Raw genomic sequence first — 57,671 nt, forward strand, 5'->3', positions numbered from 1 at the left:
TACAGTGCGCCAACGATATCTTGGTGTTTTCTGGTAGGTGGTGCCATGTAGTAGATCTGACCGTCAATCAGTTCTGCCCTGGTTCCTTCTGGTAAAGCATAAATATCTTCGATAGTGTAATCTTCTCGTTGTGGTAATGGCATAGTAACACATCCTTTCTTGGAAAACATTAATAAGTTTCAAGTAAGTGTTATGGTTGTGGTGGTGTTGCTTGTTGGAAGTCAATAACTAAATCATAGCCCATTGCAGAGAGGACTTTTTGAGCATCTTCGAATCCAAAGTTTTTCTTGTTTAGTAGTTTGGTAAGTCCTTGGGGCTTTATGTTTAACTGTTCAGCAATTTCCCTTTGTGATATTTGTTTTTCAAGCATGAGCTTTTTTATCTCAATAACGATTTGTTCATTATCTTTGTAATGTATGGACATATTGCACCTCCTTTTTACTAAAGTATAATAAAAATAAGGTTATAAGTCAATCTAAAAAGATGAAAAATAATACAAAATATATTACAAAATGGTTGACAAGTAACCCAAAACGGGTTATACTATAATCAGTTCAAGGGAACAGTACAACAGCGAAGGGTGAAAACGAAGTAGCGGAAGTACACCGGAGACACCAACATAATACCGGGCAAGGGTAAGCAAAGGAACAAAAGTTGCCGAGATTGGTTTAAGACCTGCCGGAGCTGATCGGGATTCCTAGAAGAGAAAGGAGATGCATACATGAGATATAATTTATCAAAAATCATGTTGAAAGCCTGGAAGGTTTACCGCAAGACAAAGGGTATCAGTTTTGCTGAAGCCCTTCACAGAGCATGGTTATCCGCCAAGGCCGAGAAAGTCAATACCAAGCGTATTGAACAGAGCAAGGCTGCTGCAGGTATTACAGAAGAAATCAACACCTACACCGGATGGAAGCAATTAGGCTATGAGGTTCTTCATGGATCCAAGGCATTATTTAACTGCTGCCTGATCTGGGGGAGCAGGGGAGATGGTGCTACCTATAAGGCGAGCTTTTTCGGGGAATCCCAGGTACAACCGATATGACAGCAGAAGAGGTTTTGAAATACATTCAGCTGGTAAGCAGAAAATCTTTTATTATTTGTCATAGCGGTAATGACTGGAAACCAGAATATGAGATTGAAATGAAGCAGATTGATCAAGAACTTGCTTTACTTCGTCCCTTGGTGGATGCAGAGCATGCTAAAAGAAAGGAGTTTGAGAGATGTTCACAGCAACAGAAGCAGTATTAATTTTCTTTTCTGGTGTGATGTGTACCATTTTATTTCAGATCACACATGATGGAAAAGAATTATAAAAAAGTGCCCTTGTCAGCGCTACCAACACTGACAGGGGCGAGTAACCCGGCAACCACGAATTAACCAGATCTCTGTCATTATACAGGAATCTGGTCTTCGAAATCAAGAGAAAAAGAGGGTAAGACCATTGGAGAATTTAAAAAGTATTAAAAAAATTCTGTTTGATATGGATAACAATTTGACTGAAGCTGAATGCGCCATAGAGAAAGGCAAAGCCTTTAACGAATTATGGGAAAAGGAAGTAAAGAAGGTTCCGGAAGCAATTAAGGAAGCGTCAGGAGGGCAGGAGCAATGACAACGCAGATTACCCACCTGGCAGCAGAGTTTATTCTTGAATTGTCTAAGGCAACTCCGGAAGATTATCTGCAGTTAAAATTGATGATGTTGTCAGCTGTGCGGCATCCGCAGGTAGAAACTTTTCTGCAGAAGGTGTTTTCCCTGGCGGATGAGAAAAGACCGCAGCTGCTTGAAATGAAATAAAAATGTGATATCCGTTTTGCAAAAAAAAGAGAAATGATGGCCCAACCCAAAAGTGGGGGTCAGGTATCACTTCTCTCATTGGATAAATTTTACAATAATATCTGCAAAAGTGCAATACTTTCACGAAAACCGAAGTTGATACATATTTTCAGCAAATTGCGCCGGCGCAACTCCTGGAAATAGAATCCTGGAGCCGGTGCGGTACTGCTGCCGATTCCTGAAATGCTGCGCCAACAGTCTGATCGGGAACGACAGTGGGATAAAAAATACTTAGAGAACGTGGAGCAATACCCTGGTGAGTTACCAGATCACCAGGCAAGAGATCAATATTTTGTTAGGGGGTGATTTTGTGGCAGTAGATAAAAAAGGCAAGCAATTACCGCCTGGTATTCGTCAGAGAGCAAATGGACGCTATGAGGGCCGTGTTAAGGTTGAATATAGGAGCTATTCTGTATACGCGGATACCATTACAGAAACCAAAAAGAAAATGCGTGAGCTGAAGTATAAGCTGGATCATGGTCTTTTTGTTGAGAAAGAGAAAATCACTCTGGACGAATGGAATAAGACCTGGATGGTGCAATACAAGAAAAATCGCGTGAAGAACAGTACATATAACAGTTACCAGAAATACTATAAGGGTGCGATCAGTAAGCGCCTGGGAAAGAAAAATATTGTGGACATTCGTGGAGAGCATATCCAGAGTTTGTACAATGATCTCGTTAAAGAAGAATGGGCGCTTTCCAGTATCAAGGTAGTAGCGGCAGTTTTAAATGGATGTTTTCAGCAGGCATTGAAAAATGGGCTGATAGAGCGCAATCCGGTTAAACTGGCAGAGCTTCCAAGGCAGAAAGAGCGGAAGGAAAGACAGGCCATGACGAAAGAGCAACAGGCGCTGTTCATGGAATATGCCAAGGAGAGCTATTTATACAATTTCTTTGCAGTTATGCTTCGTACCGGTATGAGATCCGGAGAGTTGAAAGGCTTGAAGTATACGGATATTGATAAAAAGGAAAATGTGATTCATGTACAACGGACATTGAAGTATATTGAAGGTCAGGGATACCTGGAAGATACTCCGAAAACGAGAACATCTACAAGGGATATTCCATTAACAGAGGATATATTGGCACTTCTGGAGAACCAGAAAGGGTACTGGGGCTTTAAGGTGGAACGTCTGGACAGATATTTATTCTGCAATGAAGAGGGAAAGCCATTGAGCCGGGAGCGTGTGCAAGCAGAGATTGACCGAACAATTAAACGGATCCGGGCAGCAGGGCATGATTTTCCCCGGATAACTTCACATGTATTTCGGCATACATTTGCCACCAGAGCTATAGAAGCCGGAATGCAGCCGCAGGTTTTAAAAACGATCCTGGGACACAGCTCCCTGGCAATGACAATGGATTTATACAGTCATGTGTTACCAGATACTAAGGCAGAAGAAATGCAAAAGATCATAAGCATGTTTTGATAGAGGGCAGCTGAAAACGCTGCTCTTTTGTAGTTTTAGCGTACCCACTTTCGTACCCACAATGGCATAACACTTGGCAAATGAAGATAAAAAGAAAGTCCCAGAAAAACAGGCTTTCTGGGACTGTATGAACTATGATAAAAGCTGATAAATATATTTAATAAGAAGTTTTGTTTTACGAGTGGAAGGTCACGAACACTCGATTCATTTTCGCGCTGCAATGAGTCAAGCGGCCATGCTTGCATGGACATTTGACGAATGCCGCGGAGGCATATACCGGAAGGTATATGGCCTACGCCGGGAATCGGCGGAAAAGCCGCTTAAGACCTTATTTTTCTGGGCTTTTCAACGGGCATCAGTATAACATATAGAATTCCGGTTTTCAAGAGGTTATCCCCAAAATGTTCGGAGCATACCCACATTTTCCCATATTTGCAGTGCCGTTTATACAACTTTTCCTGTAATACAGCAAAAGTTTTTAGGGTTGTTATTCCTTCTGAATCATAGTAATCTATAGATATCTTATGAAGAGAACCGCATTTGTCGGTTTGCAGGTCAGGAGGAAAAATATGCCAGATATCAGAATACAAAAATACAAAAATCCCATTATTTCTGGTTACAATCCAGATCCGTCGATTTGCAGAGTCGGGGATGATTTTTATCTTGTAAATTCAACTTTTGAATTCTATCCCGGAGTGCCGGTTTACCACAGTAAGAATCTTGTGAACTGGGAACTGATCAATTACTGTCTGAGAGATAAAGAGCAGCTTTATCTGGACGGTGTTCGGCCGTCAGGCGGAATTTATGCGCCGATGCTCTGTTACCATAACGGTGAGTTTTTTATGACCACTACCAATGTGTCACATAAGGGACATTTGATTGTACATACCAGCGATATTTACGGGGAATGGTCAAAGCCGGTATGGATTGATCAGGGAGGGATTGATCCTACTTTGTTGTTTGATGGCGAAGATGTTTACTTCGCCTCTACTTCCAGAGATGAAGATGACAGAGATGGAATTTTTATGTGCAAAATCAATCCATATACAGGGGAAAAGTTGTCCGAAAGTGTTTGTATCAGCCATGGCTGCGGCGGAATCTGTCCGGAGGGATCACATATTTACAAGCTGAATGGAAAATATTATTTGCTTCTTGCAGAGGGAGGCACAGAATATGGACATATGGTTACCATGCAAAGAGCAGATTCTCCATTTGGACCGTATGAGGCGTGTCCCCATAATCCGATTCTCAGCCACAGGGATAATCCAGATGGTTCTATTGCCTGTACCGGACATGCAGATCTGGAAGTTGATCAGAATGGAAACTGGTGGCTGGTTTGTCTGGGAATCCGTCCCTCTTGTACTCCACAGCGAGGTCTGAAACTTCACCATCTTGGAAGAGAGACATTTTTAAGCCCTGTAATCTGGAATGAAGAGGGTTGGCCGGTTGTTGGAAATAATGGAAGAATAGCTTTGGAGATGGAGGGACCACTTCCAGGTAATCAGGTGCAGCCGATATGCCGGAATTTTACAGATAATTTTTCGGAAGAGAAATTCAGCCTGCATTATAACTGGGTTCGAACTCCGCATATGGAGAATTATGTGCGGGATACCGCTGCCGGACGGCTTATTTTGAAGGGAACAAGCGTAACTTTAAATGATATGGATACTCCGACCTGGGTTGGAATCAGGCAGAAGGAATTTGATGTTGAGGCAGATGTTGTGGTGAGTCTGAAAGAAAATTTTTCAGATTCCTGTCTGGTTTCCCAAGACAGCAACGTTAAAGATTTAAATAAAAGAGTGGGACTGGGGACATTCTACAATCAGTTTTATCATTATGAAATTTACTTAACCAGAGAGGACGGACAGTACAAGGTTTGTCTTTCCAGGCATATTCATGATATGTTTGCAAGAACAGCTGAGAAGGTAGTATCCTCTGGGGAAAATATTCATTTTCGTATTATCGGTAATCCTCTGGAATATGATTTCTGGTACAGCGAAGATGGAAAATACTATGAGAAGCTGGGAAGCGGCGCTACTGCAGGGCTGGCTACAGAAGGAACTATGTACATGAGTTTTACAGGAACTTATATCGGAATGTTCTCAGAAAATGCGGAAGGGCATTTTAGAAATTTTTCAGTGAAGATAAATAAAAATTAATTGCTGAATAATCGAGGTTAACGGAAATCCCTGCCGGGCAGGATCGCACTGCGGCGCAAATATAAATGTGGCCGGAGGCGATCCGCTGCAGGCACAGAATCCTGTAAATTGTGACGTACATCTTGCAGAAATCCTTTTCAAACACGCTCTAATCAGATCGTGAAGCTGATAAATTGTGCCAAATCTGACTGGCAAAATGCATGGAGAAATCGAAGGATTACTTTTCCGCATCTGCAAGATTTTTCTTCAATTCGATCATTTTGTCACGCAACTCTGCTGCCTGCTCGAAGTTCAAGTCTGCAGCAGCCTGGCGCATCTGTTTTTCCAACTGGGAGATCAGGTTCTTCAGCTCTTTTTTGCTCATGGATTCCGGATCCTTCTTCAGCTTCACTTCAGTTTCAGCCACTGCCTTGGAAACTGCAATCAGATCACGGACTGCCTTCTTAATAGTGGTAGGAGTAATTCCATGCTCCTTATTATAGGCTTCCTGGATTTCCCTACGACGGTTGGTTTCCTCAATGGCATTTCTCATGGAATCCGTCATCACGTCTGCATACATGACAACGTGTCCTTCGCTGTTTCGGGCAGCACGGCCAATGGTCTGGATCAGGGAAGTCTCAGAACGAAGGAAGCCCTCCTTGTCTGCATCCAGAATAGCAACCAGAGTAATCTCAGGAATATCAAGTCCTTCTCGCAGAAGGTTAATGCCTACAAGCACATCAAATACATCCAGACGCATGTCGCGGATGATTTCTGCACGCTCTAGGGTATCAATATCCGAATGAAGATAACGGACACGGATTCCCACATCTTTCATATACTGTGTAAGATCCTCGGCCATTCGCTTGGTGAGAGTTGTGATCAGCACTTTGTTTTTCCTGGAGGTTTCTTTCGTTATTTCGGAAATCAGGTCGTCTATCTGTCCTTCTACAGGGCGCACCTCCACCTTCGGATCCAGAAGACCGGTAGGACGGATGATCTGCTCTGCGCGGAGAAGCTCATGGTCGTATTCATAATCTCCCGGGGTAGCAGATACAAACAAAACCTGGTCAAGTTTATTCTCAAATTCTTCAAAACTCAGAGGGCGGTTATCCTTGGCAGAGGGCAGACGGAAACCATAATCTACCAATGTCTGTTTACGGTTCTGGTCGCCTGCGTACATAGCGCCAACCTGTGGGACTGTCTTGTGTGATTCATCAATAATAAGAAGAAAATCATCCCCGAAATAATCCAGCAGAGTATAAGGTGGCTGCCCTGGCTCCAGTCCGGAAAGATGACGGGAATAGTTCTCAATACCGGAGCAAAAGCCGGTTTCTTTCATCATTTCAATATCAAAGTTGGTACGCTCGGAGATACGCTGGGCTTCCAGAAGCTTGTCTTCGCTTTTAAAGTAGTCTACCCGTTCTTTTAATTCCTCTTCAATGGCAATGGCCGCTTTCTGAATCTGCTCCGCTGGTACTACATAATGGGAAGCAGGGAAAATACCGATGTGCGCAAGCTGGCATTTGATCTCTCCGGTAAGCACATCAATCTCGGAGATACGGTCAATCTCATCTCCGAAAAACTCAACTCTGACAGCAGTATCTGAGCTGTTAGCAGGAAAAATCTCCAGAGTGTCACCACGGACGCGGAAGGTACTTCGGTGGAAGTCCATTTCATTTCGGGTGTACTGAATGTCGATCAGCTCCCGGATAACCTCATCACGATCCTTAGTCATGCCAGGACGCAGGGAAATCATCATGTCCTGAAATTCCTGAGGAGAACCCAATCCATAGATACAGGACACGGAAGAGATGATAATAACATCTTTTCGCTCTGACATGGCGGCAGTGGCAGAAAGACGGAGTTTGTCAATTTCATCATTGATCGCAGAGTCCTTGGCAATATAAGTGTCAGAAGAAGGCACATATGCTTCGGGCTGGTAATAATCGTAATAGGAGACAAAGTATTCCACTGCGTTCTCAGGGAAGAATTCCTTAAACTCACCGTACAGCTGTGCTGCCAGAGTTTTATTATGGGCCAGGATCAGAGTAGGCTTATTCAGCGCCTGAATAACGTTTGCCATAGTAAAAGTTTTACCAGAGCCGGTGACACCAAGCAGCGTCTCAAACTGATTTCCCTCTTTAAATCCCTTTACCAGTTTCTCAATAGCCTGTGGCTGGTCGCCGGTTGGTTTATACTCGGAATGTAATTCAAAATGATCCATATAAGTCCTTTCTTTTATAAAATCAAACACGCTTTAACTGTTTTCAGTATAGCATCCTTTTTTATAAAAGTACAGCAGAATCGAATATTTGTTCTACTCTCTGAAATGCCAGAAGCATTCCAAAACTTTAATTGACAGACATACCTATAGTGCGTTATCTTAAAAAAGAAAAGCGTTATTGTTCACGACCTGACCAGTAACACGCATCGCGATGTACAGAAATTATGCAAAATTATCAGGAGTGCCAGAAATGGAAGAAAAACAAAGAAATAAAAGATATGTGCTGCGGAAGCTTTTTTTTGCCTCTTTATATCTTAGTACGTTTACTTTTGGCGGCGGATATGTGATCGTTACTTTATTAAAGGAGAAATTTGTGGATCAATATCACTGGATCGATGAGGAAGAAATGCTGGATCTGGTGGCAATCGCACAGTCATCTCCAGGAGCGATTGCAGTAAACGGAGCAATTGTGGTGGGATACAAGCTTGGGGGACTACCGGGAATGCTGCTGTCTGTTCTGGGGGCTATTATTCCGCCAATGGTGATCCTGTCCCTGATTTCCTTGTTTTATGATGCATTCCGCTCTAATTATTACATAGCAGCTCTTTTGAAAGGCATGACTGCCGGCGTAGGTGCTGTGATCATTTCCGTGGTATACGACATGGAGAAAAACGTGGCGAAGTCAAAAGACTGGGTAAATGTGATTATTATGGTCATCAGTTTTTGTGCAAGCTATTTTCTGAAGGTGAACATTATTTATATAATACTTATTGTGTCTGTATTTGGATTTGCGCGTACATTTGTGAAGGAGGGATGGAAAAAATGATTTATCTTCAGCTCTTTTTCAGTTTCCTTCAGATCGGTGCATTAAGCTTTGGAGGCGGATATGCAGCAATGCCTCTTATACAGGAACAGGTAGTGACTATGCATGGCTGGATTTCCATGGAAACTTTTTCGGACCTTGTGACCATTGCAGAGATGACCCCTGGTCCTATTGCAGTAAATTCCGCAACCTTTGTAGGAACCAGGATTGCAGGTCCTGGGGGCGCAGTGGTGGCTACTCTTGGCTGTATTTTACCCTCCTGTATAATTGTAACCCTGCTGGCATATATTTACACGAAATACCGGAAAATGTCCCTTCTCCAGGGAACTCTTACATCCCTTCGTCCGGCGGTTGTGGCCATGATCGCCAAGGCAGGAGTTACCATTTTAGTATCATCTTTTTTTATAAATGGTGCAGTGGAACTGTTTCGGGAAAACATATGCATTCGAATGGTGGTATTCTTTACTGCCGCACTGGTGCTTTTGAGAAAATATAAAATGAATCCCATTCTGGTGATGGTTTTGTGCGGTGTGGCCAATATGGCGTTTTGCGCGGCTGTCGGAAGCTGACTGGAAAAGATATGCCAGCTGACTTTCGTATATGGTGCTGCCGCAGGTGGGCAGCACCTGTGTTTAGAAGAAAAATAAGGAGGACAACAGATTGAACATATGTGTATATGGTGCTTCAAGTGCGCTGCTTAAAAACATTTATTATGAAAAAACAGAAGAGCTTGGAAGAGCAATGGGAAAAAGAGGTCACGGTCTAGTGTTTGGCGGCGGAGCTACCGGAATGATGGGAGCAGCAGCCAGAGGCGTGGCAGCAGAAAATGGTTACATACTTGGAATTGCTCCCCGCTTTTTTGACCAGCCAGGAGTTCTGTATGAGAAATGTACGGAATTTATTTTCACAGAGAATATGAGAGAGCGCAAAAAACTTCTGGAAGAAAAATCAGATGCTACGATCGTAGCACCTGGCGGAATTGGTACCTACGAGGAATTTTTTGAGATTTTTACCTTGAAAAGCCTGAAACGTATTGACCGCCCAATTGTGCTGTATAACATTGACGGATATTATGACAGGATGAAAGCATTGCTGGAGTACACAGCAGAGGAGAAATTCATGGATTTTTCCGTGCTGGATCTGGTAGTTTTTCTGGATGAGCCGGCGGCAGTTCTTGACTATCTGGAAAATTATAAAAAATAGAGGCTGCTATTCAGCAGGTACTGTTTTGTGAAACATATAACTGTGAAGGTACTGAACAGTTACAAAATAGACTCTAGTATACAGGAAAGAAGATGCCAGGGAAAATTTTCTCAAGGCATCTTTTTCATTTATACGGCAGCGGACATAAAGATACCTGGTAGTGCCCTTGCTGCAAAAATGGTATTGCAGCAAGGAAATTTTATCCGGAATGGTAAAGTATAAGGTAAAAACTATCAAAAAAGATGAAAAAAATTTGTAAAAAATATTGACAAAAGGAATACTGAGGTGTATCTTAAGAACATAGATGTTAGCACTCCTAAATAATGAGTGCTAACAAAAGGAATTCGAAGAAGCCAGACGGAAATCAGAATCAGGTTTGACCGTCTGCTTTTCAGGAAGGAGCAGATATTTCATGGATGAAGTATTAGATGAGCGCAAACGGAAAATACTGAAAGCAATCATCAAAACTTATATGGAAACAGGTGAGCCTGTAGGTTCCAGAACTATTTCCAAATATCCGGATCTGAATGTCAGCTCTGCTACCATCCGAAATGAGATGTCCGACCTGACGGATATGGGCTACATCGTACAGCCCCACACCTCAGCCGGAAGAATTCCATCAGATAAAGGCTATCGCCTTTATGTAGATGAGCTTACCAGGGAGAAGGAAGCCGAGATCGCAGAAATCCGTGATCTGATGATTGAGAAGTCAGATAAGATGGATAAGGTGCTCAGGCAGGTGGCGAAGGTCCTTGCCACGAATACCAATTATGCGGCTATGGTTGCGGTTCCCCAGTATAAGGGAAGCACCCTGAAGTTCATTCAGCTTTCACGAGTCAATGAGCGGCAGCTGATTGCCGTAGTTGTATGTGAGGGTAATGTCATTCGGAACCAGATCATCAATATTGATGAGGAGATGGATGACCAGACGATCTTGAAGCTGAATCTTCTTCTTAACACGAACCTGAACGGCGTACCCATCCAGGACATTAATCTGGGCATGATCGCCAGATTGAAAGAACAGGCGGGAAGCCACAGCGGTGTGGTTGCAGATGTGCTGGACGCGGTTGCAGCTACGATTCACGTGGACGAAGAAGATATGAAAGTATATACATCGGGAGCAACCAACATATTTAAGTATCCAGAGCTTGCAGATACATCCAGAGCCAGTGAGCTGATTTCCACTTTCGAGGATAAGCAGGAACTTGCGGATATGGTCCGTGAGGAAATGGGAGACCCGGAGAACACAGGAGTTCAGATATACATCGGGGATGAAGTTCCGGTACGTACCATGAAAGACTGCAGTGTGGTCACAGCTACTTATGAGCTGGGAGATGGAATGCGTGGAACTATTGGAATCATCGGTCCCAAGCGAATGGATTACGAGAATGTAGTGGACAGCTTAAAGAAATTAAAAGTCCAGCTTGACGAAATGGTAAATAAGAAAACCTAGAAAGGCGGTTGAAAGCGTGTCAGAAGAAATGAATAAAGAAGCCGAAGTACAGGAAGAAGCAGTTGACATTCCGGTAACAGACGGAAGCGAAGAAGAGGCAGCAGATACAGCCCAGACAGCAGAAGAGGAGACTTCCGAAGAACCTGCACAGACAGAAGAAACTGAGCAGTCAGATCAGGAAGCAGAATCTCAGAAGGAACCGGAAACCAAGACAAAAACTTCTTTCTTCGGCAAGAAGAAAAAAGAGAAAGATAAATTTGAACAGCAGGTCGAGGAGCTTACAGACAGACTGAAGCGCAGCATGGCTGAATTCGATAACTACCGTAAAAGAACGGAGAAAGAGAAATCCAGCATGTACATCATCGGTGCCAGGGACATCGTTGAAAAAATGCTTCCGATCGTGGATAACTTCGAAAGAGGTCTTGCACAGGCACCGGAGGATGATCCATTTGCAGAAGGCATGAAGATGATCTATAAGCAGATGATGACAGCCTTTGATGAGATGGGTGTGAAGCCAATCGAAGCTGTAGGCAAGGAATTTGATCCGAATCTGCATAATGCAGTGATGCATGTGGAGGACGAATCCGTTGGCGAGAACATCGTCGTAGAGGAATTCCAGAAGGGATATACTTACAAGGATTTCGTTGTAAGACACAGTATGGTAAAAGTTGCTAATTGACAGAGAGCAGCTTGGAGAATCAAACTTCATCGACATTTTCTAAAAACAAAGTATAAATGTTACTGTTCGTGTAATGGACAGCAACCATGAATTTTTAAACAGGAGGAAAATTATCATGGGAAAAATCATTGGTATTGACTTAGGTACAACAAACAGCTGTGTAGCTGTTATGGAAGGTGGACAGCCAACCGTTATCGCAAATACAGAAGGATCCAGAACAACACCATCTGTTGTAGCATTCACAAAGACAGGTGAGCGTCTGGTAGGTGAGCCTGCAAAACGTCAGGCAGTAACAAACGCAGAGAAAACAATCTCTTCCATCAAGAGAGAGATGGGTACAGATTACCGTGTAACAATCGACGATAAGAAATATTCCCCACAGGAAATTTCTGCTATGATTCTTCAGAAACTGAAAAAAGACGCTGAAGGATACCTTGGAGAGTCTGTTACAGAAGCAGTTATCACTGTTCCGGCATATTTCAATGATGCTCAGCGTCAGGCAACCAAGGATGCTGGTAAGATTGCAGGTCTTGATGTAAAACGTATCATCAACGAGCCTACAGCAGCAGCTCTTGCATATGGTCTTGACAATGAGAAAGAGCAGAAGATCATGGTTTATGACCTTGGTGGTGGTACATTCGATGTTTCCATTATTGAGATTGGTGATGGCGTTATCGAAGTTCTGGCAACAGCTGGTAACAACCGTCTTGGTGGTGATGACTTTGACCAGAGAATTACAGACTATATGCTTTCTGAGTTCAAGAGAACAGAGGGCGTTGACTTAAGCAACGATAAGATGGCTCTTCAGAGACTGAAAGAAGCTGCTGAGAAAGCTAAGAAAGAGCTTTCTTCCGCAACAACAACCAATATCAACCTGCCATTCATCACAGCAACAGCTGAAGGACCGAAGCATTTTGATATGAACCTTACAAGAGCTAAATTTGACGAACTTACACACGATCTTGTTGAGAAAACAGCAGAGCCGGTTCGCCGTGCACTTTCTGATGCAGGTCTTACTGCTTCTGATCTTGGACAGGTGCTTCTGGTTGGTGGCTCCACACGTATCCCGGCTGTACAGGATAAAGTAAGACAGTTAACTGGCAAAGAGCCAAGCAAGGCCCTGAACCCAGATGAGTGTGTTGCACTTGGTGCTTCTATTCAGGGTGGTAAGCTTTCCGGTGAGGCTGGTGCAGGTGACATCCTTCTTCTTGATGTTACTCCACTTTCCCTGTCCATCGAGACAATGGGTGGTATTGCAACACGTCTGATCGAGAGAAATACAACAATCCCGACCAAGAAGAGCCAGATTTTCTCCACAGCAGCTGATAATCAGACCGCTGTAGATATCAATGTATTACAGGGTGAGCGTCAGTTCGCAAAAGACAACAAGTCCCTTGGACAGTTCCGTCTGGATGGAATCCCGCCAGCACGTCGTGGTGTTCCGCAGATTGAGGTTACATTCGATATCGATGCCAACGGTATTGTAAATGTATCTGCTAAGGATCTTGGAACAGGTAAAGAGCAGCACATTACAATCACAGCTGGTTCTAACATGTCCGAGTCTGATATTGACAAGGCTGTTAAAGAAGCTGCTGAGTTCGAAGCTCAGGATAAGAAACGTAAAGAGGCAATTGATACAAAGAACAATGCAGACTCCATGGTATTCCAGGTTGAGAATGCACTGAAAGAAGCAGGTGATAAACTGGATGCAAATGACAAAGCTTCCGTAGAGTCTGACTTAAATGCATTAAAAGATATCCTTGCTAAATATGCAAATACAGATGAGATTGGAGATGCTCAGGTCGCTGAGATCAAAGCTGCTCAGGAGAAGATGATGGAAAGTGCTCAGAAGCTTTTCGCAAAGATGTATGAAGCACAGAACCCACAGGGCGGTGCTGGTCAGGCAGGCCCGGGACCGGACATGGGAGGAGCTTCCCAGGGCGGTAACGAGGCAGGTTACGGCGATGATGTTGTAGATGCTGACTACAAAGAGGTTTAATTGAATAATAAGTTCCAATATTTCGGAACATGAAATTACAGCCCGGTCATGATTCATGACCGGGCAGTGGTGGTGAAAGACATATTACAGGAAATGCGCCGCTGGCGCCTTCCATAAGATAACCAAATACAAAAAGTTAGGAAAAGAAAGAAATCATGGCTGATAAAAGAGATTACTATGAAGTCTTAGGCGTTGATAAGAGCGCCGATGACGCTACATTAAAAAAAGCATATCGTCAGCTTGCCAAGAAGTATCATCCCGACGTAAATCCGGGAGATAAGGAAGCTGAAGCGAAATTCAAAGAGGCAACAGAGGCTTACAGCGTCTTAAGTGACCCGGACAAGAGAAGACAGTATGATCAGTTTGGTCATGCCGCTTTTGAAAACGGCGGCGGTGGCGGAGCAGGCGGTTTCGGCGGCTTTGATTTCTCCGGCGCAGACATGGGTGATATCTTCGGAGATATTTTCGGAGATCTGTTTGGAGGCGGCGGAAGCCGCAGACGTGCCAATAATGGACCTATGAAGGGTGCAAACCTGCGTGCACGCGTGAACATCACCTTCGAGGATGCTGTATTTGGCTGTGAGAAAGAACTTGAGATTATTCTGAAAGATGAATGTACTTCCTGTCACGGTTCCGGCGCTAAGGCTGGTACCTCACCGGTTACCTGTCCGAAATGTAATGGTGAAGGTCAGATTGTTTACACCCAGCAGTCCATGTTTGGCATGGTTCGTAACGTTCAGGTGTGTCCGGATTGTCATGGTACAGGTAAGATCATCAAAGATAAATGTCCGGATTGCCGTGGTACCGGATACATTTCTAATCGCAAGAAAATTAAGGTATCTATTCCGGCTGGTATTGACAATGGTCAGAGTATCCGTATCCGTGATAAAGGTGAACCTGGCACAAATGGAGGTCCGAGAGGCGATCTGCTGGTAGAAGTAAATGTAGCACGCCATCCGATTTTCCAGAGACAGGATATGAATATTTACTCTACTGCACCGATTACTTATGCACAGGCAGCACTTGGTGGCGAAGTCAAACTGAATACAGTAGATGGAGAAGTTCTCTATGAAGTGAAACCAGGAACTCAGACAGATACCAGAATCCGTCTGAAGGGCAAAGGTGTTCCGTCCCTTCGAAACAAGAATGTCCGCGGTGATCACTACGTAACTCTGGTTGTTCAGGTACCAACCAACCTGAATGAGGATGCGAAAGAGGCTCTCCGCAAATTTGACGAGGCATGCGGCAATCGTCCGGCAGGCAGTGCCGGCGATAGCACAGAAAAGTCCGAAAAGAAGAAAAAAAGCTTCATGGACAAATTAAAAGAGACCTTTGAAGAGTAAAAAATCAGTTTTTCCATAAAAGAATAAAGAAAAGGGGAGATATCCTCTTTTCTTTTTTTGTTACTTATTGTATATTAAAGGGTAGCCGCAACGTTACTGTCCGTGCTGCTGGTCAGGAAGTGAGCAGCACGGACAGTAACATCGCAAGAGTCCGGAAAGGAGTTTTGCCTTGAAAACAAAGAAAAGAGACCTGTTAAACCGATATATTCCACTGTGGTCTATTGCACCTCTTGTAACCATCATGGCAGTGAATTGTCTGATTTACTGGGGAAGCAGTGCGCTTACAGCTGGCAGGTATCACTATGATTTTACGATGGCATTTGACAGGGAAGTTCCGTTACTGCCTGTATTTGTGTGGTTTTATATTCTGGCATTTCCATTCTGGGCAGTGGGGTATTTGCTGGCGACAAGGCGTGGTAAGGATATGTTTTACCGGTTTGTTGCCACAGATCTGACCATACATTTTATTTGCTTTATCTGCTTTATTTTAATACCGACCACCAATATAAGACCGGAGATCCCAGGAAATACCCTTTCGGAAAAGATTCTCGCTCTGGTATATTCCCTGGATGGCGGGAACAGTCCTTCTAATTTGTTTCCCTCTATCCACTGCTATGTGAGCTGGATGTGCTGGAAAGGTGTGGAAGGCTCAGAGAAGGTGCCGAAATGGTATCAGAGATTTTCTCTGGTATTTGCAATTCTGATCATTATCTCTACCCAGGTGCTGAAGCAGCATTACATTGTGGATGCAGCAGCGGCGTTGCTTCTGGTAGAGTTTTTCTGGAGATTTTATCAGAAAGGGCAGCGACATAAGTGGGTTGTGCATGTTTTTGCACATAAAAAGAAGTAACATGGACATAAAAAACCAGTAATTGGTCAGGTGAATTGAAAAATCAGAATAAAGTAACAGATAACAACCGTTTCGAAAGATGTTAAAAAATACCATATTGTGATTATGAAGAAACAGCTTTCAATAAAAAGATTGGAGAAATAGTATGAAGTGGAATCGCTTTACCATCAAAACAAAAACAGAAGCAGAAGACGTTATCATCTCTGCCCTTGCAGACGTTGGAGTTGAGGGCGTAGAGATTCAGGACAAACAGCCCCTTACCGAGACAGATAAAGAGCAGATGTTTGTGGATATTATGCCGGAAGGTCCAGCGGATGATGGAATCGCCTATCTGAATTTTTATCTGGAAGAGGACACAGAAACTGCACCTGTTCTCGAGAAAGTACGTGCTGTCCTTGAAGAAGTACGCGGATACATGGATATCGGCGAAGGTACCATCACAGAATCCCAGACAGAGGACAAAGACTGGATCAATAACTGGAAGGAATATTTCCATCAGTTCTATGTAGATGACATTCTTATTGTTCCATCCTGGGAAGAAGTGAAGGAAGAAGATAAAGATAAGATGATCCTTCACATTGATCCAGGTACAGCTTTTGGAACTGGTATGCACGAGACTACCCAGCTGGTAATCCGTCAGCTGAAGAAATTTGTGACAAAAGACACCCAGATGCTGGATGTTGGAACCGGAAGCGGTATTCTTGGAATTGTAGCTTTGAAGCTGGGCGCTGCTCATGTTGTGGGAACTGACCTTGATCCCTGTGCAATTCCGGCAGTGGCTGACAATAAAGAGGCTAACGATATTAAGGATGAGACTTTTGACATGCTCATTGGAAATATCATTGATGATAAAGAAGTTCAGGATACGGTTGGATATGAGAAATACGACATTATAACAGCCAATATCCTGGCAGATGTACTGGTGCCTCTCACACCGGTTATCGTAAATCAGATGAAAAAGGGTGCTTACTATATCACCTCTGGAATCCTGGACGTGAAAGAAGAAGTAGTGGTAAAGGCAGTGAAGGATGCCGGGCTTCAGCTGGTTGAGGTAACCCATCAGGGAGAATGGGTATCTGTCACGGCCAGAAAGGAATAATTATGCAGCGCTTTTTTGTGGAGCCTTATCAGGTTCAGGAAGAAGAACACAGGATCACTCTTACAGGTCCGGATCTGAACCATATGAAAAATGTTCTGCGCATGCGCATTGGTGAGGATGTGTGGATCAGCGATGGCAGTGAGAAGGAATATCACTGTACCATAGAAGAATTTCAGGAGGACAGCGCAGTTCTTCATATCCTTTATGCTCAGGAATCCCAGTATGAGCTCCCAAGCCGGATTTATTTGTTCCAGGGTCTTCCCAAAGGGGATAAAATGGAACTGATCATTCAGAAGGCTGTGGAGCTTGGCGCCTACGCTGTTGTTCCAGTTGAAACAAGGAGATGTGTGGTGAAGCTGGATGCAAAGAAAGCGCAGAAGAAGGTTACCAGATGGCAGCAGATTTCCGAGAGCGCAGCTAAGCAGTCTAAGCGTATGCTGATCCCGGAAGTGAAAAATGTAATGAACTGGAAAGAAGCACTTGCCTTTGCAAAAGGACTGGATGTGGTTCTGATTCCTTATGAGCTTGCCCAAGGTATGAAAGAGACCCGGGAAATCCTGGCGGCAATTCAGCCTGGACAATCTGTGGGGATTTTTATTGGCCCGGAAGGCGGTTTTGAGGAGGAAGAAGTGAGAGATGCCATGGAAGCCGGAGGGAAACCGGTGACCCTGGGAAAAAGAATCCTGCGCACAGAGACAGCAGGTATGACCATGCTGTCTATTCTGATGTATACGCTTGAGTCTGTTTAAAAATATTTTAGCAATCTGCAAGACGTGCCAGAGCCTGTTTGAAAAATCATTTCAGCAATCTGCACGCCCCACTTTGCGGTATGCTTCACCTGAATTCGGCTGCCGCAGCTCGCTGCTGCGCCCTTATCCGGGTAAAGGCTTCCGCAAATTGTGACGCACATCTTGCAGAAAGCCTTTTTTTAACATGCTCTGGAAAAAAAGAGGAAAAGTAAGAAATGGAAGCATATTTTGATAACTCTGCTACCACAAGATGTTATCCTAAGGTGGCAGAGATTGTAGTAAAAACAATGACAGAGGATTTTGGAAATCCTTCTGCCATGCATTTAAAAGGTGTGGAAGCGGAAAAGTATGTCCGTGAAGCTGCACAGATACTTGCCAAAATTCTCAAGGTAAATGAAAAAGAAATCATTTTCACCTCTGGCGGAACAGAGTCAAATAATCTGGCCTTGTTTGGCGGAGCGGATGCAAATAAAAGAAGCGGAAACCATATTATCACCACTTCAGTGGAGCATGCAGCTGTAGGACAGCCTGCAGAGCGCCTGGAACAGATGGGATATGAGGTGACGATAGTTCCTGTAGATCACAGGGGTGTGGTTCAGCTGGAGGCGTTAGAGAAAGCTTTGCGCCCGGATACGATTCTGGTATCTACTATGTATGTAAACAATGAGGTTGGTGCTGTGATGCCAGTGGAAGAGATTGCAAAACTGGTTCATGAGAAAAGCCCGAAGGCTCTGTATCATGTAGATGCGATCCAGGCATTTGGAAAATACCGTATTTATCCCAAAAAGGCAGGAATTGATATGCTCTCTGTGAGCAGCCATAAGATTCACGGGCCTAAAGGTGTAGGATTTTTATATATCAATGAGAAAGCCAGGATTCAGCCTCAGATCTTAGGCGGCGGCCAGCAGGCCGGTATGCGGTCCGGTACAGATAATGTACCTGGAATTGCAGGACTGGGTGTTGCTGCAAAGATGGTCTACACGGATTTTGATGAGAAAATTGAGCATATGTATCAGCTGAAGGAACGCCTTGCAGAAGGTTTTTTGAAACTTCCTGATGTTCGTCTCAACGGAATGGAGATAAGAGAAGGTGCACCTCAGATCTTAAGCGCCAGCTTTCTGGGCGTGAGAAGCGAAGTGCTGCTTCATACTCTGGAAGAAAAAGGTATTTATGTTTCAGCCGGAAGCGCCTGCTCCAGCCACAAAAGAAAAGCTGCCGGAACCTTAAGTGCAATGGGAATGGAAGCAGCCCAAAGAGAAAGTACGCTGAGATTCAGTTTTTCAGAGGAAAATACATTTGAAGAAGTGGATTATGTATTGGAAGTGATCGGGCAGGTACTGCCTATGCTTCGGAGATATTCCAGACACTGAAGCAGCGAGGAAAAGAAGAATGAAACGCAGCGCCGGAGAAAGTCCGGCAGCCGCATAACATAAAGAAACAGGAGGAAATTAAATGATATTTCACGCATTTTTAATAAAATACGCAGAAATAGCCATCAAGGGTAAAAATCGATATCTGTTTGAAGATGCCCTTGTGAAGCAGATGAATATTGCTCTTTCTAAGATAGAGGGCGATTACCGTGTTGTGAAGGAGCAGGGCCGTGTTTATGTATTCTGCCCAGAGGAATACGATTTTGAGGAGGCTGTAGCTGCATTAAAAACAGTATTCGGTATTGTTTACATCTGTCCGGTTGTGATTTACGAGGACAAAGGATTTGAGCAGATGCGCGCTGACGTTGTGGAGTACATGAAGAATGTACATCCGGATTATCACGGCACCTTCAAGGTATATACAAGACGTGCAAAGAAGTCCTATCCGGTAAATTCCATGGAAGTAAGTGCAAGAATCGGTGAAAGCATTCTGGATGCTTTTCCGGAGGCGAAGGTGGATGTACATCAGCCTGAACTTACTGTTTCTGTTGAGATCCGTGAGAAAATTTATGTATATTCCAAGAGCATTAAGGGACCTGGCGGAATGCCGGTTGGAACCAATGGAAAGGCAATGCTGCTTCTTTCCGGCGGAATTGACAGCCCGGTGGCAGGATATATGATCGCAAAGCGAGGCGTTAAGATTGAAGCTGTTTATTTCCATGCTCCGCCGTATACCAGCGAGCGTGCAAAACAGAAGGTTGTGGACCTGGCGAAGCTGGTGGCAAAATACAGTGGACCGATCAAGCTTCATGTAGTAAATTTCACAGACATTCAGCTGTACATTTACGATCAGTGTCCACATGATGAGCTTACTATCATTATGCGTCGTTATATGATGAGAATTGCAGAGCATTTTGCAAAGAAGGATAACTGTCTTGGACTTATTACCGGTGAAAGCATTGGACAGGTTGCAAGCCAGACCCTGCAGAGTCTTGCAGCAACGAATGAAGTGTGTACATTACCGGTATATCGTCCGGTGATTGGGTTTGATAAACAGGAAATTGTAGAGCGTTCCTGGGAGATTGGAACTTATGACACTTCTGTTCTTCCATATGAAGATTGCTGTACTATTTTCGTCGCAAAGCATCCGGTTACAAAGCCGAATCTGAATGTGATCCGCAAGTCAGAGGAGAAGCTGGCTGAGAAAATTGATGAACTGATGGAAGCGGCACTTAGCACTGCAGAAGTGATTGAGATCCAGTAAAAAGTGGAAAAGCACTCAGAGACTGCATGAAATCATCGAAAAACAAAAAGAGGAACTGTGAACAGTTCCTCTGACAATCGAATATTTAATTATTCAACTGTATATTTGTCGATGATTTCCATAACGCTGTCAAGAGCAGCTCCGTCAGCATGGATATTGAGGTCGATCGGTTTGGATAAATCCAGACTGAAGATACCCATGATAGATTTAGCGTCAATCACATATCTTCCGGACACCAGGTCGAAGTCGCAGTCAAATTTGCTGATCTCGTTTACAAATGCTTTCACTTTATCAATAGAGTTAAGTGAGATTTTTGCTGTTTTCATTGTGATATAACCTCCCTTGGATTGTTAGTAGTTTGCTTTACAGTACTCATATTACCTGTAGGCAGGATAAAAGTCAAGGTGAAAAAAGAGAAAAAATGGCAGCAGAATTAGTGAAAATGTATAAAAAATTTACAACATTACTGTGTACTGATAATATTCCGCGAGATGCTTTTTGTGAATGAAATTTACAGAAAATCCGGGAAGTGCGGCACAAAATCACGTATTTACATGAATTCTGTGCATTGCGGAGGGGTTATCCTGCATGGTGTGGACGGTACTAGTTTTGGAGGAAAGAATGAAAAAAAAGGTTGCATTACACAATCTTGGATGTAAAGTAAACTCTTATGAGCTGGAAGCTATGCAGCAGCTTCTGGAACAGGCAGGGTATGAAATCGTACCTTTTGAACCAGGTGCTGATGTTTACGTAATAAATACCTGTACAGTAACAAATATTGCAGACCGTAAGTCTCGTCAGATGCTTCACAAGGCGAAAAAGATGAACCCAGATGCGGTGGTAGTAGCAACAGGATGTTATGTACAGACTGACGAGGGAAAACTGGAAAAGGACGAAGCAGTGGATCTGGTACTTGGAAATAACCAGAAGAAAAATATTGTGGAAGTTCTGGCTGATTTTGAAAAGGAACACCAGCGTCAGGCTCATATTATTAAGATTAATCAGACAAAGGAATATGAAGAACTGGAAATCAGCCGCACAGCTGAGCATGTACGTGCTTATATTAAGGTGCAGGATGGCTGCAACCAGTTTTGCACCTATTGTATCATTCCCTATGCAAGAGGCCGCGTGCGAAGCAGGGAAAAAGAAAATATTTTAAATGAAGTGCACAAGCTGGCCAAAGCCGGCTACAAAGAAGTGGTGCTCACAGGAATTCATCTCAGCTCCTATGGAGTGGATTTTCCTAAGGACAAAAAAGAAACTTTGCTTTCTCTTATTCAGGCAGTAAATGAAGTGGAAGGAATTCAGAGAATCCGCCTTGGCTCCCTGGAACCGGGAATCGTCACAGAGGAATTTGCAAAAGAGCTGTCTTCTATGCCAAAAGTCTGCCCCCATTTTCATCTTTCCCTGCAGAGTGGGTGCGATACGACTCTTGAGAGAATGAACAGACGATATAGAAGTGCGGAGTATAAAGCAAGATGTGAACTTCTTCGCAAATATTTCGGAAATCCAGCGCTGACAACAGATGTGATCGTTGGTTTTCCAATGGAAACAGAAGAGGATTTTCAGGCTTCCTATGATTTTGTGAAAGATATTCATTTTTATGAAACCCATATTTTTAAATATTCCCGTCGCCATGGAACTAAGGCTGCGGCTATGTCCGGTCAGCTGACAGAGGCAGAAAAAGCTGTGAGAAGTGACAAAATGCTGGAGCTGCACCAGAAGCGTGCAGCAGAATATGAGACTTCTCTTCTTGGAAAGACTCTGGAGGTACTTCTGGAGGAGGAAGTGGAGATTGATGGAAAAGCATATTATCTGGGACATTCCAGAGAATATGTGAAAGTGGCGGTGCTGAAAACGGAGGAATACGGTGTAAATGATATTCTGGCGGTGAAAGTGGAAGAAGCTTTGCAGCCACATATTTTGCAGGGAGAAGAAGTACAGGTTTTGTAGGGGCGTGACCAGTAACATAATTATTACTGTTCACTGGTAACGTTCCGCGAGGTGTTTTTTGTGAACAAAGTTCACAGAAAACCCGAGAATCTCAGCGCGAAATCATGCGAATGCATGATTTCTGTGCATCGCGAAGCGGGTTACTGGGCAGGTCGTGACCGGTAACCACACAATTGCGGAAATGACAGGCAATGCAAAATTAGGATTGTAATTTACACGTAATTATATTAAAATAAAAAAGAAATAATCGTAAGGACGTGAGAAAAATGGCAGAAAATAATCTGGGAAGTACACAATATTTCAGAACAAAACCAGATCAGGAGCTTGAAGTAAAAGAAATCCTGGACCTGGTTTACAACGCAATGGAAGAAAAAGGCTATAATCCTGTGAATCAGATCGTAGGCTATATTATGTCCGGTGATCCGACTTATATCACCAGTCATAAGGGTGCCAGAAGCATGATCATGAAGGTTGAGCGTGATGAACTTGTTGAGGAATTGCTGACCGAGTATATTAAGAACAGATCCTGGGAATACTGATTATGAGATTAATGGGATTAGACTACGGTTCCAAGACGGTGGGCGTTGCCGTCAGTGATCCACTGGGACTTACCGCACAGGGTGTGGAGACTGTCTGGCGCAAGCAGGAGAATAAGCTTCGCCAGACGATGGCACGGATTGAAGAACTGATTTCGGAATATCAGGTAGAGCGTATTGTACTTGGATATCCGAAGAACATGAATAATACTGTGGGCGAGCGGGCTGTGAAATCTCTTGAGTTTAAGGAAAAACTGGAAAAGAGGACTGGCCTGCCTGTTGTAATGTGGGATGAACGGCTGACTACGGCAGAAGCGGAGCGTACTTTAATGGAGACCGGTGTCAGACGTGAGAACAGGAAGCAGTTTCTCGATCAGATGGCTGCGGTTTTGATCTTACAAGGATACTTAGACCGAATGAATATGAATAAGGATGAGAATAATGGAGAAAATTAAATTTCAATCCGAGGATGGGATTATAGAATTTTTTGTGGAAGAACAGACTACAGTTGCAGGAATCACTTATCTTCTGGTTTCCGATTCACAGGATGACGAGGCGAACGCCTATATTATGAAAGATGTTTCAGAAGAGGGAAGCGAAGAAGCCAGCTATGAGATGGTAGAAGATGATGAAGAACTGATGGCAATTTCCAAAGTATTTGAACAGATGTTGGACGACGTAGATCTTGAAATGTAATAATTTGCTGGGCAGATCGTGAACAGTGATGCGAAATCATGCTTTGCATGTTTTTTTGTGCATCGTGAAGCGTGTAATTGTGAAGTTACTGAACAGTTACCAGCCGAAACAAAATAAAGTCGCTTTATCCTGGTAGCGTGAGTTTGGAGGATAAAGTGCGCAAAATGGAGGATAGATTGATTGAAGACGGAAAATGAAATGAACAACAACGGACAAAGGACTCCGGCAGTCGGAAACGGAACAAGAAAACCAAATTTCAGACATAAAAATTACAGATATAAGGCACAGCCGAAAAAGGACGGAAAAGATGGTCAGAAACAAGGACAGGATAAGCCGGTCAAGGGAAATTATAAACCTCAGTTCCGCAGTCAGGGCAAGCCTGCCTTAAAGCGACCACGCAAAAATAACAGTGGATCCAAGCTGAAGATCATTCCACTTGGTGGTCTGGAGCAGATTGGAATGAATATTACAGCTTTTGAGTATGAAGATAGTATAGTAGTAGTAGATTGCGGACTCGCTTTTCCGGAAGATGACATGCCGGGAATCGATCTTGTAATTCCGGATATTACCTACCTGAAAGAGAATATTTCCAAGGTGAAAGGATTTGTGATCACCCATGGTCATGAGGATCATATTGGTGCGCTTCCATATGTACTGAAGGAAGTAAATGCACCGATCTACTCCACCAAACTGACTCTTGCGCTGATCAGCAACAAGCTGAAAGAGCATAATCTGACTAAGACTACCAAGTTAAAAGAAGTAAAACACGGTCAGGTGATCAATCTTGGTGATTTTGCTATTGAATTTATTAAGACGAACCATAGTATCCAGGATGCATCTGCACTGGCTATTTATTCTCCTGTGGGAATCGTGGTGCACACAGGTGACTTCAAGGTGGACTATACCCCTGTATTTGGGGATGCCATTGATCTGCAGAGATTTGCGGAAATCGGACGGAAAGGCGTTCTTGCCCTTATGTGCGATTCTACAAATGCGGAACGTCCGGGCTTTACCATGTCTGAGCGTACAGTTGGTCATGTTTTTGACAATCTTTTTAATGAATATAAGACTGCAAGAATCATTATTGCAACGTTTGCTTCCAATGTAGACCGTGTACAGCAGATCATCAATACTGCATACCGATTTGGACGTAAAGTGGCAGTAGAAGGCCGCAGTATGGTAAATGTTATTACCACTGCCGCAGAACTTGGCTATCTGCGTGTTCCTGACCAGACTCTGATCGAGATCGACCAGGTAAAGAACTATCCGGATGAGCAGCTTGTTCTGATCACTACAGGAAGTCAGGGCGAGTCCATGGCTGCTCTTTCCCGTATGGCTGCTAATATCCACAAGAAGATTACCATTAAACCTAATGATGCAATTATTTTCAGCTCTCATCCGATTCCAGGTAATGAGAAGGCTGTATCCAAGGTTATCAACGAGCTTTCCATGAAAGGTGCAAAGGTTATTTTCCAGGATGCACATGTATCCGGACATGCCTGCCAGGAGGAGATTAAGCTGATCTACTCCCTTGTGAAGCCGAAATATGCAATTCCGGTACATGGTGAATATCGTCATCTGACTGCCCAGAAGCTTGTTGCAGAGGAACTTGGATATTCCAAGGACAATATTTTTATTCTGAAATCCGGAAATGTTCTGGAGATTGATGAGAATAGTGCGGCTGTTACTGGTTCCGTACACACAGGTGCAATTCTTGTAGACGGTCTTGGAGTCGGAGATGTTGGTAATATTGTACTTCGCGACAGACAGCATCTTTCCGAAGATGGTATTATGATTGTTGTCATGACATTAGAGAGACACAGCAATGTGGTACTGGCAGGACCGGATATTGTTTCCAGAGGTTTTGTGTATGTAAGAGAGTCAGAAGACCTTATGGATCATGCAAGAGAAGTGGTGGAGCTGGCTCTTGACGGATGTCTGGATAAAGGTATCACAGACTGGAGTAAGATTAAGGCAGCAGTGAAGGATGCACTCAGCGACTACGTATGGAAACGTACCAAGAGAAGTCCGATGATCCTTCCAATCATTATGGAGGCATAAGCAGAGGCGCGATGAACGAGATAAAAGACTGTATAGATGCACTTCTTGCAGCTGTACAGAACAGTGAAGAATATCAGGAATTTGAGAAATACAGAGATCTTCTGAAGGAGAACCCGGAGCTTATGGACCGTGTGAATGCATTCAGAGGAAACAATTTCAGACTACAGAATGAAGCAAACAGAGATGAGCTGTTCCGGGGAACGGAGCAGCTCAACAGAGAATCCAGGGAGCTGCGCAGAGATCCCCTTGTAAACGCATTTCTTGATGCGGAGCTTGCTCTTTGTAAATTTATGCAGAAGATATGCAGGACACTTACAGAGGGAATCGATCTGGACATTCCTGAGTTATAAGGAGGAAACATGGGTAATACAAGAGATCAGGTGGGAAAGGCAGGGCTTTTTGTAGCTGGTGGAATTTTCCGTACTGCTTTTTACGTCTGTGTTGCAGTGCTGATTTTCTGGATCGGCAAGTCGGCCTATCAGTTTGGCTACAATGTTTTTAACCAGCAGGCAGTCAGTCCGGGAGCAGGTCAGGAAGTGACAGTTGTGATTCCGGAAGGCTCATCCACTTATGATGTAGCCAAGATCCTGAAAAGCAAGGGGCTGATTGATGACAGTCTGGTGTTCTTTGCACAGGAGAAACTTTCTACATATAAGGGACAGATGCAGGCTGGAACTTATCTGTTAAGTACAGCTTACACTCCTACACGTATTATGGGTATTCTTGCTGGTGATGAGGAGCAGACTGGTGTTACGCAGGATAGTGCCACAGCAGCTGATACAGCGGCCCAGACAGATACTCAGACTACAGATGCAGGAACTGATACAGCTGATACCCAGAGTGCAGATGGTACAGCAGATACTCAGGCAGCTGATGGAACTGCAGGGGAAGGAGAGTCCGGACAGTGATCGTAGAGGAGAGAATGCGCACTTACATCAATTCTCTTGATATGGGGAATACTCCTTTTCTGGAAGAACTGGAAAAAGAAGCACTTGCAGGAAGGGTTCCCATTATCCGCAAGGAAATGCAGAGCTTTCTGAAAATGTTTCTTGCAGCAACCCGGCCGATGAAAATACTGGAGGTCGGAACGGCAGTAGGTTTTTCCACTCTGCTGATGTGCGAATATGGACCTGAGAATCTGAAAATAACAACAATTGAGAATTATGAAAAAAGGATCCCTATTGCCAGAGAGAATTTCAGAAAGGCAGGACGGGAATCCCAGATAGAGTTCCTTACCGGGGATGCAGGAGAGATCCTGAAAGAACTTACTGGAACTTATGATCTTATTTTTATGGATGCTGCCAAGGGGCAGTATATGAACTGGCTGCCGGATGTGCTTCAATTAATGCATAAGGGCAGCGTTCTTGTTTCTGATAATGTTCTTCAGGAAGGTGACATTATCGAATCCCATTATCTTGTAGAGAGACGCAATCGTACCATTTATAAGCGTATGCGTCAGTATCTCTATGAACTGAAGCACAATCCGCTGCTGGAGACCTCCATCCTTCCGTTAGGAGACGGAGCCTCCATCAGTGTAAAGAAAGAGGAGTCATATGCGTAAACCAGAATTATTAGTTCCGGCAAGCAGTCTTGAGGTTCTGAAGATTGCCACGGTTTTCGGAGCAGACGCTATTTATATCGGAGGAGAGGCTTTTGGGCTTCGTGCCAAGGCCCGCAATTTTTCAAAAGAAGAGATGGCGCAGGGAATTGCATTTGCCCATGAGCATGGTGTAAAAGTCTATGTGACAGTGAATATTCTTGCGCATAACTATGATCTGGCTGGTGTAAGAGAGTACTTGAAAGAGCTTAAGGAATTAAAACCGGACGCCTTGATCATCGCTGATCCTGGTATTTTTACCTATGCCAAGGAAATCTGTCCGGAGATTGAGCGTCATATCAGTACCCAGGCAAATAACACTAATTACGAAACCTATCGCTTTTGGTACAAGCTTGGAGCGAAGCGTGTGGTAACTGCCCGTGAGCTTTCTTTAGAAGAGATTCGCCAGATCCGTGCCAATATTCCAGATGATATGGAGATTGAGACTTTCATTCACGGAGCGATGTGTATTTCCTATTCCGGACGCTGTCTTCTCAGCAATTTCCTGGTAGGAAGAGATGCCAATCAGGGATCCTGCACACATCCGTGCCGTTGGAAATATTCCATTGTGGAAGAGTCGAGACCCGGAGAGTATATGCCGGTTTATGAGAATGAGCGTGGTACTTACATTTTCAATTCCAAGGATCTTTGCATGATCGAGCACATGGATGACATTCTCACAAGCGGAATCGACAGTTTGAAGATCGAGGGTCGTATGAAGACAGCTCTTTATGTAGCAACTGTCGCACGTACTTACCGCAAGGCTATTGATGATTATCTGGAAGATCCGGCCAAATATCAGGCAAACATGTCCTGGTATCAGGAGCAGATCGCAGGCTGCACTTACCGTAAATTTACAACTGGCTTCTTTTATGGCAAACCAAGCGAGGAAGCACAGATCTATGACAATAATACCTATGAGAAGGGGTATACGTATCTGGGATTTGCAGAAGCTGTAGATGAGAGAGGCTATGTGCAGATTACACAGAGAAACAAGTTTACAGTAGGAGAGATGATCGAGATCATGAAACCGGATGGAACCAATCTTCTGGTTCCTGTAAAAGCTATCTATGATGAGGAGGGCAATTCCGTAGAAAGCGCTCCCCATCCGCAGCAGAAGCTGTTTGTAGATCTTGGCGGTGAGGCAGAGGTTTATGATATCCTCCGCCGTAGTGAAGCATAAGTCTGAGAGTAATTCAGAAAAATAATCGTTACTGGTCACGGAATGAACAGTAACAAATAATCATAGAGGTAAAACTCGCAGAGCGTGTTTTACCCGTTTTCAGGAAAAAGCGTCCGCAATTTTTGCAGGGCGTTTTTTTCAATTCTGGATACATAGGAGCGGCTGATGTGAAGGTGCCTGGCGATTTCCCGCTGCGTCTGTTCCTTTTGCCCAAAGAGACCGAAACGGCAGCAGATCACCTCATATTCTTTGGAAGACAGTACAGACTTCATGGAATCCAGTACATGACGGATATCTTCTCTGGTGGAATACTCTTCCACAACGTCCACTGCCGGTCCTTCCATTACATCCAGAAGACTGATCTCATTGCCTTCTTTGTCTGTACCAATGGGTTCATACAGCGAGATTTCCCGGGAATGCTTCTTGCGGGATCGGAATAACATAAGCAGTTCATTGTTGATACACTTTCCTGCATATGTGGACAGCCGGGCTGTTTTTGTGGAATCAAATGTGGAGATGGCTTTCATCAATCCAATGGTGCCAATGGAAATCAGATCGTCCAGTTCTACATCTGTTCCCTGATATTTTTTTACTACATGGGCAACAAGCCGCAGATTACGTTCTATGAGAATATTTTTTGCTTCCATATCGCCCCTTTGGTACTGCTGAAGATAATACTGTTCCTCGGCCATTGTCAAAGGTTTTAAAAATGTCTTCAAATCGCTACCTCAAAGGGGATTTCTATATAGTCTATGAAAAATACAGGCTTTAAGTGCCTGGCTGCCTTTTTTTACTGCGGAAAAAATCGCGGCAGGATTCTTTTTATATTTTACATTGAAATAAAGGGTGAAAATCATTATAATAATGTCAGAGTAACTGCCTGGAGCGTGTTTGAAAAAGGCTCTGGTTCGAAAGAGGCAGTGACAGCGAGTAACAGGATTACTGTTCAACGGCAATGTTCTGAGAAGCGTGTTGCTGTGAAGGTTGTGGACAGTAACAAGAACACGAAAGACGTAAGGTGAATGATTTTGAAAAAAAAGATCGAACAGCTTTTAAACGGAAAGTTTGAATATGAACAGCCCCAGCTCCTTTTTTCCAAGGAGAAGATTTCCCTGACCATGAAAGCAGGGGAGACGAAGAGAGGGGAAGTGTACGTTGGAACAGAGGATAATCAGAAGATCCGCGGTTATGTTACTTCTTCCAGCCGCCGGGTGGTGCCGGGAATGGACCATATTTCCGGAACTACTGTGCGCCTCCCGCTTGGAATTGATACGGTAGGACTTGCCCCCGGAGAAAATCTGAAGGGATGGCTGTGTTTTACTACAAATATTGGAGAGGCCCGTCTTCCTTTTGAAATTGAGATCGAGAAAGAGGAAATTCGCAGTTTTTCAGGTGTGGTAGGGAATCTGGATGAATTTGTAAAAGTTGCACGGGATGATTTTAAAGAGGCATTCCGTATTTTTAAAGACGCCAGCTTCGTCAGAATTCTGGAAAATGAGGATCAAAAGATCCAGACACTTTATTATGGTCTGTCCAGACAACCGGTGACGTATCAGCATTTGGAAGAATTTCTCATTGCCGCAGGCAAGAAGGAAAAAGTAACCATAAGTGCCAGAGAGGTGGGCAAAGAATACTATGAGCTGAAAGACTCTTTGAAAGAATCTTTTTACATTCAGAGAAGCGGATGGGGACATCTGCGCCTTGATGTGGAAGCTGTTGGAGATTTTCTGGAAGTTCCCCGCAAGGTGGTAACAGACGAAGATTTTATTGGAAGCCATTATGAAGTGGAATATCTGGTGCACAAGGAGAAATTAAGACAAGGCAATCAGTTTGGCAAAATTATAGTAAAAAGCCCTTATCAGGAGATTACTTATACCGTTGTTGCATCCACAAGTGGTAAACTGGATGTAGATATCCGCCTGACTCAGGAGAAGAGTAAACTGGATCTTCAAAAAGACTGTCTGGCCTACCTGTGCTATGAGACTGCTGTGGCAAGCTGTCTTGCGGGAAAGGAGAATCCATGTGTCAACAGCTGGATGGATTTTTCCACCTGGAGTGCAAGCAGCCACTATATTCTGAACCAGCTTCACCAGTCCGGATGTGATTATCCGGAATACCAGATGTATGAGGCCTTTCTTCTTTACATGGAGAACCATCATGAGGAAGCAAGAGCTCTTCTGGAAAGCTATCAGGATAAATCCTATACAAGAGATGATCTGGAGTTTGCTGGAATTTATCTGTATCTGTGCACGCTTACCGGTTTATATAAGGACAAGGTTCACGCCCTGTCCAGAATACGCAATTTTTACATGCAGAAAAGTGACAGTTTTCCGCTTTTATGGATTCTGCTGAAGCTGGATCCTGCATACAAGGAGACTCCGTCCAAGGCATTATTTGTGCTGGAAGAGCAGTTTGGCAAGGGCTGCAGGAGTCCGTTCCTCTATCTGGAAGCATGGAAGATCATCTGCAAGGACATGACTCTTCTTCACAGGCTGAACAGCTTCTGGGGACAGGTATTTCGTTTCGCGGCAAGAAGAAACCTTCTTACAGAGGAACTGGTAATGCGCCTTGCATATCTTTCCGGATATGAGAAAGATTATAACGAAAGTATTTATCAGGCATTGGCAAAGGGCTATGATCAGTATTCTTCGGAGGATACCCTGGAAGCCATCTGCAAATATGTGATGAAGGGAAACCCAAGAAAGACCGAATATTTCCGCTGGTTTTCCCTGGCAGTGGAGAATGGGCTGCGTCTTACAAGACTTTATGAGTATTATGTGGAGACTATGGATACTTCCAGACGGATTGAGCTTCCAAAGGCTCTTCTCATGTATTTTACTTACAACAGCGATTCTCTTGGAGATTCCAAGCGGGCATTTATCTATTCCTGTATTATTGCAAATAAGGAAAAAGAGCCGGCAGCATACCAGCGTTATATGTCAGGTATGCGGGATTTCGCCAGGAAAAAACTGGCTGAGGGAAAAATGAATGAGAGCTATGCCGTCTTATATCAGGAGTTTCTGATGGAGCCTCGCACAAAAGAGGCGGCAGATTCCATTGCGCAGAAAATGTTTACCCACCGGCTTTATTTTGATGATAAAAAAGTCCGCTATGTGATCGTGCGTCACAGTCAGATGGAATCAGAGGAGACTTATACCTGTGTTCAGGGCGTAGCTTATCCAAGAATTTATACAGAAGATGCTGCTATTCTTTTTCAGGATGACAAGCAGCGCAGATACAGTGCTACTGTAGATTACAGTTTGAAGAAGACCATGGATGAGGATGGGGCAGTGAGAAAAGTTCTTGCCCTTGGCGTGGACGAGCCAGGTGTGCTTCTTCATTATTGTGAAAGCCATGAACTGGACAAAGATAATCTGGATATTTTTCAGAGACTGGTAAAATCCGATGCTTTTTGCATGGAGTATAAGCAGAAGGTACGTCGCAGGATTCTGGATTATTATGCAGAGCATGTATTTGGCGAAGATCTGGATCAGTATTTAAAGCAGATGGATTACCGGGAATACGCCCGTGTGGACAGGCAGAAGCTTCTGGTGGTCCTTATAAGCCGCGGCCTTTTTTCCCAGGCACAGGCCATTGTGGAGGAATTCGGCTATGAGGGCGTGGACATGCGAAGCCTTCTGAAACTGGTGAGCCGCATGATCGTGCGCTGCGACATGCTGGAAGATGAGGAACTTCTGGCTTTGGCATCTGATGTTTACAGAAATGGATTTTATGATGAGGTGATCCTCACATATCTTATGAAATATCGTTTTGGACCTGTGGATGAAATGTTTTCCATCTGGAAAAGTGCTGTGGGATTTGAAATGGATACCTATGATCTGGAGGAAAAAATCCTTCAGCTTCTTATGTTTACCACGGATTACCGCAAGGAGGGAGAGCATGTTCTGGAATCCTACATTCGCCATTCCGGAAGGGAGTGGATCGTAAGCGGATATCTGACCCATGTTTCCTATGGCATTTTTGTAAAAGAATACACCATGAGTCCTTTTGTGAAAAACTGTCTGTTGAATGCATATATGCAGAAATGGATGGTAAATGAAGTCTGCTATCTGGCTTTGTTTAAAGAGCTTTCCAGGGAAAAGAGCAGAAAAGAGGCTCTTCTTTCCATAGAAAAAGAGCTTCTGAAAATGTGCATGGACAAAGAAATGGTATTTTCTTTCTTCCACAGACTTCCACCGGAAATTCTGAGCCTGTATCAGATGGATGATAAAACATGTGTGGAATATCACACCAGCCCGGAGGCGAAGGTAACCCTTGTATATGCTTTGGATACCGGACTTGGACGTGCGCTGGAATATAAGACAGAGCCTCTTAAGAATGTATATGAGGGTATTTTTACCAAGCCGTTTACCATGTTTTACGGGGAAACTTTGCATTATTATTTTTCAGAGGAATGTAATGGACAGACCAAAAGAACGCCAGAGCGGGTACTTGGAATGAGTAAGGTGGAAGGTACACCATTCAGCAAGTACCAGATGATTAATCAGATTTTGTCTGCGCGGAAACTGGATAAGCATCATGAGGTGAAACAGGGACTGAAGCAGTATTTCCGCCAGGAACAGTATGTAAAAGAAATGTTTGTCATTACAGAAGAGGACTGAATATATGAATGAAATTCGTGATTTGATCATAGGAATTGATTTTGGAAAAGATTATTCCCAGATCTGCTATTATGACCGGAAAGGGGAGGAGCCCTGCTCTGTGTCCATGAAAGTTGGTGCCCAGGAGTTTGAAGCACCTACCTGTATTTGCAGGCGCGGAGAGCATAAAGAGTACACCATTGGTCTTGAGGCAGTTTATTTTGCCCGGGAAAAAGGGGGACAGATGGTAGATGACCTGTATGGAATCTGTAAGAAAGAAGACAGTGTGCAGATTCTGGGAGAACAGGTGGAGCCATGGGAGCTGCTTCAGGTTTTCCTGGAGGGGATGCTGAAATTTCTGGGAGTTGCAGATCTTGTAAAAAATACAAAATGTCTGGTGATCACAAGTCCTGAGCTTGAGGACCCCCAGGTGAAAAATATGGAAAAAGCCTGCCAGGCCATTGGTTTTTCGAAGAATCAGTACATGCTGATAGACCATGGAGAGAGCTTTTATTATTATTCCCTTACCCAGAAAAGAGAGACCTGGAACCGGAGTATCGGCTGGTATTCTTTTCACCAGGATGAAGTGAAGTTTCAGCAGCTGACTATGGACAGCAGCACAAGGCCGGTGCTGGTACGCCTTGAGGAGCCGAAGAAGACGGTCCTCCCATCTCTTACAGCCCCTGAGGAAGAGGGAGAGAAGGCCGTGGAAGCCAGAGATGAGGCTTTCCGTGATTTTATTAAGGAGACTCTTGGAACCGGTCTTTTTTCCAGCATTCAGATCACAGGATATGGATTCAGCCCGGATTGGGCGAAAATATCCATTGGAAGCCTTTGCATGCAGCGAAGAAAGGTTTATTATGGAAATAACCTTTTTGCAAAAGGTGCATGTGCAGCTGGAAAGGAGCGCCTTGAGGATAAGATCCTGAAGGGGTACCGTTATATGAGTCCTGCTCTTGTGCTGAAAGATGTGGGAATGGAAATGCGGGTGATGGGTGCACCGGCATATTACCCGCTTATTGAGGCTGGTAAGAACTGGTATGAGTGTAAAGCTGGCTGTGAGCTGATCCTGGATGATATAACAGAGCTCGTTTTTGTTGCTGGAACCTTCGGCGAGAAGCACAAGAAGAAAGTAATTATGGGACTGCCCGGACTTCCTGAGCGTCCCAATAAGACTACAAGACTGTCTCTGGCCCTTGCATATGTGTCACAGAAGAAATGCCGCGTTGTTGTAAAAGATCTTGGATTTGGAGAAATGTTCCCTTCCAGCGGCAAGGTCTGGGACGAACTGGTAGAGTGGTAAAGGAGGCTGGAAATGAGCGGTTATATTTTATGTCAGACAAAAAAGGCGGACAAGCCGTTTTTTGTGGAGAGTATCAATACCAATATTTACTCACTGGAGGAGCTTTGCTACTTTCTGTACCACAATCTTTATCTGGTGGATTCTTCTGTTATAAATGAAAATCTCTGTATCTGGATCAGCGAGGAACTGGATCTGCCAAGGCTGGCAGCCAAGCTACGTCCTCATCTTGGTAAATTTGCCAGTGCGGAGGATGTACTTTATCCGGTATTTAAGGAGATCAATTATCTTACTTACGATGAGCTGAAGGCATTGAATGTAAAGCTTGCCAAGCTGGATCAGGAGGCACCTCTTCTTCGAAAAAAGAGAAAAGGGGATGCCCTGGTAGCGAATAAGATGTATGTAAGTGCCATCAAGGTGTATCAGCAGCTTCTGAAAAAAGAAGGGCTGGAGCAGATAAGACCGGGACTGACCATGAGTGTGTGGCATAACCTTGGATGTGCGTACAGCTATCTTTTTCAGATGGAGAAAGCAATGGAGTGTTTCTGGGAGGCGTTTCTTACCCAGAGCGATCCTAAGGAGCTGGTTTGCTATCTGCTTGCTTATCGCAGCGTGAAGAAGCCGCAGGAGTATGAGAACAGGCTGAAGGAGCTGAATGTATCGGATGAAGTGAAGGATACTTTAAAAAAGGCACTGGATGAGTTTGCGCAGAAAAAGGAGGTCAGCATAAGACCAGGGAAGGCGGATGAAATGCTGGAGAAGCTGACTGGAGAGTATCATAGGAGCACAGGTTCGTGATGAACCTGTGCTTTTTCTAAAAAACTATATTGACAGAATTACTTTCGTATGCTACCATACAACCATGCTTTAACATGGTAGAGTGAAAACGCACTAAAATAATGAGAATTAGATTTCAGGAGGATAGATATTATGAAAAAAAGAATGCTGGCGATTATGATGAGTGCCTTGGTGGCAGCAGGTATCTGCTCTGGTGTGACTGTTTATGCAGATGCCGACAGCAAGACACTGACTGTTGGATTTGATGCAGAGTATCCGCCTTTTGGTTATATGGATGAAAGTGGCGAATATGTTGGTTTTGACCTGGATGTGGCACAGAAGGTATGTGATAATCTTGGATGGGAGCTTGTAAAGAAACCAATTAACTGGGATTCCAAGGATATGGAGCTGAATTCCGGAAATATTGACTGTATCTGGAATGGCTTTACCATCAATGGACGTGAGGATGATTATACATGGTCTGATCCATATCTGAATAACGAGCAGGTTATGGTAGTCGCTTCCGATTCCGGAATTGAGACACTGGCAGATCTGGCAGGGAAGAATGTTGTAGTACAGGCTGCATCTGCAGCACTTGATGCTTTGAACAGCGAGGATAACAAAGAACTGACAGACAGTTTTGCATCCCTTACAGAGAATCCGGATTACAATACCGCATTTATGAATATTGATTCTGGCGCAGCTGATGCTGTTGCTGTTGATATCGGAGTTGCCAAATATCAGCTGGCTCAGAGAGAAGAGGGTAAATATAAGATCCTTGACGAGCCGATTCAGAGCGAACAGTACGGTATTGGCTTTGCCAAAGGAAACGAGGAGCTTCGCGATACCGTATGGGCTGAGGTTATGAAGCTGTATGATGAGGGCGAGATTGATAAACTGGCTGAGCAGTATGGTGTAGCTGACATGCTTTGCCTGGGAGATGAAGAAGCAGATAAGACAGAAGAGAGTACAGATGCGGCAGAAGAAAATGCAGATTCTGATGAGGCAGCTGACGCAGATACTGCTGAGGATGAGGCTGAATAATTCACATAGACTATAAACACGAATATACGCAAAAAAGAGGGTACCTGGCGCACCCTCTTTTCTTAGCGAGAAGGGGTCTGCTCCCAAAGTAGGAGCTTGATTCGCATAATATGATACCAGTGTCAAAAGGTCAAAAAGCTGTTCGTGATTGCACGATAAGGCTTTTGAACTTGGGACACGCCAAATATGAGAAAGTAGCGATTTACGCAGTAAATCAGCGGATTTCGAATATTTGGAGGATTGCGGGAGCAGCGTAGCTGCGTAGCAATCCGGGTATCAAATGAGTGTCAAAAGACCTTTTGACACTCATATCATAATATGAATTATGGAATGAAATGAAACGTGAAATGCGATCCCTTAGAACACAAGTATCAACAGGAGGAACACAGTAACTATGAGTTTTAGTGTAATGTTAAGCCAGCTTGCAAAGGGAATGACCGTAACTACGGAAATTTTCTTTGTAACCCTTATATTTTCCCTGCCACTTGGCCTTCTGGTCTGCTGGGGGAAAATGTCCAAAATAAAGATAATCAGATGGATCATTTCTGCTTATATCTCCATTATGCGCGGAACACCTCTTATGCTGCAGCTGATGGTAGTATATTTCGGACCATATTTTATTTTTGGAATCCGAATTTCCATGGGTTACAGCCTGATCGCTGTATTTATTGCTTTTGCAATTAATTATGCCGCTTATTTTGCAGAAATCTACCGTGGTGGAATTGAATCCATGCCAGTAGGTCAGTATGAAGCAGCCAGAATCCTTGGCTACTCAAAAGCACAGACCTTCTTCCGCATCATTCTTCCCCAGGTATTTAAACGGATTTTGCCATCTATTACCAACGAAGTAATCACTCTGGTAAAGGATACTTCATTGGCGTTTGTTGTAGCGGTAGCTGAAATGTTCACTTTGGCGAAACAGATTGCCAGCTCTCAGACCACGATGGTGCCGTTTGTGGTAGCGGCTGTATTTTATTATGTATTTAACCTGCTGGTAGCAGTGATTATGGATAAAGTAGAGAAAAAACTGAACTATTACCGCTAATAATTTATCATCAACCTGCAGTGAATATACATTGTAAAACTGTGTGCGGGTAACCAGAAGGAGTCACTATATGAAATTATTTGAAATGAAACACATAAAGAAAAGTTTCGGAGCCCTGGACGTTCTCCGTGACATTTCCCTGGAAGTAGACAAGGGCGAGGTTCTTAGTATTATCGGTCCCTCCGGCTCTGGTAAGTCTACATTGCTTCGCTGTGCCACTGGTCTGGAGACACCAGACGGCGGCGAAATCATCAAAAACGGAAAAATCGGATTGGTTTTTCAGAATTTTAACCTTTTTCCCCATTTTTCCGTGATTAAAAATATTACAGACGCTCCAATTAAGGTACAAAAGAGAGATAAAAAAGAGGTTTATGCGCAGGCAAGGGAGCTTCTTAAGAAAATGGGGCTTTCGGATAAGGAAAATTATTATCCCTACCAGCTTTCCGGCGGACAGCAGCAGCGAGTTTCCATCGCCAGAGCCCTTTGCATGAACCCGGATATTCTTTTCTTCGATGAGCCCACATCTGCTTTGGATCCGGAGCTCACTGGCGAAATCTTGAAAGTAATCAAAGACCTGGCAGCCGAGCATATCACCATGGTGATTGTTACCCACGAGATGAGCTTTGCCCGTGACATCTCCGACCGGATTATCTTTATGGATGACGGTCTGATCGCAGTGGAAGGCACCCCGGAAGAGGTATTTTCATCAGAACATGTAAGAATGAAGGAATTCCTTGGGAAATTCCATCAGGGGCTTGTTTAAAATCGTAAGATTTTACCATTTTTTGTAAGATTTCTTTAAATGTGAAAGCACCACCTTTTAACTAAATAGGATATGTCAAAAAAACGGAAGGTTGTATCTGGAATACACCTTCCGTTTTGCGTTATCTTATTAGCAGAGAAGGAGGTATGCTATATGAGCGTGAAAAAGTCAGAAACTGCATTGGCAGAGAGGATTGGAAGAAAAAAATTACGTGGAATCAAATATTTGCTTCTGGCAGTTCCATTTTTAATTTATGTATTTGCATTTTCCTATGTTCCGCTGGTTGGATGGATTTATTCCGTGTTTGATTACAAAATTGGACAGAAATTTCTGGATTTTGGCAGCATGGTTTTTGTAGGACTAGGTAATTTCCAGAAGTTGTTTACAGAACGGTCAGAGGTACTGCGTGTATTAAGAAATACATTGGCGCTTAGCGCACTGGGGCTGCTGGCAACCCCTGTTCCGGTAGTGTTTGCAATTATGTTCAATGAAATAAAAAATTCTAAATTTAAAAAAATTGTTCAGACAGCAACCACACTGCCAAACTTTATCAGCTGGATCATTGTTTATGGTGTTGCTTTTGCTTTCTTTTCTGTAAATGGATTTGTAAGTGTTCTGATGCAGAAAATTGGCATTCAGCCGCCTGTTATGGGAATTCTTGGTGATGTGGATCACACCTGGGTTCTGCAGTGGATTCTGGGAATCTGGAAAAGCTTCGGATGGTCAGCAATTATCTATATTGCAGCGATTACAGGAATTGATTCAGAACTATATGATGCAGCAAAGGTAGACGGAGCCAATAAGATCCAGTCTATTTTGCATATTACAATTCCAGGGATCATGCCTACCTATGTGGTAATGTTCCTTCTTGCAGTAAGTAATATTCTTTCAAACGGATTTGACCAGTATTTTATGTTTTACAACCCTATGGTAGCGGATAAAATTGAAGTGCTTGATTATTATGTATATAAGGTTGGATTTTATATAAATGATTATTCCTATTCCATTACCCTGGGAATGCTGAAGTCAATACTTGGAATTGTATTATTATTTACTGCAAACGCATTGTCGAAAAAAATCAGAGGCGAATCGATTGTATAACTGGAGGTGAGAAGAATGAAAAAAACAAGTTCAAAAATTAAAACATCACCACAGGAGAAATTTCTTCATGTATTAAATGTATTTTTTCTGTTGATTGCAGTATTTCTCTGTGTGTATCCGTTTTATTACATGGTTATTTATTCCCTGTCTGACAGTACAAGGGCATCCCTGGAGGGAATTTATTTCCTGCCAAAGGGCTTCACATTGGATGCATATAAGATGATCCTGAAAAAATCAGGATTCGGACATGCTTTCCTGATTTCAGGAGCCAGAACAGTCATCCAGACAATCCTGTGTCTGTTTGGTTCCTCCCTGTTTGCATATCTGGTAACGAAAAAAGATATGATTGGAAGAAAATTTGTATACAGGTTTGTAGTTATTACCATGTATTTAAGTGCCGGTCTGGTTCCCTATTACATAACCATGAAAGCATACCATTTGAACAACACTTTCTGGCTGTATATTATTCCTGGAATTGTAAACGCATATTATGTCATACTGATCAAAACATTTATAGAACAGATTCCGCAGTCTCTTCAGGAGTCTGCGGAACTTGACGGAGCAGGCTTTTTCAAGATTTATACGAGCATAATTCTGCCTCTGAGCAAACCTATATTGGCGACAGTAGCAGTGTATGCCTCAGTTGGAGCCTGGAATTCCTGGCAGGATAACTACCTTCTGGTGCAGAATCCCAACCTGCAGACAGTACAGCTGATCCTTTATAACTGCATCAATCAGGCACAGATGCTGGCAGACAGTATGAGAAGCGGACAGGTTGGAAATGCAGCTGCTATTTCATTATCAGCAGACAGTGTACGTATGGCAACCACGATTATTACAGTTATTCCTGTTATGCTGGTATACCCTTTCCTGCAGAAATATTTTGTAAAAGGGGTTATGCTTGGAGCTGTTAAAGGATGATATGGGAAAAATTGAACGGAGGATTTAACTATGGCAGTATTGGCACAGAAACCACCGATGGGGTGGAATTCCTGGAACACTTTTGGTGCTCATATAAATGAGCAGTTGATCATGGAAATGGCAGATACTATGGTGGCAGAAGGCTACAAGGAGGCTGGATATGAGTATGTGATCATAGATGACTGCTGGTCCCTGAAGGAGCGTGTGGATGGAAAATTAGTGGCAGATCCGGAACTGTTTCCACATGGAATGAAAGCTCTTGCAGATTATATCCACGGCAAAGGTTTGAAATTCGGCATGTACTCCTGCGCCGGTACGAAAACCTGTGCAGGATACCCGGGAAGCTATGGTCATGAAGCAGAAGATGCAAAGCAGTTTGCCCAATGGGACGTGGATTACCTGAAATATGATTTCTGCTACTTTCCGGTCTGTGCAGATGCAAAAAATGCATATCTTACTATGGCAATGGCTCTTCGAAGCTCGGGAAAGGATATTTTATTTGCAGCCTGTAACTGGGGAAAATATGATCCGTCGGGCTGGATGCGGTCAAGAGGGGCACATACCTACCGCTCTACAGGTGATATTTTTGATGTACCGAAAAGTTATAAAGATATTATTAAAAGCCAGGTAGAGAATATTGAAGGAAATGCACCGGACTGCTACAACGATATGGATATGCTGATCACAGGAATGCATGGAAGCGGCAATGTAGGGCTTAATGGATGTACAGACCAGCAGTATCTTCAGCATTTTGCAATGTGGTCATTCCTTGGCTCTCCTTTGATCATGGGAGCAGATCTTCGAAAAATTGACAAGACTAATAAAGACATTCTTTTAAACAAAGGGCTGATTGCCATTAATCAGGATGAAGAGTATCGCCCTGCATTTCTTGTAGACAATATGGGCGATAAGCGGTATATTCTGGCAAAGCTTCTGTCCGGAAACAGAATTGCCCTTGCATTTTTTAATCTGGAATACGAAAGTGATTATTTGAATACTATGGAAATTTCCTTTTGCGATCTTGGAATTCACTCTGGAACCGGAATAAAAATGAAATTTACAAATGCAGTTACCGGGGAAAGCATTGGTGTTTACCAGGATGCCTTTTCTACACAGGTATTGCCAGATGAGTGCAAGATTATAATTGCAGAGATGATCTTACCGGAAAAAGAGTGAAAACAGGATGAATATGGAAATGACAGATACTAAAAATACTTCCGTCATATGTTGTGTGAAGTGCAACCGTCCAGTGAGTCATGATGAAATTGGTCTTTATAAGAGGATATTTAACCGGGGAGCTGAGACTTTCTGGTGCATTCACTGTATCAGTGAGTATCTTGACTGTCCTGTTCCAAAGCTGGAAAAGAAAATAGCGGAATTTCGTGATATGGGGTGTACACTTTTTACAGAATAAATAGGTAATTGCGAAACTCGCAATGCTCGTTTACAATTTTGTATCTAAGTTTGATACTGTCTGCAAGAACAATGGTAATAAGTTGCGCGATACCAGCAAGGATTAAGTCTGATGCATAAAAATGATTTTGAAATGAAATCGGAATAATCTCATCAATATCGATATGCGTTTCTAATAGGGATAGAAACGCAGGTTTGTTATTTTCAAATTTCTCCTGGCAATCTGTAAAAATATCTGCTAAAGAAAGCTGTTTATATGGTATCATAGATGTTAGAATAACTCCTTTCTTGGTGTATGGTTTATAGTTCCTCGACAATTCTATTATACCGTATCCAGTGAGGGGTTATTTGTTTTTTTTGTAATAAAAAAATGCCGTGTTTATGCGGCTTGTGACGTTTCGCAAACGCCTAAAAGAATAAACAAAAGAAGGGAATAAAAATATGAAAGCAGATTTTAAGCATATCCTATATGGCGGGGATTACAACCCGAACCAATGGCCGGAAGCAGTCTGGAAAGAAGATATGGAACTTTTCGATAAAGCTCGGATAAACAGCGCAACAGTCAATGTATTTTCCTGGGCAAAGCTCCAGCCGTCAGAAGAACGGTATGATTTTGAGGAACTGGACAAGGTCATTGAAATGCTGGGAAAAAACCATAAAGACATTGTCCTTGCAACTTCAACCGCGGCAATGCCGGCCTGGATGTTTCGGAAATATCCGGAGGTGGCAAGGACGGACTATGCGGGAAGGCACCACAAGTTTGGACAGAGGCAAAATGCATGCCCAAATAGCCCTGTTTACCAGAGATACGCGGCAAAACTGGCTCAAAAGCTTGCAAAAAGGTATGGACATCTGGACAGTGTGGTGTGCTGGCACATAAATAATGAATATAGCGGTGAGTGTTACTGTGAAAATTGCGAAAAAGCCTTCCGTGTCTGGCTTCGGAAAAAGTACGGGACGCTGAAAGCACTGAATGAGGCATGGAATACAGAATTTTGGGGGCACACCCTCTATGACTGGGAGGAAATTGTGCTGCCAAACGCTCTTGGCGAAGGTCTCGAGTGGTGCAGCGGCACAGCGTTCGCCGGCATTTCCATTGACTATGCCCGTTTTAATTCGGATAGTATGCTGGAAAATTTCAAGATGGAGCGGAACGCTATCCGCAGCGTGGATCAAAAGACTCCGGTTACAACAAATCTAATGGGAACGTTTAAGCAGCTGGATTATTTCAAATGGGCAAAGGAGATGGACGTCGTATCCTGGGATAACTATCCATCTTATGATACGCCGGTAAGTCTGACGGCGATGCAGCATGACCTCATGCGGGGCTTAAAGCAGCAGCCCTTCATGCTGATGGAGCAGACACCAAGCCAGCAGAATTGGCAACCTTACAATTCATTGAAAAAACCGGGGCAGATGAGGGCACAGAGCTATCAGGCGATCGCACATGGGGCGGATACGATACAATTTTTCCAGCTCCGCCGCAGTGTTGGCGGATGTGAAAAATTCCATGGAGCAGTCATTGCCCATGCAGGAACAGATAATACCAGGGTGTTCCGTGAGGTCACACAACTAGGGACAGAGTTAGAAGAGCTGGGAGATCAGATCCTGGGGACAGCAAATCCGGCTGATGTCGGGATATTGTTTGACTGGGATAATTATTGGGCATTGGAATTTACAAGCGGACCCCATAAAGATTTAAAATATGTGGATCAGATTCATAGGCATTATAAGTTCTTTTATGAAAAAACATAGCTGTTGACATGATCCCAAGGGATGCAGATTTTTCAAAATATAAGCTGATCGTTGCGCCGGTGCTTTATATGGTTCATCAGGGTGTCAAGGAAGCGCTTGAAGCCTTCGTAAAGAAAGGTGGTGTATTAGTGACCGGCTTTATGAGCGGTATCGTAGGTGAATCAGACAATGTATATCTTGGCGGCTATCCAGGACCCCTCAGGGACTTGGCTGGAATTTGGGTGGAGGAGATTGACGCATTGGCTCCAGAGCAGAAAAATTCTGTAAAATTTAAAGATGGTACAGAGTTTACCAGCACAATGCTATGTGACTTGATTCATCTGGAAGGGGCCGAGAGCATGGCTGATTACAGCAGCAATTTTTATGCGGGTACACCTGCTGTCACCAAAAACAGTTATGGAAAAGGTACTGTTTATTATTGGGGGACTCAGCCAGAGGACTGTGCGTTTACAAGGATGATGGGCTGCATAGTTAAGGAAGCAGCAGTCAAAAGCTTAGTAGATGAGCGGACATCCCTTGAAGTGACAGTACGGAAAACCAAGGAAAATACCTTTTATTTCCTAATAAATTTCAGTAAGGAAGAGACTGTGGTTCCTCAGTGTTTTGCAGGAATGCAAAACCTTTTGACGGGGGAAACGGTGTCCAGACAGGAAATTTTGAAACCTTTTGAGGTAGAGATCATAAAGAAATAGCCTGTATCTGAGGTTTCTAATAGGGATAAAAACGCAGGTTTGTCATTTTAAAATTTTTCCTGGCAATCTGTAAAAATATCTGCCAAAGAAAGCTGTTTATATGGTATCATAGATGTTAGAATAACTCCTTTCTTGGTGTATGGTTTATAGTTTCTCGACAACTCTATTATACCGTATCCAGTGAGGGGTTATTTGTTTTTTGGGGTAGTAAAAAAATGCCGTGTTTATGCGGCTTGTGGCGTTCCGCAAACGCCTATTTGAAAAAAAATAAAGGGAGAGAAAAGATGATTTACAGAACCGAACATCCAAAACCACAGTTTATGCGTGAAAATTGGTTGAATTTAAATGGAAGCTGGGATTTTGAAATTGATCATGGCGGAAGTGGAGAAGCACGGGAGCTTTACAAGCCGGAAGCAGACCTTTCAAAAAAAATCCAGGTGCCTTTTTGCCCGGAAAGTAAGCTGTCCGGGATTGGCTACACGGATTTCATGAATTCTGTATGGTATCGGAGAGAAATTGAAATTACAGAAGCCCAGTTATCAAATCTTGTGATTCTGCATTGCGGCGCGGCAGATTATTTTACCACAATATATGTGAACGGACAGAAATGTGGCACTCATAAAGGGGGATATGTTTCTTTCTCTGTGGATATTACAAGGTATCTTTTTGCCGGAAAAAATGTGATCACAATTCATGTGGAAGATGACACCCGTTCCCACTTGATTCCGTCCGGAAAACAGAGCACCCATTATGAGTCTTACAGCTGTTATTATACCAGAACAACAGGTATCTGGCAGACCGTATGGCTGGAATTTGTTCCTGACACACACATTATAAAAACAAAATATTATGGGGACATAAACAATGGAACAATTACTGTTTTTGCAGAGCTTCAGGGAGCAGGAACCTTTGCGGTAAAAGCGTCCTACAAGGGAAAGGCAATGGGAGAGGCTACAGTGAGCTCAGATGGCGGAACAGCAGTGGCAGTGGTGAAGCTGGCAGAAAAGCATTTATGGCAGGTTGGAAAGGGAGATCTTTATGACCTTGCCTTAAGCTATGGAGAAGATCAGGTGACAAGTTATTTTGGACTGCGCTCCATACAGCTTACAGACAAAAAGTTTCTGCTCAACGGAAAATCTGTATTTCAGCGTCTCATTCTGGATCAGGGCTTTTATCCGGATGGAATTTACACAGCACCTTCTGATGAAGAACTGGAAAAGGATATAAAACGATCCCTGGCAATGGGATTTAACGGTGCCCGCCTTCATGAAAAAGTATTTGAAGAGCGTTTCCTGTATCACTGTGACAGGCTGGGGTATATCGTCTGGGGAGAGTATCCCAACTGGGGACTGGATCACTCTTATGCAGACAGCATTTACGGAATCCTTCCAGAGTGGCTGGAAGAGATTGACCGTGATTTTAACCATCCTGCGATTATTGGATGGTGTCCGTTTAATGAAACCTGGGATGAAAAAGGAAGAAAACAGTTTGATGAGCTTCTTGCCACAGTTTATAAGGCAACGAAAGCAGCGGATCCAACCCGGCCCTGTATTGACACCAGCGGAAATTATCATGTGCTCACCGATATTTATGATTTGCATGATTATGAACAGGATCCGGAGATTTTTGCAGAGCATTACAAAGAGGTTGGAAAATCAAACAGGCTTGATTTCCGTGCGGCATTTGAAGAACGGCAGACATATAATGGAAAAATTCCCTTCTTTGTCAGCGAATATGGCGGCATTGGCTGGTCTTTGAGCAAGGATGCCTGGGGATATGGAAATACGCCGGATTCACCGGAAGCATACATGAAACGTCTGAAAGAGCTTACAGATGTTTTACTGGATAATGAGAACATGTTTGCACTTTGCTATACGCAGCTTACAGATGTGGAACAGGAACAAAACGGACTGTATACGTATGACAGACAGCCGAAATTTGATCCGGAAATTATTCATGCTATTTTTTCAAGAAAAGCTGCCATTGAAGATTAAGAGTAAAAACGTTCAAGCCTTACAGAAATAAATATATGAATATGACAGGAGAATACATAAAATGAGAAAATGGACACGTGTTGGATTTCAACCCAATCTTCCATTAGAGGAAAAAAGACGTGTGACGGAATGTAAGGAGCATATCAGACTTTCAAAGGAAGCTGCAAAAGAAGGTATGGTGCTGTTGAAAAATGAGAAAAAGCTTCTGCCTCTTGCAGAAGGAACCAGACTTGCACTGTTTGGGAAAGGAAGTTTTGATTATGTAAAAGGCGGTGGAGGAAGTGGTGATGTTGCGGTTTCCTACGTGCATAACCTTTATGATGGGTTTAAAATGCAAGGAAATGCAGTTATGCTTTATGAACCCCTGGCAGAATTTTACAGAGAAAATGTTCAGGAACAGTATAGGCAAGGTGCAATGCCAGGTATGACAATAGAACCTGAACTTCCAAAAGGACTTGCTGACGGTGCAAAAGCATTTGCAGATGTGGCAATTGTTGTAATAAGCCGTTTTTCATCAGAAGGCTGGGATCGCTCCAGCCTTGATAGTCAGTTAAGCGAAATGTCAAGGGAAGAGCTGGAAGATAACTACATGGCAAAACTGATTGCGAAAGCCTTTCCAGAGGGAGATTATTTTCTGACAGAGAATGAAAAGGCAATGTTGAACATGGTGAAAGAACGGTTTAACCGTATTGCAGTGGTTCTGAATGTCGGTGGAATTGTAGATGTTTCCTGGATAAAAAATGATGACCGGATTTCAGCCGCCCTTCTTGGCTGGCAGGGGGGAATGGAAGGAGGGCTGGCCATGGCAGAGCTTCTTCTGGGAAAAGGAAATCCGTCTGGCAAGCTGACTGATACATTTGCAGCTTCCTTAGATGATTATCCATCAACTGAAAATTTTCATGAATCCTGTGACTATGTAAATTATACAGAAGATATTTATGTAGGATACCGTTATTTTGAGACGATTCCAGGTGCAAAGGAAAAGGTTATATATCCCTTTGGATATGGGCTTTCCTATACTGATTTCAGAGTGCATACAGATTCTGTATGGGAAACTTCAAAACATATTTTTGCAGAAGTTCACGTGACCAATACAGGGAACATGGCAGGAAAAGAAGTGGTACAGCTTTACTTTAACGGACCACAGGGTCTTCTTGGTAATCCGGCACTCCGGCTTGCTGCTTTTGAAAAAACCCGTCTGCTTCAGCCTGGAGAAACACAGGTAGTTTATCTGTCATTTGAAAAAGCGGACATGGCTTCCTATGATGATCTCGGGAAAATTCAGAAGTCAGCCTATATTCTGGAAAAAGGAATTTACAGATTTTACATTGGAATCTCTGTAAGGGATACAGAAGAAGCCGCTTATACATTCGAGCTTACAGAAAATATAATTGTAAAACAGCTATCAGCGCATTTGGTTCCAACAAGTCTGAAAGAGCGTATGCTTTCTGATGGTACCTTTGAAATGCTTCCTCAGTATGAATGCAATGATATGAATGAATGTGCATTTGAAAAACTGAAAACGGAAGAAGAGGATTGTATTGTGCCAGAAGTGCGCTGGTGTTCCCGTCGAAAATGGTTTGATAATTGTGGAAGAAAACAGTTCATTGATGTAGCTGAAGGAAAGCTTTCATTGGATGAGTTTATGGCACAGTTAAGTGATAAGGAACTGCTTCATCTTCTCGGCGGACAGCCAAATACAGGTGTTGCAAATACATTCGGATTAGGAAATCTTCCTGAGTACGGGGTCCCTTCAGTAATGACTGCAGATGGACCAGCAGGACTACGCCTTAATATCGGATGTACTGTGAATACAACAGCCTGGCCATGTGCAACGCTTCTGGCATGTACCTGGAATCCGGCACTTGTATGGCAGGTCGGAAAGGCAGGCGCGAAGGAGGTAAAGGAAAATAATCTTGCTGTATGGCTGACACCAGCTGTAAATATTCACAGAAACCCTATGTGTGGAAGAAATTTTGAATATTATTCCGAGGATCCGCTGATTGCTGGAAAAATGGGTGCCGCTATGGTAAAGGGGATTCAGTCACAGCATATTGCAGCATCTGTAAAGCATTTTACAGCAAACAACAAAGAAACAAACAGGAAAAATAGTGATTCCAGGGTATCGGAGCGTGCACTTCGTGAAATTTATCTGAAGGGCTTTGAGATTATTGTAAAAGAAGCACAGCCTTGGACGATCATGTCCTCTTACAATGCTGTTAACGGACACCGTACTTCAGAGAGCTATGAGCTTTTGACAGATATTTTGCGTGGTGAGTGGGGATTTCAGGGTATGGTTACAACAGACTGGTGGACATGTGGAGAGCATTATAAAGAAATAAAGGCTGGAAATGACCTTAAAATGGCAACAGGGTATCCGGAGCGTGTGAAAAAAGCTATGGAAATGGGATTGCTCGGTCGACAGGAACTGGAACAGAGTGCAAGACGCGTATTGGAGCTTATTTTGAAAATTGATTAATTTTGTATAAAAAATCAAAAAAATAACAGATAAAAACATGAAATTGTAATATTCATTGAGGTATTATATAATAGTATAGTGTCAAAATATTTTTTGCTACTGGCAATGTTGATATTTTCGCACAACCCCCTTGGTCAGGTGATTGGCTGGCAGTGTTCCACGAACAGATCATTTGACGCAGGGGGTATTTGTGTTAAAAAATGTATGGGTGGGAATGAGAGCAAATGACAAGACGAAAAATTCTTATTGTGGAAGATGAAGTGCTGGTAAGATGTGGATTAAGGTCCATGGTGAACTGGGAAAAACTGGGGCTGGATGTAATTGGAGATGCTTCCAATGGAAAAGAAGCCCTGGAAATATACGAGAAAGAAAAACCGGATATTGTTATGACAGATATTAAAATGCCGGTTATGGACGGACTGGAACTGATCGAAAAAATACGGGAACAGGATCAGAGCACCAGGATTGTCCTACTGACCTGTTATGAAGAATTTTCTTATCTGATGAGAGCTATGAAGCTAGGGGTGTCTGATTATATTTTAAAACTAAAAATGAAACCTGATGAGATTGAAAAAGCAATGGAGAAGGTCTGTAAAGAACTGGAACAGAAGAATCCCGATTCCAAAAATGAAACAAAAGCAGTGCAGGATAAATCAGATTTATTCGGGCAGTATGTTTTTTATCACCAGATTAATGAAAATACTTTTCGGGAACAGTTAAAAAAGCTTGATTTTCAGGTTTCGGAAAAATCATACCGAATCTGCAGGATGGAAATTGCAAATTATAAAGAGGTATGTGAAAAAACAAAAGACGAACAAGGAGCTTTGATCCAATTCCTGATCTTTAATATGACAGAGGAAATACTGGGAAAATATAAAAATGGAGAACTGATCCGGGAGAATGAAAAAAATTATCTTCTTTTAATTGAAGAAACGGAAGAGGATAACCAGAAAACGAAAACGATCCTGAAGGAAATTGCCCGGGTATTGCGGGAACATATTATGGCGCAGGTCTGCTGGAAAATCAGCGGTGTGGGACGTTCCTGGACAGAGCTTTCCGACAGGTACCAGGAATGTAAGAAGAATGAAACAGAAAAACAGAAAGAAGATCAGAAAGCACAGAACTTGAAACAGTTAAGTATTGAAATCTATAAAGCAAAAGAGTACATAGACCAGCATCTGGCAGACAAGCTTACCTTGAACCAGGTTGCGGAAATTGTATGTTTAAGTCCTAACTATTTCAGCAGCATGTGGAAAAAGGAAATGCAGGTAGGCTTCGTGGATTATATTACAGAACAGAGAGTAGAAAAGGCCAAGGAGCTGTTTGCCACAACCGATCTTAGAACCCATGAAGTAGCAGAACTCACTGGCTTTGGGGACGACAGCTATTTCAGCAAGATATTTCGGAAGGTTTCCGGAAAGAATCCAGGCAGCTTCAGAAAGCGGAATATTTTATGAAAAAAGATGATACAGTAAAAATTCCATTTTATAAAAGTGTTTTTGGAAAAATGATAATAGCAGTATCCCTTAGCTTTCTGCTTGTGATCATTATAAGCTTTATAGGTCTTTATATGGGAGTGAAGGGAGCCTTAAGAACACGTACAGAAACGGAACTTCTAAGATCTTATAAGCAGCTGGAACAGAACCTGGATACATTTGGAAGAGAAGTTGACCAGGTTGCCCTTCGTGTTTTAAATGGTTCCGATCTGGCAAGTCTGGTAGTATCCCATGGCTCTCAAACTAGCATGATAGAGCAAAGAATTGATTTTTTCAGCATGACAGACACGATTCTGGCAGAGTACAGCTTTATTGATTCCATTGTTTTTTATAATGCGGAAGATGTAACCTTATTTGCTGACGGAAACTGGAACATTACCTCTGAAAACAGTGAGAAAAGGGGGAAATTCTACACAGAGAGACTGAAAAACCGGAACGCAGTTCCACAGAAAAAACCAATCTGGTATGGAGGCTATAACAGCAGTGATTTTGTGGAAAATGACAGGGATAACCAGAAACTGTTGAATTATGTGAGCGTGTGCAGGCCTATTTTCCGGGGAGAAAAATATGGCTGGCTTGTGTTGAATGTGGATCTGGAACATTTTGTAAGCTATTACAATTCAATTTCACAAGATGGAGGCTGGTCAGAGGAAACCTATATGATCGACCAGTTTGGAAGGACTGTTTCAGAAACAAATGTATATGGGATAGGGGATGAAAAAGAAAATTTAATGCTGCAGCCAGAAGCTGCCCCAAAAATATTTGAATCCGGTAAAAATCTGATCCTGTGTTATCCGGTGGGCTTTTGTAATTGGACATTGGTAAATGAAACTCCAATATCTGAAATATTAGGAGACATCCAGGATGTTCAGGAAATTTTTATTCTGGCAATTGTCGCTTCGGTAACCATTTCAATTTTATTTCTTGTATTCTGGGTGAAATATATGACAACGCCCTTTGTAAAGGTGATAGATGCGCTGAAAATGGTACAAAACGGGCAGTTCGGCATTGTTTTGGAACAAGACCATGAGAATGGGGATGAGTTCTCTCTTCTGGTGAACAGCTATAATAAAATGACACTGGAAATATCAAGTCTGATCCGCAAAAATGTGGAAAATGAAAAATCAAAAAGAGATGCACAGATCCGCGCACTGAAGTCCCAGATCAATCCTCATTTTTTGTATAATACGCTGAATACAGTGAAATGGATGGCAATTGTGAAAGGCGAAAATGATATTGTGGACTGTATGGATGCACTGGCGGAAATGGTTCAGCCGATTTTCAGGGATACACGCAACAAGTGGTCAGTAGAGGAAGAACTTACTTATATCAAAAATTACTGCAGGATCATGAATTACAGATACGGTGAAAAAACAGTGCTTGGTATAGAAGCAGACAGTTCACTTATGTCTGCTATGGTGCCGAAATTTATTTTGCAGCCGCTTGTGGAGAATTCTTTTTTTCATGGTCTGGCAGAAAAAGAAATGCAGGAGCATAAAAAATTCCAGATATACGTAAAATGGAAAAGAAAAGAGTATAAAACCAGGGACTGCCTGGAATTATGCGTATATGACAATGGAATTGGAATAAGCAGGGAAAACTGTGAGAAGCTCCGTGCAAGTCTGAATATGGAGGATGACGGCAGACATATTGGGCTCAGAAACATATATCAGAGAATCAAGCTTCTTTATGACATGGAAAACGGAGTGGAAATTGGCAGTGATAATGAGAACGGTTTCCAGGTACTGGTCCGGATTCCTTATGAAGAAGAAAAATGGTAAAATAGTTATAAAAATCGTGGCTTTTTTCCATAAACCAGGAATGTGACGGGGATAAGATGTGCATAGAATTATGCCAAAAATCGGAAGGTTGTTTCTGGAAGATGTGTTCTGTTTTTGGTATCCTTTTTACAGAAACAAAACACGGCGCAACACCAAAAAAGAAAACAGGAGGTAGGAAATGAGAAGGAATTTATGGAAAAAGGTTACATCTGCAACCTTATGTGCTGCGATGGTTGGGGGAATTATGGTAAGCAACGGAGCCCTGGCAGTGCAGGCTGAGGAAGGGGAAGAAAAGGAAGTAATTACTCTCAGAGTCATGGGAGAAACAGGAATGGACGGCATTTCCACAGACGATGCAGTAGGACGCTATATTAAGGAAAAACTGGGAATCGTACTGGAATATACAAATGTAAGTACAGATCGATTAAAAGTGATGGCTTCCGGTGGAGATCTTCCGGATATTGTAGAACTTCATAACGGAGATATTGATGTTAAAAATCTGATCGATGCAGGATCGTTATGGGCCATGGATGACTGGCTTGCAGAAAATGGAGATAATCTGAAAGAAAAACTTCCGGATGCATTAAAGTATTCAAAAGATATTATTGGCGGAGGAAGTACTTATTTTATTCCGACAAATGTTCAGACAGAGAATAAAGATCTGCCAAATAAGAATGGCTTTGTAGGATTTTTTACAAGATGGGATTATTATAAGGAATTAGGATATCCGGATGTCAGCACTGAAGACAAATATCTGGATGTTTTAAAACAGATGGTAGATGCACATCCGACGACAGCAGACGGCAAGAAGGTTTATGCATTGTCTGGCTGGTCTGACTGGGGAATCTGGCCTTATATGATCAGTTACCCATTTGATATGGGCTATACAAATTCAGGAAATAATCAGTTCATAAACAATGAAACCGGTGAATTTGAAGATATGTTTACGGTAGAAGACGGACCATTGTGGAAAGCTCTTTCCTTCTATAACAAGGCTTATCGGATGGGCATTATGGATCCGGAAGCATTTACCATGAAAAACAGTCAGTATGATGACAAAATTAAAAACGGAGAGGTTCTGGTATGTAATTATAACTGGACACAGCCGGATAAAAATATCTGCGGTGAAGATGCAGCAATGTATATGATTCCTGGTACTTTCCCATATGCAATGCAGATTTATCCATATGCAAATCCGTTAGGATATCAGGCTGCGAATGCACTTGTAATCAGTGCGAACTGTGAATATCCGGAACGTGCAATGGAACTGATTGAATTCATGACCTCTGATGAAGGCGCAAGACTGGTACGTACAGGAGTTCCTGGCGAAGACTGGGATGTTGTGGATGGAGAACCGGAACTGATCGGAAAGCGCCTTGAAAACTTTACCAGCAATGATAAAGAGTATTCTGGCTATACAACTGACGGTGTACAGGGAATTGGCAAGTATAAATGGTTATCACCTTTATGGGAAACCAATCAGTGTGCAGATGGAGAACCGGTAGATTTAACTCTTTCTAAGAAATATGTTTTATCTAGTGTTACAGAGATAGATAAGGATTTCTGCAATTATTATACTGACGGAAAAGCACAGTATCCGGGAGAGGTTTATAAACAGCTGGTTGATGAAGGAAAATTAAAAACAAATAATGAAGATCCGGCAGTTGGTCTGGCAGCAACTTTAATGCAGCCTATATCTGATGAAGCTACAAGAATTGGCAACAAGGCATCCGAGTATGTACAGGCAAATATTGCCAAAATTATTACCTGCGAGGATGATGATGCTTTTGCAGCTCAGAGAGAAAAGATGATCAGTGATATCAATGCAATGGGATATGATCAGGTATTGGAAGAAGTTCAGGCAAACTTTGAGGATGCAAAGGCAGCAGCAGAAACATTTAAATAAATATAGCCATAAAAATCTAAGAGCCGTGAAAGTTTTCACGGCTCTTTTTAACCAAATAAAGGAGAATATAATGAAAATGAAATACAACGGAATTGCAGACGCAGCAGCGCGTTTTGTAGAAAAAGAGCAGCTGAAAAACAGAAGCCTATGGAAACTGACAGCAGATCAGTTTGCCAACTGCCCAGATGATGGGGATCTTGGCTGGAGAGGGGAATACTGGGGGAAGCTTATGCGTGGTGCATGTGAGACCTACCTCTATACCAGGGATGAAGAATTATATGAAATTCTCACAGAGTCTGTGGATCAGCTTCTTTTTTATCAGGATGGGGAAGGCAGAATTTCCACATACAGCAAAGAAGCAGAATTCCAGGGATGGGATATGTGGGGCAGGAAATATGTACTTATGGGGCTGATCAGTTATTATAATATCTGCAGAGAAGAAGAGAAAAAAAGAAAAGTGATCCAGTCAGCAGAAAGACATCTGGATTATATTATGGCGCATGTAGGAAAGGAATCTGGAAAAAAGAAGATTACAGAAACTTCTGATATCTGGCAGGGAATCAATTCCAGCTCTATTCTGGAGCCGGTGGTTCTGCTGTACCGCATTGTGCATGAAAAAAAGTATCTGGACTTTGCAGCTTATATTGTAGATTGCGGTGGAGCCCGGGAATTTAACATTTTTGAAGCTGCTTATCAGAATGAATTGTATCCTTATGAATATCCGGTTGTAAAAGCCTATGAGTTAATGTCCTGCTTTGAAGGTCTGCTGGAATATTCCCTTGTTGTCAAAGAAGAAAAATGGCAGATTTCTGTAAAAAATTTTATAGAGAAACTTCTGGAATCAGAGAGAACAGTAGTGGGAGGCCTTGGCTGCAAAAACGAATTGCTGAATCATGGAAGTCTTATGCAGAGTGGTACAAAATATGACGGAATCATGCTGGAAACCTGCGTATCAGTTACCTGGATGAGGTTGCTGCGCAGAATGTACTATTTTACAGGAGATATCAAATATATTGATGAAATTGAGAGAACGGCATTTAATGTACTTTATGGTTCTGTTAATTTTGAAAAGGCAGTGTGTGGAGAAGAAACCCGTTTTGATGAACCCTATTACAGGCAGGTGTATGACCGTTATACGGCAGACAAAGATGGCTGTATTCCCGCATTTGACAGCTATAGTCCATTAAGTTCCAACATACGTGGCCGTGCAGTGGGCGGATTTAAAGCAATGGAGGAAAACCAGGCCTTTTGCGGCTGCTGCATTGCAATCGGAGCAGCTGGAACAGCGCTTGTCCCGCTTCTTGGGACAGAAGTGCAAGACAGGCTGGTAAGAATAAATCTGTATATGCCGGGAAAACTTGAGTTTCTGATCGACAGCGTTCCCGTACAAGTGGAAATAAAAACAAAGTATCCTGCAAATGGGGAAATTCGTATGAAACTGAGCATGACTCAGGATGTCTGGTTCGAAACAGAGCTTCGAATTCCTGAATTTTCCAGGACAGGCAGGCTGACAGTGCGAACGGCAGAAAATAATGAAGATGCCGCTCTTCCGGAAGCAGAGAAATATTTTTCCTTAAAGCGGACCTGGAAAGATGGAGATGAGATTGTATTAAATCTGGATATGAACCCCAGAATCCTGTGGGGAATGGAGAATCCGGAGGATGCCGACAGTGCCAGAAGAATGGCTGTGCTATATGGTCCGCTGGTTCTGGCAAGAGAAAAGCGCCTGGAGGAAAAAGAAGGGACGATTATGGACTGCCGGAAAGAAGAAGCACTGAACGGACCTTTGAAAATTGAGAATACAAGAAAAGCGCTATCCAATACCTTGAAAAAGAAGTATCAGTGTCTGTTTGACGTCACCATAGGGGAAGAGACCTTCCTGATGGTGGATTATGCGTCTGCCGGAAAAACCTGGAGACGGGATACGGAAATGGAAGTATGGCTACAGACGAAATAAATGTGCGGCAGAAAATCTGTAAGATAAAGGACAAAAAAGAAATTTTTTGGAATTCAGAGTGTGAAATTGTGAACACGAAATTCCATCAGGGTCTTGCTTAAAATCTTTGGATGTTATATAATCCCCTTGTATGTGGAAAAAACAGTTGATCCGCAAAGTAAATGATAAAAACTTACTTAGAAACAGGAGAGAAAGAATGAGTACAGACAGATATACAAGCCCTTTGTCTGAGCGTTATGCCAGCAAGGAAATGCAGTACATTTTTTCACAGGATATGAAATTCCGCACCTGGAGAAGACTCTGGATCGCTCTGGCAGAGACTGAGAAGGAGCTTGGACTGAACATCACCCAGGAACAGATTGATGAACTGAAAGCTCATGCAGACGATATCAACTATGATGTTGCCAAGGCCCGTGAGAAAGAAGTGCGTCACGATGTTATGTCCCATGTATATGCTTACGGTGTGCAGTGCCCGAAAGCAAAGGGAATCATCCACCTGGGAGCAACATCCTGTTATGTAGGAGATAATACAGACATTATTGTTATGACAGAAGCTCTGAAACTGGTTCAGAAGAAACTAGTAAACGTAATTGCAGAGCTTTCCAAGTTCGCTGACAAATATAAAGATCAGCCTACACTTGCATTTACCCATTTCCAGCCTGCACAGCCAACTACCGTTGGAAAGCGTGCCACACTGTGGACACAGGAATTCATGATGGATCTTGAAGATCTGGAATATGTTCTTGGCACCATTAAGCTTCTTGGTTCTAAAGGTACTACAGGTACACAGGCAAGCTTTCTGGAACTGTTTGAAGGAGACCAGGAGACGATCGACAAGATCGATCCGATGATCGCTGCCAAGATGGGATTCAAGGAATGCTATCCGGTATCCGGACAGACCTATTCCCGTAAAGTTGATACCCGTGTTGTCAATGTTCTGGCAGGAATTGCAGCAAGTGCACACAAGATGTCAAACGATATCCGTCTTCTTCAGCATCTGAAAGAAGTAGAGGAGCCATTTGAGAAATCACAGATCGGATCTTCCGCTATGGCTTATAAGAGAAACCCAATGAGAAGTGAGCGTATTGCTTCCCTTTCCAGATATGTGATGGTAGATGCCCTGAATCCAGCCATCACCTCTGCTACCCAGTGGTTTGAGAGAACTCTGGATGACTCCGCCAACAAGCGTCTTTCCGTACCGGAAGGCTTCCTCGCAATTGACGGAATCCTGGATCTGTGTCTGAATGTTGTAGATGGCCTTGTGGTTTATCCGAAGGTTATCGAGAAACACATGATGGCTGAGCTGCCATTTATGGCAACTGAGAACATTATGATGGACGCAGTAAAGGCAGGCGGAGACCGTCAGGAGCTTCATGAGCGTATCCGTGAGCTTTCCATGGAAGCTGGTAAGAATGTTAAAGTAGAAGGTAAGGACAACAATCTTCTTGAGCTGATCGCAGCAGATCCGGCGTTTAACCTGACTCTGGAAGAGCTTCAGAAGACCATGGATCCGAAGAAATATGTGGGACGTGCCAAAGAGCAGACCGAAAGCTTTATTGCAAAAGTTGTAAATCCGGTTCTGGCTTCCCACAAGGAAATGCTTGGAATGACAGCTGAGATTAATGTATGATAAAAGGTTGTTGATTTCTTTTTTTATGAAATTCAGATCAGACACAGGAGGAATTTGAGTTATGATCAAAGCAGTAGTTGGAGCAAACTGGGGAGATGAAGGTAAGGGTAAAATTACCGACATGCTCGCTGAGAAAGCTGATATTATCGTTAGATTCCAGGGTGGTGCAAATGCGGGACATACTATTGTAAACGACTATGGTAAATTCGCACTTCACACTCTGCCGTCAGGTGTATTTTACGGACACACTACAAGTGTGATCGGCAACGGTGTTGCACTGAATATCCCTGTATTTTTCAAAGAATACAATGAGGTTGTAAGCAAAGGTGTTCCGGCACCGAAGATTCTGATCTCTGACAGAGCACAGATGGTTATGCCATACCACATTCTGTTCGATCAGTATGAGGAGGAACGTCTGGGGGGTAAGTCCTTTGGTTCCACCAAATCCGGTATCGCACCTTTCTATTCTGACAAATATGCAAAAATTGGTTTCCAGGTAAATGAGCTTTTTGACGAGGAGCGCCT

53 protein-coding genes and 1 pseudogene (2 of these 54 running past the window's edge) are annotated in these 57,671 nt (G+C 43.0%); 47 read left to right on the forward strand and 7 right to left on the reverse strand.

The genetic code is table 11. The features are described 5' to 3' along the window. On the reverse strand, window positions 1-143 hold the 5' portion of the coding sequence (locus I2D69_RS01390; protein ID WP_148461272.1) for a Uma2 family endonuclease. Its footprint begins 400 nt before the window's first position; the window shows 143 of its 543 coding nt (coding positions 1-143); it begins with the start codon at window positions 141-143; its stop codon lies beyond the left edge, outside the window. 47 nt (window positions 144-190) lie between these two features. Next, window positions 191-424: a helix-turn-helix transcriptional regulator gene (locus tag I2D69_RS01395; RefSeq protein ID WP_148461273.1), complete on the reverse strand. Its 234-nt coding sequence runs from the start codon at window positions 422-424 to the stop codon at window positions 191-193. A 297-nt stretch (window positions 425-721) separates the two neighbouring features. Here I2D69_RS01395 and I2D69_RS01400 point away from each other — a divergent pair, with 297 nt between their 5' ends. The 6 genes from I2D69_RS01400 (at window position 722) to I2D69_RS01425 (ending at window position 5,427) form a co-directional block, all read left to right on the forward strand. Continuing rightward, a complete protein-coding gene (locus I2D69_RS01400) occupies window positions 722-1,045 on the forward strand; it encodes a hypothetical protein (RefSeq protein ID WP_148461274.1) in 324 nt (107 codons plus the stop codon). Continuing rightward, window positions 1,042-1,251, forward strand: a complete 210-nt coding sequence (locus I2D69_RS01405) for a hypothetical protein (RefSeq protein WP_195379276.1) — start codon at window positions 1,042-1,044, stop codon at window positions 1,249-1,251. Before I2D69_RS01400 ends, I2D69_RS01405 begins: the two co-directional genes overlap by 4 nt. 193 nt (window positions 1,252-1,444) lie before the next feature. After that, window positions 1,445-1,612, forward strand: coding sequence for a hypothetical protein (locus I2D69_RS01410; protein WP_178090563.1), 168 nt, complete (start codon window positions 1,445-1,447; stop codon window positions 1,610-1,612). Beyond that, window positions 1,609-1,797 carry a hypothetical protein gene (locus I2D69_RS01415; protein WP_148461276.1) on the forward strand — a complete coding sequence of 63 codons (189 nt, stop codon included), beginning with the start codon at window positions 1,609-1,611 and terminating at the stop codon, window positions 1,795-1,797. Before I2D69_RS01410 ends, I2D69_RS01415 begins: the two co-directional genes overlap by 4 nt. A gap of 295 nt (window positions 1,798-2,092) precedes the next feature. Further along, the gene (locus I2D69_RS01420) at window positions 2,093-3,268 is read left to right on the forward strand and encodes a site-specific integrase (RefSeq protein WP_227198724.1); all 1,176 of its coding nucleotides are present in this window, start codon (window positions 2,093-2,095) and stop codon (window positions 3,266-3,268) included. A gap of 569 nt (window positions 3,269-3,837) precedes the next feature. After that, a complete protein-coding gene (locus I2D69_RS01425; protein ID WP_195379277.1) occupies window positions 3,838-5,427 on the forward strand; it encodes a glycoside hydrolase family 43 protein in 1,590 nt (529 codons plus the stop codon). 217 nt (window positions 5,428-5,644) lie between these two features. Here the strand turns inward: I2D69_RS01425 and uvrB are convergent, their stop codons facing one another. Next, window positions 5,645-7,633 carry an excinuclease ABC subunit UvrB gene (uvrB, locus tag I2D69_RS01430; RefSeq protein WP_173735237.1) on the reverse strand — a complete coding sequence of 663 codons (1,989 nt, stop codon included), beginning with the start codon at window positions 7,631-7,633 and terminating at the stop codon, window positions 5,645-5,647. Window positions 7,634-7,883: 250 nt separating this feature from the next. On the opposite strand from uvrB, the gene I2D69_RS01435 reads away from it, so the two are divergent. The 10 genes from I2D69_RS01435 (at window position 7,884) to I2D69_RS01480 (ending at window position 17,831) form a co-directional block, all read left to right on the forward strand. Then, window positions 7,884-8,459, forward strand: coding sequence for a chromate transporter (locus I2D69_RS01435; protein ID WP_195379278.1), 576 nt, complete (start codon window positions 7,884-7,886; stop codon window positions 8,457-8,459). Continuing rightward, window positions 8,456-9,025, forward strand: a complete 570-nt coding sequence (locus I2D69_RS01440; RefSeq protein WP_148461337.1) for a chromate transporter — start codon at window positions 8,456-8,458, stop codon at window positions 9,023-9,025. Before I2D69_RS01435 ends, I2D69_RS01440 begins: the two co-directional genes overlap by 4 nt. Before the next feature lie 91 nt (window positions 9,026-9,116). Then, entirely contained in the window at window positions 9,117-9,659 is a 543-nt protein-coding gene (locus tag I2D69_RS01445; RefSeq protein WP_195379279.1) for a TIGR00730 family Rossman fold protein, read from the forward strand. 412 nt (window positions 9,660-10,071) lie between these two features. Then, window positions 10,072-11,112 carry a heat-inducible transcriptional repressor HrcA gene (hrcA, locus tag I2D69_RS01450; protein WP_148461281.1) on the forward strand — a complete coding sequence of 347 codons (1,041 nt, stop codon included), beginning with the start codon at window positions 10,072-10,074 and terminating at the stop codon, window positions 11,110-11,112. Window positions 11,113-11,128: 16 nt separating this feature from the next. Beyond that, window positions 11,129-11,791 carry a nucleotide exchange factor GrpE gene (grpE, locus tag I2D69_RS01455; protein ID WP_226815526.1) on the forward strand — a complete coding sequence of 221 codons (663 nt, stop codon included), beginning with the start codon at window positions 11,129-11,131 and terminating at the stop codon, window positions 11,789-11,791. Window positions 11,792-11,906: 115 nt separating this feature from the next. Beyond that, entirely contained in the window at window positions 11,907-13,790 is a 1,884-nt protein-coding gene (gene dnaK / locus I2D69_RS01460; RefSeq protein WP_173719323.1) for a molecular chaperone DnaK, read from the forward strand. A gap of 155 nt (window positions 13,791-13,945) precedes the next feature. Then, complete coding sequence (dnaJ, locus tag I2D69_RS01465; protein WP_195379280.1) at window positions 13,946-15,133, forward strand: molecular chaperone DnaJ; 1,188 nt, start codon at window positions 13,946-13,948, stop codon at window positions 15,131-15,133. Between the two features lie 169 nt (window positions 15,134-15,302). Further along, on the forward strand, window positions 15,303-15,983 hold the full coding sequence (locus tag I2D69_RS01470; RefSeq protein ID WP_243243744.1) for a phosphatase PAP2 family protein: 681 nt from the start codon (window positions 15,303-15,305) through the stop codon (window positions 15,981-15,983). Window positions 15,984-16,128: 145 nt separating this feature from the next. After that, entirely contained in the window at window positions 16,129-17,082 is a 954-nt protein-coding gene (prmA, locus tag I2D69_RS01475) for a 50S ribosomal protein L11 methyltransferase (RefSeq protein ID WP_195379281.1), read from the forward strand. A gap of 2 nt (window positions 17,083-17,084) precedes the next feature. Next, the gene (locus I2D69_RS01480) at window positions 17,085-17,831 is read left to right on the forward strand and encodes a 16S rRNA (uracil(1498)-N(3))-methyltransferase (RefSeq protein ID WP_195379282.1); all 747 of its coding nucleotides are present in this window, start codon (window positions 17,085-17,087) and stop codon (window positions 17,829-17,831) included. Here I2D69_RS01480 and I2D69_RS20620 read toward each other — a convergent pair. After that, window positions 17,828-17,998 (reverse strand): annotated as a pseudogene (locus I2D69_RS20620) (DUF6783 domain-containing protein); the annotation flags it as partial. The gene I2D69_RS01480 and the pseudogene I2D69_RS20620 sit on opposite strands and share 4 nt — an antisense overlap. 48 nt (window positions 17,999-18,046) lie before the next feature. Between I2D69_RS20620 and I2D69_RS01485 the strand changes: the two are divergent. Beyond that, a complete protein-coding gene (locus tag I2D69_RS01485; RefSeq protein WP_148461287.1) occupies window positions 18,047-19,201 on the forward strand; it encodes a cysteine desulfurase family protein in 1,155 nt (384 codons plus the stop codon). An 82-nt stretch (window positions 19,202-19,283) separates the two neighbouring features. Next, a complete protein-coding gene (gene thiI, locus I2D69_RS01490; RefSeq protein ID WP_195379283.1) occupies window positions 19,284-20,465 on the forward strand; it encodes a tRNA uracil 4-sulfurtransferase ThiI in 1,182 nt (393 codons plus the stop codon). Window positions 20,466-20,554: 89 nt separating this feature from the next. On the opposite strand, the gene I2D69_RS01495 is transcribed toward thiI, so the two are convergent. After that, window positions 20,555-20,791, reverse strand: coding sequence for an HPr family phosphocarrier protein (locus I2D69_RS01495; RefSeq protein ID WP_021925019.1), 237 nt, complete (start codon window positions 20,789-20,791; stop codon window positions 20,555-20,557). 295 nt (window positions 20,792-21,086) lie between these two features. Between I2D69_RS01495 and mtaB the strand changes: the two genes are divergently transcribed. From mtaB to I2D69_RS01540, 9 genes are all read left to right on the forward strand, one after another. Next, a complete protein-coding gene (gene mtaB, locus I2D69_RS01500; protein WP_195379284.1) occupies window positions 21,087-22,418 on the forward strand; it encodes a tRNA (N(6)-L-threonylcarbamoyladenosine(37)-C(2))-methylthiotransferase MtaB in 1,332 nt (443 codons plus the stop codon). Between the two features lie 266 nt (window positions 22,419-22,684). Next, window positions 22,685-22,957 carry an IreB family regulatory phosphoprotein gene (locus I2D69_RS01505; RefSeq protein WP_021925017.1) on the forward strand — a complete coding sequence of 91 codons (273 nt, stop codon included), beginning with the start codon at window positions 22,685-22,687 and terminating at the stop codon, window positions 22,955-22,957. A gap of 2 nt (window positions 22,958-22,959) precedes the next feature. Next, entirely contained in the window at window positions 22,960-23,409 is a 450-nt protein-coding gene (gene ruvX, locus I2D69_RS01510; protein WP_118578548.1) for a Holliday junction resolvase RuvX, read from the forward strand. Beyond that, complete coding sequence (locus I2D69_RS01515) at window positions 23,396-23,650, forward strand: DUF1292 domain-containing protein (RefSeq protein WP_173735244.1); 255 nt, start codon at window positions 23,396-23,398, stop codon at window positions 23,648-23,650. Before ruvX ends, I2D69_RS01515 begins: the two co-directional genes overlap by 14 nt. A gap of 198 nt (window positions 23,651-23,848) precedes the next feature. Continuing rightward, complete coding sequence (locus I2D69_RS01520; protein WP_227198735.1) at window positions 23,849-25,711, forward strand: ribonuclease J; 1,863 nt, start codon at window positions 23,849-23,851, stop codon at window positions 25,709-25,711. Window positions 25,712-25,722: 11 nt separating this feature from the next. After that, window positions 25,723-26,061: a YlbF family regulator gene (locus tag I2D69_RS01525; protein ID WP_195379285.1), complete on the forward strand. Its 339-nt coding sequence runs from the start codon at window positions 25,723-25,725 to the stop codon at window positions 26,059-26,061. Between the two features lie 9 nt (window positions 26,062-26,070). Beyond that, on the forward strand, window positions 26,071-26,619 hold the full coding sequence (locus I2D69_RS01530; RefSeq protein WP_118578542.1) for an endolytic transglycosylase MltG: 549 nt from the start codon (window positions 26,071-26,073) through the stop codon (window positions 26,617-26,619). Continuing rightward, complete coding sequence (locus tag I2D69_RS01535; protein WP_173735245.1) at window positions 26,616-27,272, forward strand: O-methyltransferase; 657 nt, start codon at window positions 26,616-26,618, stop codon at window positions 27,270-27,272. Before I2D69_RS01530 ends, I2D69_RS01535 begins: the two co-directional genes overlap by 4 nt. After that, window positions 27,265-28,491 (forward strand): U32 family peptidase, encoded by a 1,227-nt coding sequence (locus tag I2D69_RS01540; RefSeq protein ID WP_173719318.1) that lies wholly within the window; start codon window positions 27,265-27,267, stop codon window positions 28,489-28,491. Before I2D69_RS01535 ends, I2D69_RS01540 begins: the two co-directional genes overlap by 8 nt. Window positions 28,492-28,580: 89 nt before the next feature. Here the strand turns inward: I2D69_RS01540 and sigK are convergent, their stop codons facing one another. Beyond that, on the reverse strand, window positions 28,581-29,210 hold the full coding sequence (sigK, locus tag I2D69_RS01545) for an RNA polymerase sporulation sigma factor SigK (protein WP_148461293.1): 630 nt from the start codon (window positions 29,208-29,210) through the stop codon (window positions 28,581-28,583). A gap of 309 nt (window positions 29,211-29,519) precedes the next feature. On the opposite strand from sigK, the gene I2D69_RS19900 reads away from it, so the two are divergent. The 10 genes from I2D69_RS19900 (at window position 29,520) to I2D69_RS01595 (ending at window position 41,457) form a co-directional block, all read left to right on the forward strand. Next, window positions 29,520-33,113, forward strand: coding sequence for a DUF5717 family protein (locus tag I2D69_RS19900; RefSeq protein WP_243243745.1), 3,594 nt, complete (start codon window positions 29,520-29,522; stop codon window positions 33,111-33,113). Window positions 33,114-33,117: 4 nt separating this feature from the next. Continuing rightward, window positions 33,118-34,395 (forward strand): DUF5716 family protein, encoded by a 1,278-nt coding sequence (locus I2D69_RS01555; RefSeq protein ID WP_195379286.1) that lies wholly within the window; start codon window positions 33,118-33,120, stop codon window positions 34,393-34,395. Window positions 34,396-34,407: 12 nt separating this feature from the next. Beyond that, complete coding sequence (locus I2D69_RS01560) at window positions 34,408-35,190, forward strand: hypothetical protein (protein ID WP_148461295.1); 783 nt, start codon at window positions 34,408-34,410, stop codon at window positions 35,188-35,190. A 132-nt stretch (window positions 35,191-35,322) separates the two neighbouring features. Continuing rightward, window positions 35,323-36,213, forward strand: coding sequence for an amino acid ABC transporter substrate-binding protein (locus tag I2D69_RS01565; RefSeq protein ID WP_148461296.1), 891 nt, complete (start codon window positions 35,323-35,325; stop codon window positions 36,211-36,213). 394 nt (window positions 36,214-36,607) lie between these two features. Continuing rightward, window positions 36,608-37,258: an amino acid ABC transporter permease gene (locus I2D69_RS01570; protein ID WP_118578520.1), complete on the forward strand. Its 651-nt coding sequence runs from the start codon at window positions 36,608-36,610 to the stop codon at window positions 37,256-37,258. A gap of 70 nt (window positions 37,259-37,328) precedes the next feature. Further along, entirely contained in the window at window positions 37,329-38,021 is a 693-nt protein-coding gene (locus I2D69_RS01575) for an amino acid ABC transporter ATP-binding protein (RefSeq protein ID WP_148461297.1), read from the forward strand. A gap of 153 nt (window positions 38,022-38,174) precedes the next feature. Further along, window positions 38,175-39,122, forward strand: coding sequence for an ABC transporter permease subunit (locus I2D69_RS01580; protein ID WP_148461298.1), 948 nt, complete (start codon window positions 38,175-38,177; stop codon window positions 39,120-39,122). Between the two features lie 15 nt (window positions 39,123-39,137). Further along, window positions 39,138-40,043 carry a carbohydrate ABC transporter permease gene (locus tag I2D69_RS01585; RefSeq protein WP_148461300.1) on the forward strand — a complete coding sequence of 302 codons (906 nt, stop codon included), beginning with the start codon at window positions 39,138-39,140 and terminating at the stop codon, window positions 40,041-40,043. A 30-nt stretch (window positions 40,044-40,073) separates the two neighbouring features. Next, window positions 40,074-41,219, forward strand: coding sequence for a glycoside hydrolase family 27 protein (locus tag I2D69_RS01590; protein WP_195379287.1), 1,146 nt, complete (start codon window positions 40,074-40,076; stop codon window positions 41,217-41,219). Window positions 41,220-41,238: 19 nt separating this feature from the next. After that, window positions 41,239-41,457 (forward strand): hypothetical protein, encoded by a 219-nt coding sequence (locus I2D69_RS01595; RefSeq protein ID WP_148461302.1) that lies wholly within the window; start codon window positions 41,239-41,241, stop codon window positions 41,455-41,457. Here I2D69_RS01595 and I2D69_RS20625 read toward each other — a convergent pair. Then, entirely contained in the window at window positions 41,447-41,722 is a 276-nt protein-coding gene (locus I2D69_RS20625) for a hypothetical protein (RefSeq protein WP_330634135.1), read from the reverse strand. The two genes, I2D69_RS01595 and I2D69_RS20625, sit on opposite strands and share 11 nt — an antisense overlap. A 175-nt stretch (window positions 41,723-41,897) precedes the next feature. On the opposite strand from I2D69_RS20625, the gene I2D69_RS01605 reads away from it, so the two are divergent. The 10 genes from I2D69_RS01605 to I2D69_RS01645 form a co-directional block, all read left to right on the forward strand. Then, complete coding sequence (locus I2D69_RS01605) at window positions 41,898-43,211, forward strand: beta-galactosidase (RefSeq protein WP_313719904.1); 1,314 nt, start codon at window positions 41,898-41,900, stop codon at window positions 43,209-43,211. A gap of 8 nt (window positions 43,212-43,219) precedes the next feature. Beyond that, window positions 43,220-43,903 carry a beta-galactosidase trimerization domain-containing protein gene (locus I2D69_RS20630; protein ID WP_313719902.1) on the forward strand — a complete coding sequence of 228 codons (684 nt, stop codon included), beginning with the start codon at window positions 43,220-43,222 and terminating at the stop codon, window positions 43,901-43,903. Window positions 43,904-44,187: 284 nt separating this feature from the next. Continuing rightward, window positions 44,188-45,897, forward strand: coding sequence for a sugar-binding domain-containing protein (locus I2D69_RS01610; RefSeq protein WP_148461304.1), 1,710 nt, complete (start codon window positions 44,188-44,190; stop codon window positions 45,895-45,897). A 61-nt stretch (window positions 45,898-45,958) separates the two neighbouring features. Continuing rightward, window positions 45,959-48,376 carry a glycoside hydrolase family 3 protein gene (locus I2D69_RS01615; protein ID WP_148461305.1) on the forward strand — a complete coding sequence of 806 codons (2,418 nt, stop codon included), beginning with the start codon at window positions 45,959-45,961 and terminating at the stop codon, window positions 48,374-48,376. A 224-nt stretch (window positions 48,377-48,600) separates the two neighbouring features. After that, window positions 48,601-49,833, forward strand: a complete 1,233-nt coding sequence (locus I2D69_RS01620) for a response regulator (RefSeq protein WP_148461306.1) — start codon at window positions 48,601-48,603, stop codon at window positions 49,831-49,833. Beyond that, entirely contained in the window at window positions 49,830-51,653 is a 1,824-nt protein-coding gene (locus tag I2D69_RS01625) for a sensor histidine kinase (protein WP_148461307.1), read from the forward strand. The genes I2D69_RS01620 and I2D69_RS01625 overlap by 4 nt, the downstream gene beginning before the upstream one ends. Window positions 51,654-51,831: 178 nt before the next feature. Beyond that, window positions 51,832-53,559 (forward strand): extracellular solute-binding protein, encoded by a 1,728-nt coding sequence (locus I2D69_RS01630; protein ID WP_148461308.1) that lies wholly within the window; start codon window positions 51,832-51,834, stop codon window positions 53,557-53,559. A 70-nt stretch (window positions 53,560-53,629) separates the two neighbouring features. Beyond that, window positions 53,630-55,516, forward strand: a complete 1,887-nt coding sequence (locus tag I2D69_RS01635) for a beta-L-arabinofuranosidase domain-containing protein (protein WP_178090565.1) — start codon at window positions 53,630-53,632, stop codon at window positions 55,514-55,516. A 196-nt stretch (window positions 55,517-55,712) separates the two neighbouring features. Beyond that, entirely contained in the window at window positions 55,713-57,146 is a 1,434-nt protein-coding gene (gene purB / locus I2D69_RS01640; protein ID WP_195379288.1) for an adenylosuccinate lyase, read from the forward strand. Between the two features lie 61 nt (window positions 57,147-57,207). Then, window positions 57,208-57,671, forward strand: the beginning of a protein-coding gene (locus I2D69_RS01645; protein WP_195379289.1) for an adenylosuccinate synthase. Its footprint extends 817 nt past the window's final position; the window shows 464 of its 1,281 coding nt (coding positions 1-464); its start codon is at window positions 57,208-57,210; the stop codon falls past the right edge of the window.

The organism is Ruminococcus sp. D54t1_190329_F1, from assembly GCF_015551645.1.
Classification (GTDB): Bacteria; Bacillota; Clostridia; order Lachnospirales; family Lachnospiraceae; genus Blautia_A; species Blautia_A faecis.

Coding starts and splice junctions, on each gene's coding strand:
- I2D69_RS01495 (WP_021925019.1), bottom strand. CDS start 20,791: ATGAAAACAGCAAAAATCTCACTTAACTCTATTGATAAAGTGAAAGCA.
- I2D69_RS01480 (WP_195379282.1), top strand. CDS start 17,085: ATGCAGCGCTTTTTTGTGGAGCCTTATCAGGTTCAGGAAGAAGAACAC.
- uvrB (WP_173735237.1), bottom strand. CDS start 7,633: ATGGATCATTTTGAATTACATTCCGAGTATAAACCAACCGGCGACCAG.
- thiI (WP_195379283.1), top strand. CDS start 19,284: ATGATATTTCACGCATTTTTAATAAAATACGCAGAAATAGCCATCAAG.
- dnaJ (WP_195379280.1), top strand. CDS start 13,946: ATGGCTGATAAAAGAGATTACTATGAAGTCTTAGGCGTTGATAAGAGC.
- I2D69_RS01565 (WP_148461296.1), top strand. CDS start 35,323: ATGAAAAAAAGAATGCTGGCGATTATGATGAGTGCCTTGGTGGCAGCA.
- I2D69_RS01505 (WP_021925017.1), top strand. CDS start 22,685: ATGGCAGAAAATAATCTGGGAAGTACACAATATTTCAGAACAAAACCA.
- I2D69_RS01615 (WP_148461305.1), top strand. CDS start 45,959: ATGAGAAAATGGACACGTGTTGGATTTCAACCCAATCTTCCATTAGAG.
- prmA (WP_195379281.1), top strand. CDS start 16,129: ATGAAGTGGAATCGCTTTACCATCAAAACAAAAACAGAAGCAGAAGAC.
- I2D69_RS01570 (WP_118578520.1), top strand. CDS start 36,608: ATGAGTTTTAGTGTAATGTTAAGCCAGCTTGCAAAGGGAATGACCGTA.
- I2D69_RS01605 (WP_313719904.1), top strand. CDS start 41,898: ATGAAAGCAGATTTTAAGCATATCCTATATGGCGGGGATTACAACCCG.
- I2D69_RS01560 (WP_148461295.1), top strand. CDS start 34,408: ATGAGCGGTTATATTTTATGTCAGACAAAAAAGGCGGACAAGCCGTTT.
- mtaB (WP_195379284.1), top strand. CDS start 21,087: ATGAAAAAAAAGGTTGCATTACACAATCTTGGATGTAAAGTAAACTCT.
- I2D69_RS01630 (WP_148461308.1), top strand. CDS start 51,832: ATGAGAAGGAATTTATGGAAAAAGGTTACATCTGCAACCTTATGTGCT.
- I2D69_RS01580 (WP_148461298.1), top strand. CDS start 38,175: ATGAGCGTGAAAAAGTCAGAAACTGCATTGGCAGAGAGGATTGGAAGA.
- I2D69_RS01540 (WP_173719318.1), top strand. CDS start 27,265: ATGCGTAAACCAGAATTATTAGTTCCGGCAAGCAGTCTTGAGGTTCTG.
- I2D69_RS01400 (WP_148461274.1), top strand. CDS start 722: ATGAGATATAATTTATCAAAAATCATGTTGAAAGCCTGGAAGGTTTAC.
- I2D69_RS01395 (WP_148461273.1), bottom strand. CDS start 424: ATGTCCATACATTACAAAGATAATGAACAAATCGTTATTGAGATAAAA.
- I2D69_RS20625 (WP_330634135.1), bottom strand. CDS start 41,722: ATGATACCATATAAACAGCTTTCTTTAGCAGATATTTTTACAGATTGC.
- I2D69_RS01440 (WP_148461337.1), top strand. CDS start 8,456: ATGATTTATCTTCAGCTCTTTTTCAGTTTCCTTCAGATCGGTGCATTA.
- I2D69_RS01590 (WP_195379287.1), top strand. CDS start 40,074: ATGGCAGTATTGGCACAGAAACCACCGATGGGGTGGAATTCCTGGAAC.
- I2D69_RS01575 (WP_148461297.1), top strand. CDS start 37,329: ATGAAATTATTTGAAATGAAACACATAAAGAAAAGTTTCGGAGCCCTG.
- I2D69_RS01530 (WP_118578542.1), top strand. CDS start 26,071: ATGGGTAATACAAGAGATCAGGTGGGAAAGGCAGGGCTTTTTGTAGCT.
- I2D69_RS01625 (WP_148461307.1), top strand. CDS start 49,830: ATGAAAAAAGATGATACAGTAAAAATTCCATTTTATAAAAGTGTTTTT.
- hrcA (WP_148461281.1), top strand. CDS start 10,072: ATGGATGAAGTATTAGATGAGCGCAAACGGAAAATACTGAAAGCAATC.
- ruvX (WP_118578548.1), top strand. CDS start 22,960: ATGAGATTAATGGGATTAGACTACGGTTCCAAGACGGTGGGCGTTGCC.
- I2D69_RS01435 (WP_195379278.1), top strand. CDS start 7,884: ATGGAAGAAAAACAAAGAAATAAAAGATATGTGCTGCGGAAGCTTTTT.
- I2D69_RS01620 (WP_148461306.1), top strand. CDS start 48,601: ATGACAAGACGAAAAATTCTTATTGTGGAAGATGAAGTGCTGGTAAGA.
- I2D69_RS01635 (WP_178090565.1), top strand. CDS start 53,630: ATGAAAATGAAATACAACGGAATTGCAGACGCAGCAGCGCGTTTTGTA.
- I2D69_RS01405 (WP_195379276.1), top strand. CDS start 1,042: ATGACAGCAGAAGAGGTTTTGAAATACATTCAGCTGGTAAGCAGAAAA.
- I2D69_RS01555 (WP_195379286.1), top strand. CDS start 33,118: ATGAATGAAATTCGTGATTTGATCATAGGAATTGATTTTGGAAAAGAT.
- I2D69_RS01520 (WP_227198735.1), top strand. CDS start 23,849: ATGAACAACAACGGACAAAGGACTCCGGCAGTCGGAAACGGAACAAGA.
- dnaK (WP_173719323.1), top strand. CDS start 11,907: ATGGGAAAAATCATTGGTATTGACTTAGGTACAACAAACAGCTGTGTA.
- I2D69_RS01595 (WP_148461302.1), top strand. CDS start 41,239: ATGACAGATACTAAAAATACTTCCGTCATATGTTGTGTGAAGTGCAAC.
- I2D69_RS01585 (WP_148461300.1), top strand. CDS start 39,138: ATGAAAAAAACAAGTTCAAAAATTAAAACATCACCACAGGAGAAATTT.
- I2D69_RS01525 (WP_195379285.1), top strand. CDS start 25,723: ATGAACGAGATAAAAGACTGTATAGATGCACTTCTTGCAGCTGTACAG.
- I2D69_RS20630 (WP_313719902.1), top strand. CDS start 43,220: ATGATCCCAAGGGATGCAGATTTTTCAAAATATAAGCTGATCGTTGCG.
- I2D69_RS01610 (WP_148461304.1), top strand. CDS start 44,188: ATGATTTACAGAACCGAACATCCAAAACCACAGTTTATGCGTGAAAAT.
- I2D69_RS01425 (WP_195379277.1), top strand. CDS start 3,838: ATGCCAGATATCAGAATACAAAAATACAAAAATCCCATTATTTCTGGT.
- I2D69_RS01515 (WP_173735244.1), top strand. CDS start 23,396: ATGGAGAAAATTAAATTTCAATCCGAGGATGGGATTATAGAATTTTTT.
- I2D69_RS01485 (WP_148461287.1), top strand. CDS start 18,047: ATGGAAGCATATTTTGATAACTCTGCTACCACAAGATGTTATCCTAAG.
- purB (WP_195379288.1), top strand. CDS start 55,713: ATGAGTACAGACAGATATACAAGCCCTTTGTCTGAGCGTTATGCCAGC.
- I2D69_RS01415 (WP_148461276.1), top strand. CDS start 1,609: ATGACAACGCAGATTACCCACCTGGCAGCAGAGTTTATTCTTGAATTG.